General features: G+C 60.6%; 49 protein-coding genes (1 of these 49 only partly in view). 15 read left to right on the forward strand and 34 right to left on the reverse strand.

Going from position 1 to position 52,352, the window contains the following annotated elements; all coding sequences use genetic code 11:
• On the reverse strand, positions 1 to 1,607 hold the 5' portion of the coding sequence (locus HB680_RS29275; RefSeq protein WP_213941797.1) for a carbon starvation CstA family protein. Its footprint begins 451 nt before the window's first position; 1,607 of the gene's 2,058 nt are visible here — the first part of the coding sequence; its start codon is at positions 1,605 to 1,607; its stop codon lies beyond the left edge, outside the window.
• A 278-nt stretch (positions 1,608 to 1,885) separates the two neighbouring features.
• Here HB680_RS29275 and HB680_RS29280 point away from each other — a divergent pair, with 278 nt between their 5' ends.
• Together HB680_RS29280 and HB680_RS29285 are read left to right on the forward strand one after the other, a co-directional pair.
• Positions 1,886 to 3,241 (forward strand): cache domain-containing protein, encoded by a 1,356-nt coding sequence (locus HB680_RS29280; RefSeq protein WP_213941798.1) that lies wholly within the window; start codon positions 1,886 to 1,888, stop codon positions 3,239 to 3,241.
• Between the two features lie 39 nt (positions 3,242 to 3,280).
• Entirely contained in the window at positions 3,281 to 3,913 is a 633-nt protein-coding gene (locus HB680_RS29285) for a response regulator transcription factor (protein WP_213941799.1), read from the forward strand.
• Positions 3,914 to 4,742: 829 nt separating this feature from the next.
• Here the strand turns inward: HB680_RS29285 and HB680_RS29290 are convergent.
• The gene (locus HB680_RS29290; protein WP_034150404.1) at positions 4,743 to 4,958 is read right to left on the reverse strand and encodes a TOBE domain-containing protein; all 216 of its coding nucleotides are present in this window, start codon (positions 4,956 to 4,958) and stop codon (positions 4,743 to 4,745) included.
• Between the two features lie 226 nt (positions 4,959 to 5,184).
• On the opposite strand from HB680_RS29290, the gene HB680_RS29295 reads away from it, so the two are divergent.
• The gene (locus HB680_RS29295) at positions 5,185 to 6,138 is read left to right on the forward strand and encodes an aliphatic sulfonate ABC transporter substrate-binding protein (RefSeq protein ID WP_213941800.1); all 954 of its coding nucleotides are present in this window, start codon (positions 5,185 to 5,187) and stop codon (positions 6,136 to 6,138) included.
• 248 nt (positions 6,139 to 6,386) lie between these two features.
• Here the strand turns inward: HB680_RS29295 and HB680_RS29300 are convergent, their stop codons facing one another.
• From HB680_RS29300 to HB680_RS29355, 12 genes are all read right to left on the reverse strand, one after another.
• Positions 6,387 to 7,721: an OprD family porin gene (locus HB680_RS29300; RefSeq protein WP_213941801.1), complete on the reverse strand. Its 1,335-nt coding sequence runs from the start codon at positions 7,719 to 7,721 to the stop codon at positions 6,387 to 6,389.
• Between the two features lie 126 nt (positions 7,722 to 7,847).
• On the reverse strand, positions 7,848 to 8,732 hold the full coding sequence (locus HB680_RS29305) for an NAD(P)-dependent oxidoreductase (RefSeq protein ID WP_213941802.1): 885 nt from the start codon (positions 8,730 to 8,732) through the stop codon (positions 7,848 to 7,850).
• Positions 8,733 to 8,805: 73 nt separating this feature from the next.
• Entirely contained in the window at positions 8,806 to 10,191 is a 1,386-nt protein-coding gene (locus HB680_RS29310) for an MmgE/PrpD family protein (RefSeq protein WP_213941803.1), read from the reverse strand.
• A gap of 48 nt (positions 10,192 to 10,239) precedes the next feature.
• Entirely contained in the window at positions 10,240 to 11,019 is a 780-nt protein-coding gene (locus tag HB680_RS29315) for an SDR family NAD(P)-dependent oxidoreductase (RefSeq protein ID WP_213941804.1), read from the reverse strand.
• The gene (locus HB680_RS29320) at positions 11,016 to 11,864 is read right to left on the reverse strand and encodes an N-acyl homoserine lactonase family protein (RefSeq protein ID WP_213941805.1); all 849 of its coding nucleotides are present in this window, start codon (positions 11,862 to 11,864) and stop codon (positions 11,016 to 11,018) included. Before HB680_RS29320 ends, HB680_RS29315 begins: the two co-directional genes overlap by 4 nt.
• Before the next feature lie 67 nt (positions 11,865 to 11,931).
• Complete coding sequence (locus tag HB680_RS29325; RefSeq protein WP_213941806.1) at positions 11,932 to 12,687, reverse strand: carboxymuconolactone decarboxylase family protein; 756 nt, start codon at positions 12,685 to 12,687, stop codon at positions 11,932 to 11,934.
• A 67-nt stretch (positions 12,688 to 12,754) separates the two neighbouring features.
• Positions 12,755 to 13,144 (reverse strand): cupin domain-containing protein, encoded by a 390-nt coding sequence (locus HB680_RS29330; RefSeq protein ID WP_169850742.1) that lies wholly within the window; start codon positions 13,142 to 13,144, stop codon positions 12,755 to 12,757.
• Positions 13,141 to 14,052: an NAD(P)-binding domain-containing protein gene (locus HB680_RS33160; protein WP_213941807.1), complete on the reverse strand. Its 912-nt coding sequence runs from the start codon at positions 14,050 to 14,052 to the stop codon at positions 13,141 to 13,143. The genes HB680_RS29330 and HB680_RS33160 overlap by 4 nt, the downstream gene beginning before the upstream one ends.
• 39 nt (positions 14,053 to 14,091) lie before the next feature.
• A complete protein-coding gene (locus tag HB680_RS29340; protein ID WP_213941808.1) occupies positions 14,092 to 15,426 on the reverse strand; it encodes an MFS transporter in 1,335 nt (444 codons plus the stop codon).
• A gap of 57 nt (positions 15,427 to 15,483) precedes the next feature.
• A complete protein-coding gene (locus tag HB680_RS29345; RefSeq protein WP_169850745.1) occupies positions 15,484 to 15,876 on the reverse strand; it encodes a carboxymuconolactone decarboxylase family protein in 393 nt (130 codons plus the stop codon).
• 111 nt (positions 15,877 to 15,987) lie between these two features.
• Entirely contained in the window at positions 15,988 to 17,418 is a 1,431-nt protein-coding gene (locus HB680_RS29350) for an aldehyde dehydrogenase family protein (protein WP_213941809.1), read from the reverse strand.
• A gap of 57 nt (positions 17,419 to 17,475) precedes the next feature.
• Positions 17,476 to 18,369, reverse strand: coding sequence for an NAD(P)-dependent oxidoreductase (locus tag HB680_RS29355; protein WP_213941810.1), 894 nt, complete (start codon positions 18,367 to 18,369; stop codon positions 17,476 to 17,478).
• A 170-nt stretch (positions 18,370 to 18,539) separates the two neighbouring features.
• On the opposite strand from HB680_RS29355, the gene HB680_RS29360 reads away from it, so the two are divergent.
• Positions 18,540 to 18,866 (forward strand): NIPSNAP family protein, encoded by a 327-nt coding sequence (locus tag HB680_RS29360; protein ID WP_169850748.1) that lies wholly within the window; start codon positions 18,540 to 18,542, stop codon positions 18,864 to 18,866.
• 71 nt (positions 18,867 to 18,937) lie between these two features.
• Here the strand turns inward: HB680_RS29360 and HB680_RS29365 are convergent, their stop codons facing one another.
• The 7 genes from HB680_RS29365 to HB680_RS29395 form a co-directional block, all read right to left on the reverse strand.
• The gene (locus tag HB680_RS29365; protein ID WP_213941811.1) at positions 18,938 to 19,618 is read right to left on the reverse strand and encodes a GntR family transcriptional regulator; all 681 of its coding nucleotides are present in this window, start codon (positions 19,616 to 19,618) and stop codon (positions 18,938 to 18,940) included.
• A 169-nt stretch (positions 19,619 to 19,787) separates the two neighbouring features.
• Complete coding sequence (locus HB680_RS29370) at positions 19,788 to 20,807, reverse strand: ABC transporter substrate-binding protein (protein ID WP_213941812.1); 1,020 nt, start codon at positions 20,805 to 20,807, stop codon at positions 19,788 to 19,790.
• Between the two features lie 157 nt (positions 20,808 to 20,964).
• A complete protein-coding gene (locus HB680_RS29375; protein ID WP_213941813.1) occupies positions 20,965 to 21,738 on the reverse strand; it encodes an ABC transporter permease in 774 nt (257 codons plus the stop codon).
• Complete coding sequence (locus HB680_RS29380) at positions 21,738 to 22,937, reverse strand: ABC transporter substrate-binding protein (protein WP_213941814.1); 1,200 nt, start codon at positions 22,935 to 22,937, stop codon at positions 21,738 to 21,740. Before HB680_RS29380 ends, HB680_RS29375 begins: the two co-directional genes overlap by 1 nt.
• Positions 22,903 to 23,745, reverse strand: a complete 843-nt coding sequence (locus HB680_RS29385; RefSeq protein WP_213941815.1) for an ABC transporter ATP-binding protein — start codon at positions 23,743 to 23,745, stop codon at positions 22,903 to 22,905. The genes HB680_RS29380 and HB680_RS29385 overlap by 35 nt, the downstream gene beginning before the upstream one ends.
• Positions 23,742 to 24,812 (reverse strand): acyl-CoA dehydrogenase family protein, encoded by a 1,071-nt coding sequence (locus tag HB680_RS29390; protein ID WP_213941816.1) that lies wholly within the window; start codon positions 24,810 to 24,812, stop codon positions 23,742 to 23,744. Before HB680_RS29390 ends, HB680_RS29385 begins: the two co-directional genes overlap by 4 nt.
• Positions 24,813 to 24,828: 16 nt before the next feature.
• On the reverse strand, positions 24,829 to 25,386 hold the full coding sequence (locus HB680_RS29395; RefSeq protein ID WP_213941817.1) for a carboxymuconolactone decarboxylase family protein: 558 nt from the start codon (positions 25,384 to 25,386) through the stop codon (positions 24,829 to 24,831).
• A 103-nt stretch (positions 25,387 to 25,489) separates the two neighbouring features.
• On the opposite strand from HB680_RS29395, the gene HB680_RS29400 reads away from it, so the two are divergent.
• Entirely contained in the window at positions 25,490 to 26,407 is a 918-nt protein-coding gene (locus HB680_RS29400) for an AraC family transcriptional regulator (RefSeq protein WP_213941818.1), read from the forward strand.
• Positions 26,408 to 26,551: 144 nt separating this feature from the next.
• Here HB680_RS29400 and HB680_RS29405 read toward each other — a convergent pair whose 3' ends face one another.
• The 6 genes from HB680_RS29405 to HB680_RS29430 are packed head-to-tail and all read right to left on the reverse strand — an operon-like array spanning position 26,552 to position 32,577.
• Positions 26,552 to 27,313 carry an ABC transporter ATP-binding protein gene (locus HB680_RS29405; protein WP_213941819.1) on the reverse strand — a complete coding sequence of 254 codons (762 nt, stop codon included), beginning with the start codon at positions 27,311 to 27,313 and terminating at the stop codon, positions 26,552 to 26,554.
• 6 nt (positions 27,314 to 27,319) lie between these two features.
• Complete coding sequence (locus tag HB680_RS29410) at positions 27,320 to 28,651, reverse strand: ABC transporter substrate-binding protein (RefSeq protein WP_213941820.1); 1,332 nt, start codon at positions 28,649 to 28,651, stop codon at positions 27,320 to 27,322.
• Between the two features lie 53 nt (positions 28,652 to 28,704).
• Positions 28,705 to 29,772: a branched-chain amino acid ABC transporter permease gene (locus tag HB680_RS29415; RefSeq protein ID WP_213941821.1), complete on the reverse strand. Its 1,068-nt coding sequence runs from the start codon at positions 29,770 to 29,772 to the stop codon at positions 28,705 to 28,707.
• A 22-nt stretch (positions 29,773 to 29,794) separates the two neighbouring features.
• Entirely contained in the window at positions 29,795 to 30,676 is an 882-nt protein-coding gene (locus HB680_RS29420) for a branched-chain amino acid ABC transporter permease (RefSeq protein ID WP_213941822.1), read from the reverse strand.
• Positions 30,677 to 30,678: 2 nt separating this feature from the next.
• A complete protein-coding gene (locus HB680_RS29425; RefSeq protein WP_213941823.1) occupies positions 30,679 to 31,479 on the reverse strand; it encodes an ABC transporter ATP-binding protein in 801 nt (266 codons plus the stop codon).
• 9 nt (positions 31,480 to 31,488) lie between these two features.
• A complete protein-coding gene (locus HB680_RS29430; RefSeq protein WP_213941824.1) occupies positions 31,489 to 32,577 on the reverse strand; it encodes an AMP-binding protein in 1,089 nt (362 codons plus the stop codon).
• A gap of 283 nt (positions 32,578 to 32,860) precedes the next feature.
• Between HB680_RS29430 and HB680_RS29435 the strand changes: the two genes are divergently transcribed.
• Positions 32,861 to 33,022 (forward strand): hypothetical protein, encoded by a 162-nt coding sequence (locus tag HB680_RS29435; protein WP_213941825.1) that lies wholly within the window; start codon positions 32,861 to 32,863, stop codon positions 33,020 to 33,022.
• Between the two features lie 53 nt (positions 33,023 to 33,075).
• A complete protein-coding gene (locus HB680_RS29440; RefSeq protein WP_213941840.1) occupies positions 33,076 to 33,666 on the forward strand; it encodes an XRE family transcriptional regulator in 591 nt (196 codons plus the stop codon).
• A 320-nt stretch (positions 33,667 to 33,986) separates the two neighbouring features.
• On the opposite strand, the gene HB680_RS29445 is transcribed toward HB680_RS29440, so the two are convergent.
• The 4 genes from HB680_RS29445 to HB680_RS29460 all read right to left on the reverse strand — a co-directional run bounded on the left by HB680_RS29445 (position 33,987) and on the right by HB680_RS29460 (position 37,396).
• Positions 33,987 to 34,490, reverse strand: a complete 504-nt coding sequence (locus HB680_RS29445; RefSeq protein ID WP_213941826.1) for a hypothetical protein — start codon at positions 34,488 to 34,490, stop codon at positions 33,987 to 33,989.
• A 276-nt stretch (positions 34,491 to 34,766) separates the two neighbouring features.
• On the reverse strand, positions 34,767 to 35,750 hold the full coding sequence (locus HB680_RS29450; protein ID WP_213941827.1) for an ABC transporter substrate-binding protein: 984 nt from the start codon (positions 35,748 to 35,750) through the stop codon (positions 34,767 to 34,769).
• Entirely contained in the window at positions 35,743 to 36,522 is a 780-nt protein-coding gene (locus tag HB680_RS29455; protein WP_213941828.1) for an ABC transporter ATP-binding protein, read from the reverse strand. Before HB680_RS29455 ends, HB680_RS29450 begins: the two co-directional genes overlap by 8 nt.
• 1 nt (position 36,523) lies before the next feature.
• Positions 36,524 to 37,396 carry an ABC transporter permease gene (locus HB680_RS29460; RefSeq protein ID WP_213941829.1) on the reverse strand — a complete coding sequence of 291 codons (873 nt, stop codon included), beginning with the start codon at positions 37,394 to 37,396 and terminating at the stop codon, positions 36,524 to 36,526.
• A gap of 459 nt (positions 37,397 to 37,855) precedes the next feature.
• Here HB680_RS29460 and HB680_RS29465 point away from each other — a divergent pair, with 459 nt between their 5' ends.
• On the forward strand, positions 37,856 to 40,291 hold the full coding sequence (locus tag HB680_RS29465; RefSeq protein WP_256735646.1) for a TonB-dependent receptor: 2,436 nt from the start codon (positions 37,856 to 37,858) through the stop codon (positions 40,289 to 40,291).
• Positions 40,292 to 40,319: 28 nt separating this feature from the next.
• A complete protein-coding gene (locus HB680_RS29470; RefSeq protein WP_213941831.1) occupies positions 40,320 to 41,408 on the forward strand; it encodes an LLM class flavin-dependent oxidoreductase in 1,089 nt (362 codons plus the stop codon).
• Between the two features lie 187 nt (positions 41,409 to 41,595).
• Here HB680_RS29470 and HB680_RS29475 read toward each other — a convergent pair whose 3' ends face one another.
• Positions 41,596 to 42,240 (reverse strand): glutathione S-transferase N-terminal domain-containing protein, encoded by a 645-nt coding sequence (locus tag HB680_RS29475; RefSeq protein WP_213941832.1) that lies wholly within the window; start codon positions 42,238 to 42,240, stop codon positions 41,596 to 41,598.
• A 96-nt stretch (positions 42,241 to 42,336) separates the two neighbouring features.
• On the opposite strand from HB680_RS29475, the gene HB680_RS29480 reads away from it, so the two are divergent.
• Together HB680_RS29480 and HB680_RS29485 are read left to right on the forward strand one after the other, a co-directional pair.
• On the forward strand, positions 42,337 to 42,903 hold the full coding sequence (locus tag HB680_RS29480) for a TetR/AcrR family transcriptional regulator (protein WP_213941833.1): 567 nt from the start codon (positions 42,337 to 42,339) through the stop codon (positions 42,901 to 42,903).
• Between the two features lie 51 nt (positions 42,904 to 42,954).
• On the forward strand, positions 42,955 to 43,902 hold the full coding sequence (locus tag HB680_RS29485) for a Dyp-type peroxidase (RefSeq protein ID WP_213941834.1): 948 nt from the start codon (positions 42,955 to 42,957) through the stop codon (positions 43,900 to 43,902).
• Positions 43,903 to 44,030: 128 nt separating this feature from the next.
• On the opposite strand, the gene HB680_RS29490 is transcribed toward HB680_RS29485, so the two are convergent.
• Together HB680_RS29490 and HB680_RS29495 are read right to left on the reverse strand one after the other, a co-directional pair.
• The gene (locus HB680_RS29490; protein ID WP_213941835.1) at positions 44,031 to 44,825 is read right to left on the reverse strand and encodes a class II aldolase/adducin family protein; all 795 of its coding nucleotides are present in this window, start codon (positions 44,823 to 44,825) and stop codon (positions 44,031 to 44,033) included.
• A gap of 119 nt (positions 44,826 to 44,944) precedes the next feature.
• A complete protein-coding gene (locus tag HB680_RS29495; protein ID WP_213941836.1) occupies positions 44,945 to 45,850 on the reverse strand; it encodes a LysR family transcriptional regulator in 906 nt (301 codons plus the stop codon).
• A gap of 230 nt (positions 45,851 to 46,080) precedes the next feature.
• Here HB680_RS29495 and HB680_RS29500 point away from each other — a divergent pair, with 230 nt between their 5' ends.
• The 4 genes from HB680_RS29500 to HB680_RS29515 all read left to right on the forward strand — a co-directional run bounded on the left by HB680_RS29500 (position 46,081) and on the right by HB680_RS29515 (position 52,211).
• Positions 46,081 to 46,689, forward strand: coding sequence for a cysteine dioxygenase (locus HB680_RS29500; RefSeq protein ID WP_123508742.1), 609 nt, complete (start codon positions 46,081 to 46,083; stop codon positions 46,687 to 46,689).
• A complete protein-coding gene (locus HB680_RS29505) occupies positions 46,686 to 48,269 on the forward strand; it encodes a rhodanese-related sulfurtransferase (protein ID WP_213941837.1) in 1,584 nt (527 codons plus the stop codon). The genes HB680_RS29500 and HB680_RS29505 overlap by 4 nt, the downstream gene beginning before the upstream one ends.
• Positions 48,270 to 48,510: 241 nt before the next feature.
• Entirely contained in the window at positions 48,511 to 49,380 is an 870-nt protein-coding gene (locus HB680_RS29510; RefSeq protein WP_213941838.1) for a TauD/TfdA family dioxygenase, read from the forward strand.
• Between the two features lie 356 nt (positions 49,381 to 49,736).
• Positions 49,737 to 52,211 (forward strand): TonB-dependent receptor, encoded by a 2,475-nt coding sequence (locus HB680_RS29515; RefSeq protein WP_213941839.1) that lies wholly within the window; start codon positions 49,737 to 49,739, stop codon positions 52,209 to 52,211.
• The last annotated feature ends 141 nt before the right edge of the window (positions 52,212 to 52,352 follow it).

The following is a 52,352-nucleotide window of genomic DNA, read 5'->3' on the forward strand; positions in this document are numbered from 1 at the left end:
AGCGGATCGATCACGCCTTGGTAGAGCAAGTAGCCCCACATCGCCACACAACCGGCGGTGGCGATCAGGTTGGCAGTCCAGGACTCGGTGCGTTTCAGCGCCGGGACGAAGGAGCCGAGCAAGTCCTGAAGCATGAAACGTCCGGCTCGCGTACCGGCATCGACAGCGGTCAGGATAAACAGCGCTTCAAACAGGATCGCAAAGTGGTACCAGAACGCCATGGTGTTTTCACCCGGCAGCACGCTGTGCAGGATCTGCGCGATACCGACGGCCAGGGTCGGTGCGCCGCCGGCGCGAGCCAGCACGGTGGTTTCACCGATGTCCTTGGCCACCGCTTGCAACGCTTCCGGCGTGATCGCAAAACCCCAACTGCTGACGGTTTGCGCAACCTGGATGACGTCACCGCCAACCACCGCAGCCGGGCTGTTCATGGCGAAGTACACACCCGGTTCGATTACCGAGGCAGCCACCATCGCCATGATCGCGACGAAGGACTCCATCAACATGCCGCCGTAACCGATGTAACGGGCATGGCCTTCGCTGGCGAGAAGTTTCGGCGTGGTGCCGGAAGCGATCAGCGCATGGAAACCCGAGACCGCGCCACACGCAATGGTGATAAACAGGAACGGGAACAACCCGCCCTTCCACACCGGCCCGCTGCCGTCGATGAATTGGGTCAGCGCTGGCATTTTCAGCTCAGGCATGGTGACCAGGATCCCGACGGCCAACGCCAGGATGGTGCCGATTTTCAGGAAGGTCGACAGGTAGTCACGCGGCGCCAGGATCAGCCACACCGGCAACACCGCCGCGACAAAACCGTAGCCGATCAGCATCCAGGTGATTTGCACACCGGTGAAGCTGAACATTTTGGCCCAGACCGGATCAGCGGCAATCTGCCCGCCGACGAAGATCGAACCGAGCAGCAACGCCACGCCGATCACCGAGATTTCGCCAATGCGACCCGGACGGATGTAGCGCATGTAGATGCCCATGAACATCGCGATCGGGATGGTCGCCATCACCGTGAACATGCCCCACGGGCTATCGGCCAGGGCCTTGACCACGATCAGCGCCAGCACCGCGAGGATGATGATCATGATCAGGAAGCAGCCAAACAGCGCGATGGTGCCAGGGATGCGGCCCATTTCTTCACGGACCATGTCGCCCAGGGAGCGACCATTACGCCGCGTGGAAAGGAACAGCACCATGAAATCCTGCACCGCACCGGCAAATACCACACCGGCGATCAGCCACAGCGTGCCGGGCAGATAGCCCATTTGCGCCGCCAGTACCGGACCGACCAAAGGCCCCGCGCCAGCAATGGCCGCGAAGTGGTGACCGAACAGGATGTGTTTGTTGGTCGGGACGTAGTCCAGGCCATCGTTGTTGAGAACAGCGGGGGTGGCTCGATTGGGATCCAGCTGCATCACCTTGGTGGCGATGAACAGGCTGTAGTAACGGTAGGCAACAAGGTAAATGGCGGTGGCGGCGACGACGATCCAGAGGGCGTTGATCGCTTCGCCGCGGCGCAAGGCCACGACACTCAGCGCAATCGCTCCAATGACAGCCACGACAAACCAGGCGAGGTGTTTAACCAGACGGGTCATTGCGTGTCTCCTGCCGGCAGTCCGATAGGCCGCGGCGATAATTTTTATAATGGTGCCCGTTATGCGAGCGTGCCTAATATCCGCGCATGTCGCCATCAGTGAAATCCGCAGTACTACGTAAGGCCCCTCTACGTAGTACTACGCAGATCGCCCGCCCCCGTTAGTCCGACCGCGTTTTTCACGCGCAAGATTGCGTCGTTTTTGGCCTATCATGCCCCCACCACGCCACCCGCCAACGGCCCTGCCGCACCGTCGCCCGGTCTGGACCGGAGTAAAACATGCAGCTCAAACACAAAATCGTTGCCCTGGGCATTCTGCCGCTGATCCTGGCGATTGCGGTTATCTGCGCCCTGGTCATGTTCCAGAATCGACAGCTCGGTGAGCAGCAAGCGCAGCTCATCGAGGACAGCATCCTCGCCAGCAAACGCGCGGAGCTGAAAAACTACGTCGAAATGGCCAAGAGCCTGATCGAGCCGCTGTACGACGATGGCCACGGCGACGCCGTGGCGCAACAGCGGGTGCTCGAAGAGCTGCGCAAACTCAGTTTCGGCATCGACGGTTACTTCTTCGTCTACGACCGCCAGGGCCGCAGCCTGATGCACGCGCGGCAATCGGACCTGGTGGGCAAATACCTGTGGGACATGACCGACCCGCACGGTCTGCCGGTGATTCAGGCCTTGCTGAAAAGCGCCGAATCCGGCGCCGGTTTCCAACGCTATGCCTGGAAAAAACCCTCCACTGGCGCGGTCACCGACAAACTCGCCTACGTGGTGATGCTGGATCGCTGGGGCTGGATGCTCGGCACCGGCATCTACCTCGAAGACGTTGAACAGGCCACCCAGCAAGCCCGGGATGAAGTCGCTCAGGGCATCCACGGCACCATGCTGGCGATTGCCGCCGTGGCGCTGATTGCGGTGCTGCTGGTGTTTGTCAGCGGCATGACCCTCAACGTCAGCGAACATCGTCTGGCTGACAAAAAACTCCAGCGCCTCAACCAGCGCATTGTCAGCTTGCAGGAGGAGGAGCGCTCGCGAGTGTCCCGTGAACTGCATGACGGCATCAGCCAGTTGCTGGTGTCGATCAAGTTTCAATTCGAACTGGCCAGCCATTTGATCGAGGCCGGTCGCGATAATGGCTTGAATATCTTGCGCGAAGCCACCGAACGCCTGGGCAGTGCCATCGGCGAGGTGCGCAGCATTTCCCATGACTTGCGTTCGTCGCTGCTCGACACCCTCGGACTGCCTGCCGCCATCGGCCAGCTCGCCGCCGAGTTCCAGCAGCGCAGCGGCTTGCAGGTGAACTATGAAAGTGATCTGTTCGACTGTGATCTGGTGGACGGTGCCGCCGTGGCCGTGTTCCGCATCGCCCAGGAAGGGCTGACCAACATTGAGCGGCACGCCCAGGCCAGTACGGTGTCGATCAGGTTGCAGGGGTCCAAAGAGGCGTTGCGCCTGGTCGTCGTGGATAACGGCATTGGCTTTAACGTCAATCGAGTCGATCGCTTGAACGCCGGCATCGGCCTGCGCAATATCCGTGAACGGGTCGAACATTTCGGTGGCCGACTCGACCTGCATTCAACACCGGGCCGAAGTGAGCTGAACGTCCTTATCCCGATGAGCATGACGGCCGCTTGAAGCCGATCATCCTCACAAAACAATAAGAGAGTTGCATTGATGAACCTGCCCTTCCCGATTCGCGTCGCCCTGGTCGACGATCATTCACTGGTGCGCGACGGCATTCGCGCGTTGCTGGCGGTGGTGGATTTTCTCGCCATCGTCGGGGAAGCCGACAGCGGCGCGAGCGCGATTGAAATGGTCCGCGAAACCCGACCTGACTTGCTGCTGGTGGATATCGGCCTCAAGGACATGAACGGCCTGGAACTGACCCGGCAACTGCGTCGTGAGCACCCGGAGATCAAGATCCTGATCCTCAGCATGTACGACAACAACGAGTACGTGAGCGAGTCGGTGCGCTCCGGGGCCAGCGGCTATGTGCTGAAGAATTCCCCTTCCCGGGAAATCATCGCCGCGATCGAAGCGATTGCCAGTGGCGGCACGTTCTACAGCGCGGAAATCGCCCGAAAACTGGCTGCCGACCGCCCCTCCGACAACGAACTGACCCCGCGTGAGAGCGAGGTGCTGTGCAAAATGGTGTTGGGCATGAACAACAAGGAAATGGCCCGCGAACTCGACATCAGTGTGCGCACCGTCGAAACCCATCGCCTGAGCATCCGCCGCAAACTCAACATCGACAAGCCGGCGGCGTTGCTCAACTACGCGATTGAGCGTGGGTTGATTTCCCGATAGCCACCACACGACCTGAGTCCGGCTCGTGTAGCAACTACCGAGGCACGAGGCTGCGTACCGCTCGTGTAGCAGCTGCCGAGGCACGAGGCTGCGTACCGCTCGTGTAGCAGCTGCCGAGGCACGAGGCTGCATACCGCTCGTGTAGCAGCTGCCGAGGCACGAGGCTGCATACCGCTCGTGTAGCAGCTGCCGAGGCACGAGGCTGCGTACCGCTCGTGTAGCAGCTGCCGAGGTACGAGGCTGCGTTCGGCTGCGAAGCAGTCGTGAATTCAGGCTACGCGGTGTTTCAGTAGAATCGCGAGCCCAGGTTTTACGACTGCTTCGCAGCCGAACGCAGCCTCGTACCTCGGCAGCTGCTACAAACGAACGCAGAAATCAGGCTACGCGGTGTTTTAGTAAAATCGCGAGCTCAGGTTTTACGACTGCTTCGCAGCCGAACGCAGCCTCGTACCTCGGCAGCTGCTACAAGCGAACGCAGAAATCAGGCTACGCGGTGTTTCAGTAGAATCGCGAGCCCAGGTTTTACGACTGCTTCGCAGCCGAACGCAGCCTCGTACCTCGGCAGCTGCTACAAGCGAATGCAGAATTCAGGCTACGCGGTGTTTCAGTAGAATCGCGAGCTCAGATTTTACGACTGCTTCGCAGCCGAACGCAGCCTCGTACCTCGGCAGCTGCTACAAGCGAACGCAGAAATCAGGCTACGCGGTGTTTCAGTAGAATCGCGAGCCCAGGTTTTACGACTGCTTCGCAGCCGAACGCAGCCTCGTACCTCGGCAGCTGCTACAAACGACCGCAGTTGCTACACGCGCATGTTCGCGCCAATGCCAAATCAGAGCTTGGCAATCGACACTTCGGTGGACTTCACGAACGCAATCACTTCGCTGCCGATTTTCAATTCCAGATCGCGCACTGAACGGGTGGTGATCACCGAGGTGACGATGCCGGAGGCGGTTTGCACATCGATTTCCGAGACCACTTCGCCTTCCAGGATTTCTTTGATAACACCTTTGAACTGATTACGAACGTTAATCGCTTTGATGGTCATGTTGAGGCTTCCTGTCTGATGTGGGGCGAAACCGCACTGAGGTGCAGGCCTTCAAAATGCACTGCTTCCGCAGATAACAAAAGGAATAAATAACGATTTATTTATTCCTCAATCGCATATGCAAATCCACTAAGCTAAGATCCAAAAATTATTTAAAGAATAATTCTTAGAACTCTATGCTCATGACAGATCGCTACCTTCTCCGTCGCCCACTGTCGAGTTCGCCATGTCAAAGCCCTTCAAGAATGCTGTCCTTACCGGTCTGGTGGTTGCACTGGCTCTGTCCTTCACGCTGCCGGCCCAGGCCAGGGAAACGGTGCGCATCGGTTACCAGAAATCATCGACCCTGATCACCCTGCTGAAAACCCAGGGCACCCTGGAAAAGGCCCTCGCGCAGAACAACATCGACGTGACCTGGCATGAGTTCTCCAGTGGCCTGCCGCTGCTGGAGGCGTTGAACGTGGGCAATGTCGATATCAGCGCCGACGTAGCCGATACCGTGCCGATTTTCGCTCAAGCGGCGCAGGCCAAACTGACCTACTTCGCCGAGGAAGCGCCCTCGCCTTCGGCCCAGGCCATTGTCGTGCGCAAGGATTCACCCTTGCAGCAATTGGCGGATTTGAAAGGCAAGAAAGTCGCGGTGACCAAAGCGGCGGGTTCCCACTACTTGCTGATCGCGGCGCTGAACAAGGCCGGCTTAAAGTTTTCCGACATCGAACCGGCCTACCTGTCGCCTGCTGATGGCCGGGCGGCTTTCGAGAACAACAAGGTCGACGCCTGGGTCACCTGGGAACCCTTCCTCACCGGCGTGCAACGCCAACTGCCGACCCGCACTCTGGCTGACGGTGTCGGCCTGGCCAGTTACAAACGCTACTACCTGACCAGCAACACTTACGCCAAGGAACACCCTGAAGTGCTGAAGCTGGTTTACGAACAACTGCACAAGGCCGGTGACTGGATCAAACACAACCCGCGCGATGCCGCACAAGTGCTCGGGCCGTTGTGGGGCAACCTGGATGTGGAAACCGTCGAAGCGGCCAATGCCCATCGCAGTTACCAGGTACAACCGGTGAAGGCGGATCAACTGGGCGAACAGCAAAAAATTGCCGATGCGTTTTTTGCCGAGGGGTTGTTGCCTAAAGCGGTGGATGCCAAGGATGTCGCGATCTGGAAGCCCTGATTCACCACAATCAAATGGTAGGAGCGAGGCTTGCCCGCAATGGCGGTGGGTCAGTCAACATCCATGTTGGCTGTGATGACCTCTTCGCGAGCAAGCCCGCTCCCACAAGGGGTTTGTGGTGTTACACAACTATCTGATTCATCCAGGATCAACTGTGGGAGCGGGCTTGCTCGCGAAAGCGGTGTTTCAGCCCATGAAGATGCGTCGGATGTACCAGCCTCTTCGCGGGCAAGCCCGCTCCCACAGGGCTACATGAAGTTGTAGGTGTAGTTGAAGATCAGTCGGGTCTGATCCTGGTCGGGGATGTTGGTGCCGCCACCGCGATAGGTGCCATGACGCACTGTCGTGCCGAAGCCCTTAAGCGCGCCAGTCTGGATGACGTAGTCGACCCGCATGTCGGTTTCCCATTCCTTCTGATCAGCGCCACCGGCCGCCACGGACTTGATGTCATCGCCATGCAGATAAGCGACGGAAGCCTTCAGGCCCGGCACGCCCATTGCCGCGAAGTCATAGGAATACTGACCGAACGTGGTGTTCTCACCCGCGCGTGCGAACTGGTTGATCACGCTGTCGGTGAACAGATAAAAACTGGCACCGCCCGCCCCTTCATTCGCCAGGTTGCCCTGGTTCACCCAGACAAAACCACCGTCGTCGGAGACCCGCTGATGGCCGAGCATCAGCGCGTTGCCACCCAGCGTGTAAGTGAACATCGCTGACCAGGTCTTGTTGTCGACCTCGCCGGGCGTTCTGGCGTAACCACCATTGTTATTGAACAAGTAGCCGGCGGTGCCATTGGCGCCGTCGGAGCGGCTGTCGAAATAGCGCAGGTCGGTTTTGAAGGACTGGTCATCGCCGATGGGCAACACGTGAACCAGGCCGAGAAAGTGCTGCTTGTAGAAGTCTTCGAGGTTCGAATAGTAGTACTGCAACGTCAGGTCTTTGGTGACGTTCCAGTCGACGCCGCCGAAGCGGAACTGGTTGCTGTCCTCGGTGCCGCCCGCCACGGACAGGCCGGTGCGGTTACTCGATGCGCGGCCCGTTGCATGTTCAAGTTGCCCGGCGATAAAGGTGAAGTTGTCGATTTCCTTCGAGGTGATCATGCCGCCCTCGAACGTTTGCGGCAACACACGCGCATCGTTGGCCACCAGAATCGGCAGATTGGGCGCCAGGGTGCTGCCGTAACGTGCTTCGGTCCTGGAGAAGCGCGCCTTGGCGGTGGCGCCCAGGCGGCTCCACTGATCCACGGCCGAACCGTCGCTGTCGCTGGGGGTGAAGCTGTTGTTATCGGGATGAAGTCCTTTACCGCCATCCAGGTGAATGCCGACCAGCGCCTGAACGTCCAGGCCGAAACCGACAGCCCCCTCGGTGAAGCCGGACAAATAGTCCAGCCTGAAACCTTGCGCCCATTCGCGCTGGTCGGCACCGCCTTCGCGGTTGTCGTTGTCGTAGTAGAAATTGCGTGCGGAAACACTGGCTTTACTGTCCTCCAGAAAGGCCGCGTGGGCAGCCTGACTCAGGGTCACGCCCATGGTCAGACCGGCCAGTGCGATGGAGGCGGACAGCGATTTATTGTTGTTTTTCATGTGTACTCCCGAGATGCGTTTTTATTATGAGTGAATCGTCAGGCACTGCTTCGCCCTACGGCTCTCCTGAAGAGAGCCGCGGTTGCAGGGTTTGCTACGGGTTTTTTGGGCGACAGGCGCCCCTTGCTACGGGCCCGCCCACGCCTCGATGTCGAGCACCAGCTCGGTCAGGTCGCGCTTGCCGCCGTCGTGCAGCGCCGCGACATTCCACATCTGACGCAAACTGCTGCCCACCCACATCGGCACGCCCAGCGCCTGGCACTCATCGACCGCCAGGCCGATGTCCTTGCAGACGCTGCCAATAGGAAAGCCAAAATCGAAGGTGCGCGGCAGCACGTGTTTGGGGAATTTATCCAGGGTCGCGCCGTTCTTGCCGCTGCCGGCATTGATCACCGACATCATCACTTCGGGGTCGAGTCCGCCCTTCACCCCGGCGACGAACGCCTCGGCGGTGATGGCGAAGGCCGTGGTCGAAAGCATGTTGTTGAGCAGCTTGAGCAACTGCCCTTGCCCGGCCTGCTCGCCCACCACGAATACCTTGCCGAACACATCGAACAGCTCGCGCACCTCGGCGATGGCCTCAGGCTTGCCCGCGACCATCATGGCCAACGTGCCTTTCTGCGCGCCCGCGGCGCCGCCGCTGACCGGTGCATCGACGGTTTCGATGCCCCTAGCGAGAAGACCGGCGGCGACCTCCTGCTCCGCACGTGAGCCGACTGTCGACAGGTCGACCAGAATCCGCACCGCCGAGCCCTCGACGATGCCCTTTGCGCCTAAGACCACGGCTTTGAAAATCGCCGGGTTCGGCAAACTGGTGAAGATGATTTCCGCACTGTTCGCGACTTCCAGGACGCTTTGTGCCACCCGTGCGCCCAACGCCGACAGTTCGTCCAGCGCCTGCGCATCGGTATCGAAAATCACCAATGAGTGGCCCTGCTCGATCAAACGTCGAGCCATGGGACGACCCATGACCCCGACCCCGATAAATCCAAGCAATCTATTGTCTGTCATGTCCGCTCCCGAAATTTCAAACCATTGCGCCGCGCCCTTGGCCAGAGTGGCCTGTGGCTGCAGCGATCGACATTCATCTGCCGGTGGCGAGTTGCATCACAACGCTCGCATCCGACGCCTGATCCAGTGACCACAGCGCATCAATCAACGGTTCAACCGCGCAGCCCGAACCACCGTATTCAGCGAGTTCGCGCAATTTGCGTTCAAGGTCGGGATCGCTGAGCGGTGCGGCCAGGCTGCCTCGGGAAACCGAGACCTTGCGCGACAGCGTCTGGCCGGATTGCAGCAGGATCCGCACCTGCGCCGCTTCCACTGCGTAACCCGTGTCATCGATGAACACCAACTTGGGATACAGCGCCCGTAACGCCGGGTCGGCCACCGCCGAATCGCTGAATTGCGCGAGGCCTGCCTCCCCCGTTGACAAGGCCACGGCGACCGCATGCTGGGCGCTGACCTGCGACTCCCGGCCGCTGCGGATGTCGGGCCGATCCGTGCGCTCGCGCAGCAGTGGGTGGCCAGTCAACTCGACGCGCACGACGTCGTCCATCGACCATGCGCGGTCTTGATAAAGCGCCAGGCACGCCTCAATCACCGGGTTCAACACCACACCACAGGGATACGGTTTGTAGGTGTTGGCCGACAACGCCCAACGCTCGCCCAACCCCTCGCTGACCTGGAGAAAATCCGGGCGTTCGCCCATGACCCGAAGGAAGCCGCGCTCGCCCTCGATCGGTCGCTCGGGGCCGGCAAAACCTTGCTGAGCCAGTAGCGCCGAGAGCAGCCCGTTACGCGCCGAATTGCCGACACCGATGCTCTTTGCCGCACTGCCCAGCGTCTCCACCAGACCCGAGGACTGGGCACTGGCATTGCCCAGCGCCCACAGGTGCTGCTGCGCATCCAGGCCCAGCAGTTTCGCCGACGCGGCCGCTGCGCCAAAAACGCCGCAGGTGGAGGTGATATGCCAGCCGCGCTGGTAGTGATCCGGAAAAATGGCCATGCCCAGGCGACACTCGACTTCAACCCCCAGAACAAACGCCAGCAGCAGTTGTTCACCGGACACTGGCGTCGTCTCGGCTAACGCAAACAGCGCGGCGGCCACCGGCGCGGTCGGATGAATGATCGTCGGAATATGGGTGTCGTCGAAGTCGTAGACATTCGCACTCATGGCGTTCAGCGAGGCGGCATGCAGCATGTCCGTGCGCTGCGCACGTCCGACCAGTCGCGCTTGCTGCCCCGCGCGAAAACGCTGGAACAGCGAGATCGCTTTGCCGACATCCGGGTCATTGCACCCCGCCAGACAGACCGCAAAATAATTCACTAGCGCTCGCTTGGCCTCATACCGCACGGCCTCGGGCACGTCGCTCCACTGGGTACGCTCGATGAACCCGGCCAGTTGTCGCGTCAACGGCGGTACCTCGGTGCCACGATAAATCTCGGGGCGAACTTCGCCTCTGGTCATGCTTGTCTCCTTCAAGGGTGGCCCGGTTTTCTGCTGTCGTCGCACGATTCAGTTCGCCAGCCAACCGTCGTCCACCGGCAGGGTCGCGCCGGTGATAGGGGTGCCCGAGACGCTGCACAGGAACACCACCAGATCCGCCACGTGTGCGGCCTCGACAAACCGTCCGGTGCCCTGCTTGCCCTGCAAGAACTCGCGGGTGGCGGTGTCACGGTCCAGTTGCTTGTCCGCCATCAAAGCCGTGAGACGGCTTTCGATATTGGGGGTCAGCACTGAACCGGGGCACACCGCGTTACAGGTAATGCCCTGCCCCTGCGTTTCCACCGCCACCGCACGGGTCAACCCGAGCAAGGCGGTTTTGGTGGTCACGTAATCAATACGGTTGGCAATGGCGCGCGAGCCATAGGCGGAGGACATGTTGATGATCCGTCCCCAGCCCCGCGCACGCATGCCCGGCAAGGCCAGCTGGATGGCACGAAAAGCAGCGGTGAGATTGACCGCCAACGCCTGATCCCAACGCTCACCCGGAAAATCTTCAATGGGTGCAAAGTGCCGGATCACGGCGTTATTGATCAGCACATCAATGCCGCCCATCCGCGCCTGCGCATCGCCAATCAGCACGTCGACGGCGTCGGACGCGGTCAAATCGGCACGCACGTAGCAGACCGCTACGCCATGCTCGCGCTCCATGGCCTGGCAAGTCGCTGTCATCTCCTGTGGCGACTCGAGGCCATGCAGCACCAGGTTGCAACCGGCAGCGGCCAGGCCTCGGGCCATCGCCAGGCCGAGCCCGTTCGACGAACCGGTGATCAGCGCCGTTTTACCTTTCATGCCTGCGCCCCGGCTGAGCCGATACGCACTGCAAACGAAGGATCGTTCGGGTCCACCGGTGCAAAACGGTTCATGACGTCAGGGTCATGCCCGGGAATGACCACCGCGCCGGGTTGCTCGTGCAACCATTCGCGGATTTGCGCATAGCCCTGGTACATATCGGCCAGGCTATCGAGCACGGCGAAAGGACGGTCCTGTTCCAGTTCTTCGTAGTAGTGAATGGCGTCCGACGCGAGGATCACCGGCCCGTCCGGCATTTGCACCACGACGGCCAACTGGCCGGGGGTATGACCGCCGATCTCATAGAGCTCGATGCCCGGGATCAGGGTGTTACGAGGCTCGTCGAGCAAGGTGATGCGACCGGCGTCGGCCAGCCTCTGGATGAACTGGATATCCAGAGGGTCGATGTGGTGGGCGTACTGTGGACGCTTGCCCATGTCCGTTGACCAGAAGTCGAACTCTTTGCGCGACATGACGATTTTCGCGTTGGGGTACAGACCGAGATTGCCGGCGTGATCGTAGTGAGCGTGGGTCAACACCAACAGCTTGACCTCGGCCGGATCGATGCCCAGGCGCGCCAGTGCATCGGCCGGCGCTACCACCGGCTGACGACGACGGGCAATCGCGGCTTCGGGGCTGAACCCGGTGTCGATGACGATGGTCTGGTCGGCGTTGCGAAAAATCCAGAAGAAGTAATCCATGGTGATTTCGGCATCCGGCTCTTTGTAGGCACGGAAGTTGTAATAGCACTCGCTTTTGCTCGTCTGGCGGGTGCCGTAACGCACGATGATGATTTCGGGATCGGTCCAGTCGGGCTTCACGGTCGCCGCTGATAGGGTGTTCATAGCTGACTCCTGAGGAGAAGAACGCATGGGTGTGCCACGCTCTTGTTTTTATAGGGTTGTTTGATAGTTACCGTGTCTCGCCAAGCGCCTGTTCGAGCATTGGCGCCGCCAGCAACGCACCGTGGATGCCGATGACACTGACGATCTCCAGCATTTCCATGATTTCCTCGGCCGTCGTGCCATAGCCCAAGGCGTTGCGCATGTGCAGTTTCAAGCCCGGTACATAGAGGTGCGTGGCGGCGGCATCGAACGCGCAGTAGATCAGTTCCTTGATTTTTGGCGGCAGGACGCCGGTGCGCCACGGCACCGAAGAAAACTCGACGTAGGCTTCGAACAGTTCCGGGTCGAGTTCCAGCAAACCTTCCCAGGACGCATGCCAATAACCACGGTTTTTCACGAAACTGTCCTTGAGCGCTTCGCGCCGGGCATCCAGCGGCACCGGACCGTTGTGCAAGCCTTCCTCCTCCAGCACTTCCAGCAGCACCGGCACGCCGACGTTGGAGGCATGGATGCCGACGGTGCTGATCAACTCCAGCACTTCCATCAATTCTTCAGCGGTGGCGCCATGCTTGATCGCTGCGCGCAAATGCTCCTGAACGCCCGGCGCATACAAATGCGTGGCCGCAGCATCGGCGGCAATGGCGATGAAGGATTTGACCTTGTTCTCCAGGTGGTTCTTTTTCCACGGGACCGCGGCAAACCCCGAGTACGCTTCGAGAAAACCGGCATCCAGGCGCAGGACACTGTCCCAGGCCGGGCTCCAGGCACCGCCCGCATCAATGAAAGCCTGTTTTACGTGCTGCTGTTTTTGCGTGAGCATCATCGTCTTTCCTTCATCAAGGGACCCCGGCAAACGGCGTCGCCCACCGGGGTATCGAGCTATTGAGCGGTCACCGAACTGCGCGCAAATAGTCCTGATCCGAGACCGCTTCCTCCCAGACGGTTTTACCGATGGAGGTCGCCAGATGAACCATGAAGTGGGTGGTATTGGCGCCGTGCCAATGGCGTTCGTGCGGACCGATCCACACCGTGTCGCCCTGGCGAATGACTTCCGGCTCACGGCCTTCAATGCAGATCCAGCCGCTGCCGGCGCTGACGTAGAGCACCTGGCCCTGCTCATGGCTGTGCCAGAAGGTGCGTGCACCCGGCGTGAACGACACGTTGTTGATCGTGACACCGTCAGTGGTCGGCATCACCGGATCGGCCCAGACCACCCCGGTGAATGTCGATGAGCGTTGCTCTGAAACGGCGCCACTGGCGTTACCGTGAATAACCTTCATGCCTTGCCTCCTGTTGATTCCTCGTGAAGCCGGATACCGCCGGACATATCGCCGATGGCATCCACGACCTTGTTGCTGATCTGATCGCCGTACCCCAACGCCACCTGCAAACCGAAACTCGCCAGCGGCCCGGACGCATTGAGCGAGGCGACCCCCAGTTCGCGGGCGCGCTCGATGTAGAGCACAACGTCCTTGCTCATCAACTTGCCGGTCAGGCCGCCTTCCAGGTAGTTGCCATCGACGATGTAGGGGAAGCGGTTCTGTGTGGCGAAGTTGACGCCGCTGCTGCTGTTGAGCACGTCCAGCAGGCGATGAAGGTCGAGCCCGGCTTTCTTGCCCGCGACCATCACTTCGGCCGTCGCGGCCAGGCTGACCGCATTGAGGAAGTTGTTGAGCAGCTTGGTGGTGTGCCCACTGCCGCTTTCGCCCATGTTGAACACCTTGCTGGCAATGGGTTTGAACACCCAGTCAAGCGCTTCGATCGTGGACACGTCACCGCCGACCATCAGCGTCAACGTGCCCTTCTGCGCGGCCGCGGCACCGCCGGAAATACCGGCGTCGACATACTGCACGCCGCGTTGGGCGAACAGGCCGTTCAAGCGGATCGTCGAACTGGCGGCGGCGGTACTCAGGTCGACGATCGTCTGGCCTTCACGGCAATGCTGCAGCAGGCCATCGACGCCCTCCACCACCATTTCAACCACTTTGCTGTCCGGCAGCGACAACAGAATGACGTCGGCCTTGTCCGCGATCTCGCGGATCGAGGCGGCCAGTTGCGCCCCGGCGGCATGCACTCGCTGCGGTTGCGGGTCGTAACCGAGTACGGTCAAGCCTGAGTCGACGAGGCAGCGCGTCATTCTGCCGCCCATGTTGCCGAGTCCGACAAAGCCAATTGTTTTGTTGCTCACGGCGGTTCTCCTCTGTTCAAAAGGACGGGGTGATACCCGTCAGAAATCCACATCTTTGGTTTCCGGCCCCATGAACGCGCCCAGCGTGCCGATGATTCCGCCGATGAACAGCAGGACCGCTGGCGTGACAGTGAAAGGCATGACCAGGCCGAGTGCGTTCATGTAGAAGGCGTAGAAGGAAGGAATGATCACCGACAGGCTGAAGCCGACACCGAAGCCTGTGGCTCGCACATCCGTCACGAAACGCTCATTGATGTAGGTCACGATCACGCCCCACGGCGCGGTCACCACCACCGACAACAGGCACACCAGGAACATGATCAGCGGCAAGGACAGCCCCGGCACATTCGCCAGCACATACATGATCGCCGCGCCAAAAATCGCAATGGTCGGCCCCAGGATCAGGAAGAAGCGGCGTCGGCCGATCTTCTGCCCCAACATGCCGGAGGCGATGTAGCTGAAGAACAGCACGGAGTAGGAAATCAGCAGCGTGGCCGTGACTTCAAAGCCCGACAAATGCAGGGTTTTCACCAGCAACCCGGTCGGCAGGAAGATCGTGATGATGTTCTGCGTCAGCCAGAAACCGGTCATCATGATCAGCACTTGCAACAGGTTGCGGCCGCTTTTGCCGCGCAGCAGATCGGTCAATGGCAACTTGTCTTTCGGCTTGCTGGCGTCCACTTCCCAGATTTCGGATTCGGACACGGCGAACACGTAATACAACGCCAGCACCCCGGCCAGCAGCGCGCCGACCACGAAGGGAATGCGCCAGCCCCATTGCACGTACGGCGAGTCGATGCCGGCCAGCGGGAACAGCGCGAACATCAGCATCGCCACCAGGTTGATGCTGACGTAGGCGAGCGGGAAGCCTGCAATGATCAGTCCGCCGACAAAACCGCGCTGGTGCTTTTTCGAATACTCGATGGCCAACGGCATCGCCCCGGTGTAACCGCCGCCGAGAAAAATCCCGTCGATGAACCGTAGCAACACCAGGAGCAAGTAAGACCAGATGCCGATGCTGTCGTAGCCCGGTAGCAGCGCGATCAACAGTGTGACCACACCAAAACCGGTCACCGAATAGATCGATGCCATCCGGCGCCCTGTCGTGTCGGCGATCATGCCGAACAACAGGGCACCGATAGGACGCCCCAGCAGCGTGGTGATAAACACCAGTGAAGCAAGAATGGCTTCCATGCCGGGCGACAGGTTCGTCGGCTGGAAAAAGAACAATACCGGCGCTAGAACGACCACAGGCAGGTAGATATCGAACATGTCGATGTACTCAGAGAAAAACGCACCCTTGATCGCGTTTTTTCTCTTCTTCTCAATCGACTGCTCCGACTCGACGGGTCGGACGGGTGCATAGGTAGCCATGACGTTTCCTTATAATTATTGTTGAGACGTTAAGCGTCGTATCGAACAGGGTCAGGATCAGTGCTTCTCGGCCTGCTCATAGGCCTTGATCGTGTCAGAGGCGATCCGGAAGGCCGCAAGCCCCACCGGCACACCGCAATACACGGACGCCTGCATCAATACCGCGCGTATTTCCTCCTTGGAAACCCCGTTCTTGAGTGCGCCTTTCACATGAACAGCGAGTTCATGGTGTTGACTCATGGCCGTTAACAGCGCCAGGTTGATAATGCTGCGCGTCTTGAACGGGAGCGTTGAATCGCCCCAAATCTCGCCCCAGCAATACTCGGTGACGAGCTTTTGCATGGGGCGGTTGAAGTCGTCAGCCGCCGCCCAGGATTTCTCCACGTGGCTTTCGCCCAAAACTTCCTTACGATTCTCGAAGCCTTTGGTAAAGCGTTCGTTATCTTCCATTGTTCTCTCTCCAGCTTGTTTTCGTAGTATCGAATTATTGTCATACAATCAAAACGGGTAAATTTTTTTGACGCGGATTGATCCGCGCCAAAAAGGTCGCCGCCATGCACATTAGCCGCCGGCGTAGCCGACCATGGATTTGACCTCGAGGTATTCGCGCAGTCCGTATTCGCCCCATTCCCGACCGTTGCCGGACCGTTTATAGCCACCGAACGGTGCGGCGAAATCGGCGGGCGGATAATTCAAATGGACGCTGCCCGCCTGCAGGGCGCGCGCCACCTGACGGGCTCGTTCCAGATCAGCAGACTGCACATAGGCCGCGAGACCGTAGTCCGTGCCATTGGCCATCGCGATCGCCTCGGCTTCCGTGTCATACGCCATCATCGACAGCACGGGACCAAAAATCTCTTCCTGCGCGATGGTCATTTGCGGCGTGACATGCGCGAACACGGTGGGCTTGATGTAATAGCCGCGGGTGATTCCCTCCGGCAAACCCGGTCCGCCGGTCACCAGTTGCGCGCCCTCATCGAGGCCGGTTTGAATCAATGTCTGCACGCGTTTGAATTGCGCCTGATTGACCACCGGGCCCAGATGAGTCGATTCCTCGGAAGTGGGGCCGACACTGAAGGCCTGGGCTGCACGTTTGGCGATCTGGATGGCATCGGCCATCAATGCCCGGGGAATCAGCATCCGCGTCGGAATAGAGCAGGACTGGCCGCTGTTGGTGAAACAGGCGGCGACACCTCGGGTCACGGCGTCTTGCAGGTCGACGTCGTCGAGCAGGATATTGGCGGACTTGCCGCCAAGCTCCTGCGCCACCCGCTTGACCGTCTCTGCCGCGGATTTCGCCACCAGCACACCCGCCCGTGTCGAGCCGGTGAACGACAGCATGTCGATACCCGGATGCGCAGCGATGGCCGCGCCTACACCAGGCCCGTCGCCGTTGACCAGATTGAACACGCCCGCAGGCACGCCGGCCTCATCCAGCACTTCGGCGAACAGCAGCGCACTGAGCGGCGAATATTCGCTCGGCTTGAGCACCATGGTGCAACCGGCCGCCAATGCGGGGGCGATTTTCACCACGATCTGATTGATCGGCCAGTTCCAGGGTGTGATCAGCCCACAGACCCCGATCGGTTCGAAACGCAACAAGGTAGTGCCTTGCGGTTCCTCAAACCGAAAGCGCTTGAGCACCTCGATCAGTTGATTGAGATGCAGCGGACCACGGGGCACCTGACCTTTACGAGCGAAGGTGATCGGCGAGCCCATTTCCACGCGCATCGCTTCGGCGAACTCTTCCTGACGACGCTCGTAAATAGCCACGATGCGTTCGAGCAAGGCGATACGTTCGGCGACACCGCGCCCCGCGTAATCGGGTAACGCGGCACGGGCCGCCGCCACTGCCCGATCAACGTCGTTGGCATTGCCCAATGCCAAGCGGTCGACAATGGTTTCGGTCGCAGGATCGATGACGTCGAACCATGTGGGCGATGACGGTTCCACCCACTCTCCACCGATGTAAAAACTGGCTGCACGAGACATTCGATTCACTCCATTACGCAATGATGGATCGCTGTTTTCATCAACACGGGCGAGGTGTTATTCGCCGTCGCTGGCGACCATCAATCTGTACATTTCGGTGTGGTCGGTGGTTGGCGTCGCTTGCCTGGATACGTCATCCCACAGCGCCGTAGCGGTTTTGCCCAAGCGCATCGGGTAACCCAGTGCGTCGGACAGCCCTTGGGCAATCTTCAGGTCCTTGTTCATCAGTTGCATTGAAAAGCCGGAAGCGTACGAACCGCTGAGCATGAATTGCCGGGCTTTGTTTTCCGAAGTGTTGCTGCGCCCACTGGAGGCGTTGAGCACGTCGACCATCACGCCAGGGTCGATCCCGAACCGCTTGGCCACATGCAGAGCTTCGACGGTAGCCATCAGCCCGGCCGCCGACACGTAGTTATTCAAGGCTTTGGCCGCATGACCAGCCCCCGCAGTGCCGATGTGCAGAATGTTCTGGCCCATGGCTTCAAGCAACAGATGACAACCCTGCATCACCGCCGCATCGCCACCCACCAGGATGGCCAGCGTGCCGTCCACCGCCCGTTTGACGCCGCCGGAAACCGGCGCATCCAGGTAATCGAGGTCGAAGGCTTTCAGTTTCAGCGCCAGCTCACGGGAGCGCGCCGGCTCCGAGGAGCTCATGTCGATCACCACGGCGCCTGGCCGTAGCGAAGCGGCCCAACCGTCAGCCCCTTCACTGCCCAGCAGCACGCTTTCGACGATGGCGGAGTTCGGCAACATAGTGATCAGTACATCAAGGGACCGCGCGTTGCCGGCATCGAGGCCCGTGGCTTCGAGCATGGCCAGGGTTTGCGCCAGGCGCCCTTCATCCGCGTCGGCGAGGAAGAGTTCATAGCCTGCCTTTGAAAGGCAGGTCGCCATTGGAACCCCCATCATGCCAAGCCCGATGAAGCCGATTCGTTGCGATTGAGTCATGTCCAAGTCCTATTGTTTTCTTGTCGGGTCATGCGTTGGCGGCGGTCGACAGCGTAAAAGCTGTTTCGAGGCAGGCCCGCAGTTGGACTAAAACTATAGGACTGTCATACAATCGGTCAATAGGCTAATCGGCCTATTTTTTTGATCGGCACCTTCCCCAGGAGATTCACATGATTGTTGAATTGCGTATTTATCACTGCGCACCGGGTCGCCTTCCCGCGTTGCACGAGCGCTTTGCCAAGACCACGTTGGGGTTCTTCGAGAAGTATGGAATCGAGCAGTTGGGCTTCTGGACGACACTGGCCGGCCCGACCAATCAGTCGTTAAGCTACATGCTCAAATGGGCGAGCCTCGCCGAGCGCGAGGCGAAATGGAATGCGTTCCAGGCGGACCCGGAATGGATCGCCAAGCGCGCCGAAAGTGAAGCGCAGGCCATCATCGTCGAGCGAATCGAGAACCAGTTTCTGGCACCCACCGCGTATTCGGCGCTGCGTTAAGGGAACAGTGAAGGACAGGCGCCGTCTGACGATCGTCAGCGGCGGCCTGACACTCAGGTGATCAACGGGCTTCAGGTGACCGGGGTCGAACTGCCCTGCTCCAGCAACTCCAGGACGTTTTGCGAGGCATTTTCCACGTGCAGCAACGCCGCCGCACAAGCACCGGTCTCATCGCGCAACTGAATCATACGCACGATTTCCTTGAGCTCTGCCAAGGTGTGCACCATGCGTCCTTCACGCCCGAGGGACAGCGCCCGCAACAGACTGACGCGATTGTTGAGCTGCTCCAGCATGCCACCCACCACGGCGCTTTGCTCGATGTCGAGCAGCACGTGATAGAAGCGTTGTTTGATATCCAGCAACGTCGTGCCGTCACGCCGTGCGGTATGGGATTGCTGAACGAACTCGTCGAAGACCGCGGCCAGTTCGGCGACGTCTTCGTCCGTGGCATGGCGAACGAAATTGCGCACGGCCAGCACTTCCAGGGCGCCGCGTACGTCGTAGATCTGGATCGCATCCTTGGCACTCACCGAAGCGACATAGGCCCCGCGATGCGGGACCTGCTCCACCAAACCTTCCGCTTCCAACTGACGCAGCGCTTCGCGCAATGACGTGCGACTGACGTCCAGGGCCGTGTAGAGCTGTTGTTCCACAAGGCGGTCGCCTGGCTTGAATCGACCGGAAATGATTTCGTTGCGTAGGGCATCCTGCACCTGATGCCGCAATGAAGCCGCCTGGCGGTGAACTTTCATAATGTATTCCCGAAGCCTTAATAGTATTAATCACGCGAGCGGGCAGCATCGCCGCAACTCAATATGATTGTATGACACGTAAGCTTAGGAAAAATACAGCATTGATTTAACTTGCGACGCCGAACGCCCTGTTGGCGCCGCTTCTGGCAACGTTAGCGATAACCCGGCTTCAACTACCCGCCCCGCCATGGGCTTCTTCAAAGAAATAATCCTTCCAGCTGGCCGCCTTGTTTTTCAACACACCCAACGCCTGCAATTTCTCGGCATAGATAAAGGTGCGCTGCGGCACGACGGTGAAGTCGATTTCAGGGTCGGCGACGATTTGCTCAACCAGCGGCAGAGCCAGTTTCGATTGCTCTACGCGAATGTAGGTCTGGGCCGCCGCAGGCTTGTCGGCCTTGATGATTTTCTCGGCTTGTGCCAGCGCGTCGTAGAAAGCCTTGTAGGTTTTCGGATTTTCGTCGTGGAATTTTTCAGTGGTGTACAGCACGTTGAACGTGGCCTGGCCGCCGAGTACGTCGTAGGAACTCAGCACCTTGTGCACGTTGGGATTCTGCAGTTCCTGATACTGGAACGGCGGGCTGGAAAAGTGCGAATTGATTTCCGAGCCGCCCGCAATCAGCGCCGCGGTTGCGTCCGGGTGGGCAAGGCTGATCGAGATATCGTCAAACTTCTTGAAATGCTCTTGGCCAAACTGTTTCGCCGTTTCGATCTGCAACGTGCGCGACTGGAAACCGACACCCGCCGCCGGTACGGCGATGCGGTCCTTTTCAGTGAAGTCCTTGAGGCTCTTCACGTTCGGATTGTTGGTCAGCAAGTAATTGGGCATCGAGCCCAGCGATGCGATGGCCTTGACGTTCTGCTTGCCCTTGGTGCGGTCCCAGATCGTGAGCATCGGCGGCACACCGGCCGACACCACGTCCAGCGCGCCGGCCAACAGCGCCTCGTTCATCGCGGTGGCACCCGAGATGCTGTTCCAGTCGACTTTGATATCGAGGCCTTGCGCCTTGCCCTGTTTCTCGATGAGTTGCTGATCGCGTACCACGTCCAGAATCAGGTAACCGATGCCAAATTGCTGGGCGATGCTGATTTTGCCTTCGGCCTGGACGCCGGGACTCAGCAGCAGGCTCGCCGTCGCCAGGGAGGCTGCCAATAGGGTCAACGCTGAGCGCTTGAAGGGAGTTGCCATGAACACCTCAAAGTCATTGCAAGAAAAGGAAAGCGAATCCGCACAGATGCGCAGCCCCTCAAAGTGCACGGCCTGTAACAATATTAAAAAGAATATATAACGATTTGTTTATTCACTAAAAGAATATGCAAGTCCTGCTTGTCAGCCTCGACGCTGCTTAGGCCAGATTGGTGTGCCCCCACCGCCGATGCAGCCCGCGCGCCAGCGCATCAAGGGCAAACCCCAGCACACCGATCAGCAGCACCATCGCCATCAGTTCCGAATAGGCCAGGCGATCCCGTGTATCCAGGATGAAGTAGCCCAAACCGGCGCTGACGCCGAGCATTTCGCAGGGCACGAGGACGATCCAAAGAATGCCGATGGACAGTCGCACGCCGGTCAGCACGTGACCAAGCACGCCGGGCAGGATCACTTTGCGCAAGGTTTCCCAGCGTGTTGCGCTGAGGCTGCGGCTCAGTTGCAGCCAGCGCGGGTCGAGCTGACGCACGCCGGCCACGGTGTTGAGCAGGATCGGCCAGATCGCGGCGAAGGTCAGCAGGAAGTAGATCGGCTGGTCGCCCACGCCCATCAGCATCACCACCACCGGCATCCACGACAGCGGCGAAATCATCCGCAGGAACTGGAAGGCCGGCGTCGTCGCGGCTTCAAGGTGCCGGTAGCTGCCAATCAGCAGCCCCAGCGGTACACCGATCAGCAACGCCAGCAACAAACCGATGAGGATGCGTTTGAGGCTGACGAACACATGCTCATACAGCTCGGCGCGGCCCAACAACTCCACCAGACTGACCAACGTCGCCTCCGGGGAAAACCGCGCTGCCAGCCCCTCGGTGCCACCAAAAACCCGCACACCCAGCCACCACCCGAGCAGCAGAAACACCAGCCCTGCCACACCCAGTCCCCAATGCAAAAGCGATGAAGTTTGCCGACTCATCAGAGACTGAACTCCTCGCTGCGCTCAAAGCTGTCCGGCAAGCCAAACGCCTTGAGCCCGCCGACCGACGCGATGGCGTTGCGCACAAAGCGGTCGTCCACCAGATCCCGAGCGGTGTGTTGCGGGTCGAGGTTGGCGAGGAAGCCTTTATCGCCTTCGATCAGCGTGTCCTTGAGCCGCCGCACCAGCTCCTCGGTGTAGCTCGGAAACGGGTACGGCTGAAAGTCGATGCGCTGCTCGTCCCAATGGCTGTGCTGGATCGCGCCACTGGCCAGGTACTGCTCGCGGTCAGCGGCGGCAGGCGCCAGCACCCGGTTCAATACTTGTTGTGCGTGGGGGGTGTAGCGGTTGTCGCCGTCCTTGGACAGCAGCTTGGCGGCCTCGGCGCGGTTGTCGCGAGTCCACAACTGCGCCTTGACGATGGCGTTGACCACTTTCTGCGACCACTCGGGACGGTTGTTCAAATCCTGCTCGTGCATAAACACCACGCAGCAGGCATGGTTGCGCCAGATATCCCCGGTAAAGCGCTGCACGCGGCCGACCTTGAGTTCTTCGGCCAAGGCGTTGAACGGCTCGGCGACGATATAACCCGCGATGCGCTTGCTGGCCAGGGCCGGCGGCATGTCCGACGGCGGCAACACCAGCAGATTGACCTCGTTCGGCGCGATCACCGCACTCGCCGATTTGCTCACCGGCACCAAGCCGTGATCGCGAAACAGTTGCTGCACCACCACGTTATGAATCGAATACCAGAACGGAATCGCCACCGATTGCCCGCCCAGTTGCTTGACCTCGGTGATACCCGGCGCCACCGTCAGGCCCGAGCCGCCGACATGGTTCCACGCCACGACTTTGGCCGGGACCTTGCTGCCATAACGCGCCCAAACGGTCATCGGCGACAGCAAGTGAATGACGTTGACCTGACCGGAAATAAACGCCTCGATCACCTGGGCCCAACTGCGCAGCAGCACCGGGCGTTCAGCCTGGATGCCTTCGGCTTCGAACAGACCATTGTTGTGCGCCACCAGCAGCGGCGTGGCATCGGTGATCGGCAGATAGCCGATGCGCACCGGCGCGTTCGGTTCCGAAGCGGCGCGAGCTTGCAGGCTATTGAGCAGCGGCAAGGCGCCGCCGGCGGTCAGCAAAGCACTGAGTTTGAGGAAGTCACGACGTGTGTGAGTGAAGTCGTCCAGGCACATGGTCAATCTCCGACGGTTCGGGCAAGGGTTGGGTTAAGGGATTGCGGCTCGCCCGCCGAAGGGTTTTGAGAATATCGATGCGTAGCGCGCCCAGTTCTTCCACCAGCTCGGCACGCGGCTGAGGCAGGTTGATGCGCCACTCGCCGAGGGTCCGCGCCGGGCTGTTACCCAGTAGCAGAATCCGCTCGGAGAGCAGCAGGGCTTCGTCAATGTCGTGGGTGATCAATACCGCCGCGGTGTTGTGCTCGGCAATGACCTGCAGCAGCAGTTGTTGCATGTCGGCGCGGGTCACTTCATCCAGCGCGCCGAAGGGTTCGTCCAGCAATAACACCTGGGGCTGACGCGCCAGGCAACGGGCTATCGCGGTGCGCTGGGCCATGCCGCCGGAGAGTTGCGCCGGGTAGTGTTGCCGGGCGTGTTGCAGGCCGACAGCGGCGATGGCGTGGTCGATGCGCGCCTTGAACTCGACCTGGCTCAGGTGCGGTTGGCGAGCGAAATCCAGGCCGAACGCGACGTTCTTTTCCAGGGTCAGCCACGGCAACAGACTCGGGTCCTGAAACGCCACGGCAACCCGGGGATGCGGGCCGTTCAGTGGCTCGCCGAGCAGGCTCACGCTGCCGCGATGGGCCGTCTGCAAACCGGCGAGCACACGCAACAGACTCGACTTGCCGACACCGCTGGGGCCGAGGATCGACACCACCTCCCCCGGCTGCAAGTCCAGGTCGAAATCCTCCAGCACGGTCTGCCAACCTTGCTCCCGTGGGTAGCCTAGGCTGATGCCGCTGGCGTGCAGCAACGCTCCGCTCATGCCAGCGCTTCCCGCGCCTGGCGTTGCAGTTCGGCGCGCAATTGCACCAGGCTCGGTGTGACGATCGGCACGAAGGCCGACTCGCGCCAGCGCCGGGCGAAACCGCTGCCATGTTCGCTCAGATAAGCCTTGCCGCCACTGGACTGCAACTCCAGTTGTACTGCGCTCGCGGCCGATTCGGCCAAGGCAATCCGCAGCCGGAACAACGCCGCTGGACGGCTCAGGAAGCGGTCGTCGAGCAGGCCGTTTTTCAGTTCTTTCACCGTTTGTTCCAACTGCTCCCGTTGCTCGTTCAAGGGCTCCAGCAGGATCGATCGACCGTCCTGCAAATGCGCCTCCACTTCCCGCAGCGAGCGACGCGCCAGGCCAATGGCCAAACCGCATTGCAAACCGAGAAATGCGGGGCGAACCGCTGGCAGAAAGACTCGCGCATCCTCATGCAGCAACCAGTCCCGATCCACCTCGACCCGGTCCAGATCCAGTGCCGCGGTGTTGCTCGACTGCAAGCCCATCAGTTGCAAATCCGCCGAGCGCTGCACGCCGGCCAGTGCATCCGGGATCGCCAGGACAAAGGGTGCGCCGCCGCTTTCGTCGTCGATGGCCGCCGCCACCACAAACCCGCTTTTGCGCAGGTTGGTGACCCAATGCAGGCGCCCGCTCAACGACCAACCGCTGTCTAACGGTCGGGCGCGCACTTGCAGCGCCTCGATCCCCGAGAGAAATTTCATCGCGTTCGACAGCCCGGTCGCGCCGGCCAATTCGCCAATCAGCAACGACGGCAGCAGACCTTCGCGCAACACCGCGTTCGGGCTTTGCAGCAAATACTCGATAAACGCGCGCTGGCCCCAGAAGACAAACGCCGCCGCCAGGGAATGGCTGGCGACCTCGGCCAACACTTCCACGGCATCGGCCAGATTACCGCCGCTGCCGCCCAGCTCCTGACGGATGCCGACGCGCAGCACATCGGCGCTCGCCAGTCGCGACAGCACGTGTTGCGGATCGCACTCGCCGACATCCAACGCGTGGGCCTGGGCGTCCAGCCATTGAGTCAATGCCGGATTGAGCATGGTGTTCTCCTTCGAATCATTGACCCGACTGCCAGCGGTACTTGGCCAACTCTGGATTGAGCGGTGTACCGGCAAATACGTTAGCAAAGTTGCACAAGGTCGCCAGGCTGACGCCGAGGATCACTTCCAGCGCATTGCCTTCGGTGTAGCCGGCAGCCTTGAACGCGCTGAAGGTCTGCTCGCTGACCTTGCCGCGCGTGGCGATCACTTCCCGGGCAAACGCCGCCAGGGTTTCCAGTTTCGCCTCGGGCACCGTGCCTTGTTCACGCAGCGCGCTGACCACGTCGTCCGGCAACTTCGCCTTGTTCAGCGCCACCGCCGTGTGGCCGGCCACGCAGAAATCGCAACCGTGGGTGGTGGCGGCAATCAGTTGCACCACTTCCCGTTCGGCGAGGCTCAGTTCGGCCTTGCCATTGAGCGCCGATACCGTAACGTAGGTTTCCAGCGCCGCCGGGGCATTGGCCAGGACCGCCAACAGGTTCGGGATAAAACCGGAAGTCTTCTGGGCGTTTTCCAGGAAAGGCTTGGCCGCTTCCGGGGCGCTTTGCAGGGTGTGTAGCGTGACGCGTGACATGGTCGAACTCCCGTTGTAGAGGTGTCCGGCCAGTCTGTTTGTTATAAGAACTGCAAACCATATTCTAAAGTAGCGATTACTTGCTCCTGAGTGTTTCCATTAGATGATTTCGTCGAGCCCACTGGTTGATTGGTTATTAGAAAGCCTCGAACTTCAGGCCAGCCTGTTTCATGTCGGGCGCTATTGCGGTGGCTGGCATGCGAGTACGCATGGATTGGCGCGGGCCAGTTTTCATCTGGTGGTGCAGGGCCATTGCTGGCTGCACATCGATGGCCAGGATGAGGCATTGCGCCTGAACGCCGGGGATGCAGTGTTTCTGCTGCGGGACTTGAATTACCGGTTGTCCAGCGCCGAACACGCCGACGCTGCCCGGCGCCTGCCGCGCATGACCATGACCGCCCTCGACAGCCAGGCCCAGGATGGCGTCGGCCTGGTCTGCGGTTTCTTCCATTTCAAGTCCGGATTGTCGTCATTGATCATCGAAGGTTTGCCGGACTGGATCATCCTGCGCGCGGGTGACCCGTCACTGAGTGCGGCGCGGGCCTTGTTCGAGTTGATCCTTGAGGAATGCCAACGGCTGCCGACGCCCTCTTCGGCCCTGCTCGAACGCCTGAGTCATCTGCTGTTTCTGTACGTGCTGCGCCAGCAAGTGGCCGATAACCAGCACCTCGGTGGCCTCGTCGCGTTGGCCCGGCATCCGCAATTCGCACCGCTGCTGGATCAGTTGATCGACCAACCGCAACAGCCCTGGTCCCTGGAAAGTATGGCGGTCTGCACCGGGCTCTCGCGTTCGGCGTTTTTCAAGCGCTTCAACGAACTGGCCGGGCAATCCCCCGGCCAGGTATTGCTGGCACTGCGCATCCGCCATGCCTGTCAACTGCTCAAGACCAACCACACCGTCGAGCAAGTCTGCGCGGCGGTGGGTTATCAATCGATCGCGGCGTTTACCCGGGCGTTTGCCAAAGCGGTCGGCGTGCAACCGGGGGCGTATCGCAGGCAACACGAAGCAATGCCCCGATGAACGATAACGCGGTGTCAGGCCAAACGCCTTCGCGAGCAAGCTTCGCTCCTACAGGGACGGGCAATGGCTGCAAATCTTTCGAACAACACCAAACAATTGTGGGAGCGGGCTTGCTCGCGAAGAACGATAACGCGGTGTACCAGGCTACCCCACAGCGCCAAGGTAGTACGTGTGCAAGTCCTCCCGCGCGGCCAGTTCGGCCGCCGAACCTTCGTCCACCACCCGGCCGTTCTCCAGCACAAACGCGTACTGGGCGTAATCCAGCGCGATGTTGATGTTCTGTTCGGCCACCAGCAGGCTCAGGCCTTCCTCGCGGTTGAGCCGGGCGAGAATATCGAAGATCTCCTCGACCACCTGCGGCGCCAACCCCATGGACGGTTCGTCCAGCAACAACAGGCGCGGCTCGGACATCAGCGCACGCCCGATGGCGACCATTTGCTGCTCGCCGCCGGAGGTGTAGCCCGTGAGGCGTTTACGCAGCAGGCGCAACCGTGGGAAATAGCCGTAGATGCGCTCCAGGCGCTGACTCAGGACCTTGCGCGAGGGCCGTCCGGCAAAGCCGCCGATCAACAGGTTTTGTTCGACGCTCAGGTGCGTAAAGCAATGCCGCCCTTCAAGCACCTGGGCCAAACCCGCCAGCACCAGGCTGGCGGGATCGGCCTCGGTGATCACTTGCCCTTGATAGACAATCCGCCCCGTGGTCACTTCACCGCGTTCGGCTCGCACCAGGCTGGAAATCGCCTTGAGGGTGGTGCTTTTGCCGGCACCATTGGCCCCGAGCAACGCCACCATCTGCCCTTTGCCAACCTGCAACGAGACGCCGCGCAACGCGAGAATCGACTGCTCATAAAACACTTCGACCTGCTCCACGCTCAGCAGCGGGTCGGCTATCGGGCTCTGGCTCATCGGACCTTATTGCTCCTGGCTGCAATTGCGCGGGGTGATGCCTTTTTCCTTGGCGTACTGCGCGGCGGAGGCTTCGATGATCGGCCGCAACAAGGCGCGGTCAGCCTGGACCCAATCGCTGATCAGGTTCCAGCGCTGGCCGTCCCATTGCTGGAAGCGCACCGCACCGCCGCCTTCATGGTCGGCGCAAGACAGTTTCAACGGCTGTACCAGCCCCTTGGCGCCCAAGGCCTGCAAGCGTGCATCGTCGAGGTTCAAGTGTTCGAAGCCCCAGCGCACCTGCTCGCCGGTCAGGGGTTTGTTGCCGTACTTCTCCTGGGCCAGGCGCACGGCTTCGACGTTGAGAATGCCGTTTACCACGCCAAGGTTGTAGTACACGGTGCCGAAGCGTTTCGGATCGGCCAGGTTGCCCTTGCCGGCGTCTACCACGCTTTGCTTGATGCCTTGCAGCACCGGGAAATCGGTGCCCGACGGGTGCGTGGTAATCGCGATGAAACCCTTGGCCGCCGCACCGGCCGGCACCACGTCTTCTTCCGAGTTGCTCCAGATATTGCCGATGATGTGGTCCGCCGGGTAACCGACTTTTTGCGCCGACTTCAGCGCCACCGGATTCATCACGCCCCAGCCGCGCAGGATCACCCAATCCGGCTTCAGGCGGCGGATGTTCAGCCATTGCGATTGCTGCTCGTTGCCGGGGTGCGGGACTTCCAGCAGGGTCAGTTCGAAACCGGCATTTTTTGCCAGCGTCTCCAGCACGCCGTTGGTTTCCTTGCCATACGGCGAGCCGTGGTAAAGCACAGCGATTTTCTTGCCTTTGAGTTTGTCCGCGCCGCCTTCACGCTCGCCGATGTAGTTGATGATCGCCGACACTTCCGAATACGGATTGAGCTGCAACGGGAACACGTAGGGGAAAACGCTACCGTCGGTGGAGTCCGTGCGGCCGTGGTTGATGGTGATCAGCGGCAATTTGTCGGCGGTCGAGCGGTCAAGGGTCGCGTACGCGATGCCCACCGACAACGGGTTAGTGGCGGCTGCCGGCGCACCGTTCAGGCCACCCTTGAGGCGTTCGTAGCATTCGACGCCCTTCTCCACCACGTACTCGGTTTCGCATTCGCTCCAGGTCAATTTGACCCCGTTCACCCCACCCTTGGCGTTGATGTACTGCAGGTAGTCGATGAACCCGCCAAAGAAACCGGTGCCCCCGGCGGCGTACGGCCCGACCCGATAGCTCTGCAACGGGAAATACTGTTCGTTGGCAGCCTGAGCGCCGGCACTGAGCCCGGCGGTCAGTAAAGCCAGGCCGAGTGCCAGGCGATGCAGCGTTTTGCGGTGAGTCATGAAGGCAGTTCCTCGTGGGAGATCGATGGTGTTTTTGTCAGGGATGAAAGCAATCAGTAGCGCAGCGGCCAGACCCTGGCCCGTTGCCGAAAGCGCTGCCACAGTCGGGCCAGGCCTTCGGGTTCCTTGATCAGAAAGCCGATGATCAGTGCGCCGAAAAGCATCTTCTGGATGTTTTCCAACTGGCCGGAGTCGATCAGCCCCACAGGTAACAACCCGCAGACATTGGCCAGCAGAATCGGAAACAGCACGATGAACGCCGCGCCAAGGAAGTTGCCAAGCACACTGCCCAGGCCGCCGATAATGATGATGAACAACACCTGGAACGAACGGCTGAGGTCGAAGCCGTGGGGTTCCACCGTGCCCAGGTAAGCGAACGCCCACAGCGACCCGGCCACCCCGAGGTAGAAACCGCTGATGGCAAACGCCAACAACTTGGCCTTGAACAGGCGAATGCCGATCACGGCGGCGGCGGTGTCCATGTCGCGCACCGCCATCCAGTTGCGGCCCAACTCGCTGCGCACCAGGTTCTTGCCGAGCCAGAACAGCGCGACCACCACCGCCAGCGTCAGCAGGTAACGGCCCTTCGGCGAACTGAAATCCAGCCCGGCGATCAACAGCGGCGGCGAGGTGATGACCCCGGACGCGTTGTCGTTGGTAAACCAACTGAAGCGGGTCAGCACCCATTCCACGACAAACTGCGCGGCCAGGGTCGCCACCAGCAGGTAAAAACCCTTGATCCGCAGGCTCGGCAAACCGAAGAGCACCGCCACCAGCGCAGCGATCACGCCACCGAGGGCGAAGCTCACCAGCAACGGCAACCCGGGCACGCGCAATTGCAGGTTGTAGGCCGCAAACGCCCCGACCGCCATGAACGCCGCCGACCCCAGTGAGAGCTGCCCGGCATACCCGGTCAGCAGGTTCAAACCGAGCCCCGCCAGGGACAGCACCAGCAGCGGCACCAGAATCGCGCTGAACCAATAGTCATTGCCCAGCCAAGGCACCGCGACGAAGGCAAAACCCAACACCAGCCACAGGCCGAGGCGATCCTGACGCAAGCGAAAGGTGCGCCGCTCTGCCGCATAGGTGCTGTTCAGTTGACCGGCTTCTTGATAGAGCATGGAGGCATCCCTTGAAAAAATGTCAGACCCGCTCGATGGCGCGCTCGCCGAACAACCCGGCAGGTCGCACCAGCAGGAACAGCAAGGCGAGGACGTAAGGCACCCAGTTTTCAATGCCGCTGCCGATGATCGGGCCAAGGTAGATCTCGGCGATTTTTTCCGCCGCGCCGATGATCAAGCCGCCGACGATCGCGCCACCGATCGAGGAAAAACCGCCGATGATCAACACCGGCAAGGCCTTGAGCACCACCAGCGACAAGGAAAACTGCACCCCCAGACGCGCGCCCCACAGCAAACCGGCCACCAGCCCGACGAACCCCGCCACCGCCCACACCAGCGCCCAGATCCGTGGCAGGCGAATGCCCACGCCCAGGGACGCCAGCGGATCATCGGCGACCGCGCGCAAGGACAAACCGACCCGGGTTTTGTTGAACAGCAGCGACAAGGCGATCACCAGCGTCGCGGCGGTGCCGGCGGCGAACAGGTCGAATTGCGAGAGCAGCATTCCGCGGATTTCCAGCGGCTCATCGGGGATGCCCAACTCCAGGCCATGCACCTGCGCGCCCCAGAGGAACTGCGCCAGGCCTTCGATCATGTAAGACAACCCGAGCGTGGCCATGAACAGGATGATCGGCGGACGATTGACCAAGGGCCGCAGCACCATTTTTTCGATCAGCAACGCCAGCACCACCATGCTCGCCAGCGTCGCAACAAACGCCCAGAAGAATGGCAAGCCGCGTTCCAACAAACTGACGAAGGTCAGCGCGGCAAACAGCACCATCGCACCCTGGGCGAAGTTGAAGACACCGGAAGCCTTGTAGATCAGTACAAACCCGATCGCCACCAAGGCGTACATGACGCCGGCCAGCAAACCGCCAATCAGCACTTCAAAGAAAAATTCCATGCTCAGCGGGCCTCCGCGCGGGAGCGTCGTGTGCCCAGGTAGGCCGCAATCACTTCGGGATTGGCGCGCACTTGTTCGGGGGTGCCGTCGCCGATTTTGCGGCCGTAGTCGAGCACCACCACGTGGTCGGAAAGGCCCATGACCACGCCGATGTCATGTTCGATCAGCACAACGGTGGTGCCGAACTCACGATTGATGTCGCGGATGAACTGGCTCATCTCGCCCTTCTCTTGCGCATTCATGCCGGCCATGGGTTCGTCCAGCAGCAACAGCCTTGGCTCTGCGGCGAGGGCCCGGGCCAGTTCCACGCGTTTTTGCAAACCGTAGGACAGCTTGCCCACCAGCACATGGCGCCAGGGATGGATGCGCAGGAACTGGATGACTTTTTCGGCGTGGCGGCGTTGTTCGTCGTCTTCGCGGGGGGCGCGGCCCAGGCGCAGCATTTGCTCGATCCAGCTGCTGCGGCGCTTGAGATTGCGCCCGGTCAGCACGTTGTCGAGCACGCTCATGCCTTTGAACAGCGCGATGTTCTGGAAGGTCCGGGCAATCCCGCCCTCGGCGGCCTGGTGCGGACGCATGCGCCGCCGGGTCTGACCGGCATAGCTGACGCTACCGCTCTGGGCCTGGTAGACGCCATTGATCACGTTCAGCAACGAACTTTTGCCCGCACCATTGGGGCCGATCAGCGCGCAGATCTCCCCGGTTTTCACGGCGAAGCTGATGGAAGTGATGGCTTTGACACCCTTGAACGACAAGGAGATGTCATCGAGCCGCAATAAGATGGATTCAGTGGTCGCGCGCATGGTGGCTCGTCAGACGGAGTGAGGAATCAGGTGGGCCGGGACTTCGGCGGGTTCACGCGGTGTGGACGGTTCTTGCCAGTGGCCGGGGCGAATCCCCAACGCTGCGAAGAACGTCGCGCTGTCCTCGGTCAGGGCCGGACCCACCAGCAACGGCACGCGCAAACGGCTCATGCCCAGCACATCGAGCAAGGGCCGGCGGATCAGCCAATGGCCGAACCAGCGCCGCAACCCTCGCGGATCCGGGACCATCGCCCAGCGATACAGGTGGTGGCTGAGCGTCCCCGGCAATGGCAAGCGTTCCCGGGCCCACTGTTCGAGGCGCGCATAGGATTCGCGAGTGCCCAGCACTAGTGTCGGCCCGAGTTCGCGGCGGTCGGTGTCGCGGGTGGCCAGGGCTTCCGGGAAGTTCAGGCAGAACCCGGCGTTCAGCCAGGGCGCCAGCAGATAACGGGCCTGACCGCTGGCGGCGAACACTCTGGCGGCCAGCGCTTCTTCGTGGGTGGTGAGTTTTTCCCGCGCGACCAACTTGCGCGCGCCCTCCAGTAACTGGCCGTGGCTCAAGCGCTGGGGTTGGCTGTCATCCATAGGGTAAAAAACAAACGCCGTGGACGCTGATTCAGTGACGGGAGCTGGCGGCTCGGCGGTGACGTCAGCGGTCAACTCGGCATACGCGGTCAGCCCCGCATCGGCGGCATTCAGGCCACGTCCGTCGAGGTACAGCAAAATCCGGGGCGCATGATCGGCGCTGCGCACTTGCTGCACCGCGTCCAGGGTTTCGGCCAGGACAAACGCCGGTTCCAGCGTAGCCAAGAGGTGGCGGTGATCGAGGTCCGGGTCCAACAGCGTGACACTGCCACCCAGCCATTGCGCTGCCAGCGCCAGCAACAAGGCTTCGGCCCTGGCCTGGCTAATAACCAGCAAATCATCGCCGCGACTGAACCCGCGTTGCTGCAAGCCCGCGGCGAGACGACTGACGTCCTGCGCCACCTCGCTCCAGCGCAGGACCTGCCAAATACCCAACTGCTTATAACGCAGGGCAATCGCCGAACCTCGGGTGGCGGCTTGCAGCAACAAGGCCTGGGGCAGTGTCTGGGTCATGGGGCGATCTCTTCGGAGGGCTGACTGCAAACAGCCATTGCAGCCTCCATGCCACCCACTAAAGGCTTAACTATCAATCAGTTAAGCCATGCCGTCGGTTCAACCCCATGTATCGCCGGCGCACAGCCTGCCGAATCCCTGTTGCCCCACCAACACTTGCGCCCTGTCGCTGCCTCTATAAGAACCAAAATGAATTAATAAATACAAAATCAGTATTTATCGTTATAAAAATATTCGCGTACTGTCAGCTCATCCCGTCATTCATCACACAGTGAAGTGCCCCATGAATCCGACCGCCAACGTCATCGACTTCGCCAGCTACCGCAAACGCAAACAGGCTCAGCAACGGGCACGGGCCATGTGGGAAATGTACGCACGCAACGCCGGTTTGCAGGCTTATCAGTGGGTGCAAGCGGCCAAGGCTTCCGAGACGCGTCACGCGTGAACGGGCAGCAACCCTCGCGCTTTCTGGCGAGCGCCGACGAACCTGTCGTGGATTTGAATAATCTGGAATCCCTCGAAGAAGACCCGATCTGTGATCGCGTCGCGCAGAACCTGCAACGCCTGCGGGGCAAGCGGCACCTGTCGCTCGATGCCCTCGCCCGCCAGTGCGGCGTGAGCCGGGCGATGCTGGCGCAGATCGAATCCGGGCGCAGCGTGCCGTCGATCAAGGTCCTGTGCAAAATCGCCAAGGGCTTGAAAGTGTCGGTGGCCGCGTTTCTTGAACACCGCGCCTTTGAAGGCGTGGCGGTGTTGTCGGCGAGCCAGAGCAAACGCCTGGTCAGTGCCAGCGGCGCGTTTGTCAGCCGGGCGCTGTTTCCGTTCGACGTGGCACGCCAGTCGGAGTTTTACGAACTGCGCCTGAGCCCGTTGGGCGAGGACGTTTCCGAAGGCCATGGCCCCGGTGTTCAGGAGAACCTGGTGGTGTCCCAAGGCGTGCTGGAAATCAGCGTCAACGATGAACGCTACCTGCTCTCCACCGGCGATTCGATCCTGTTCTACGCCGACCAGCCCCACCGCTATCGCAACCCGGCAGACAGTGAAGCCGTCGCGTATCTGGTGGTGACCTACCCCGAACGCCTGGATTGACCGAGGCCCCCCCTGTGGGAGCGGGCTTGCTCGCGAAGGCGGCTTAACCTTCAACATATTCGTCGCCTGACACACCGCTTTTGCGAGCAAGCCCGCTCCCACAGGGGGTCGGCTATATGCGCAAATTTTGTGTACGACGGTGACCAGTTGTAGGAGCGAGGCTTGCCCGCGAAGGCGGCGTGTCAGGCAACCTCAATGGTCAATGCACCACCGCTTTCGCGAGCAAGCTTCGCTCCTACATTTGGATTTTGGGTGTTTGCGGGAATGAAAAAGCCCCCGGGGCCTTAGGGCCGCGGGGGCTTTTTTTGTACTGCCCGGGATCAGCAGGTGCAGCACATCAGCGGCATGCCGTTGCAGCTCATCATCATCGGCATGCTGCAGTCGTTCATCATTTTCATCATCAGGGTGCAGCAGTTTTTCATCATGTCCATGTTCATGCCGGCCATCGGCATGATTTTGCACATCATGCCGTCGTCCATCATCGTGCATTCCATCACGCACTTCATCGATGGCATCGGCATGCCCATCATCGGCATCGGCATCATCATGTTCATCATCGGCATGGCCATGGCCGACGGGGACATGCACATCATGCTCATGTTGCCGCAATGCATCATCATCGGCATGCCGCAGTTCATCATCATCTGCATCATTTCAGCGCTGTTCTTGAACATCGCCATGTCCATGCCAGCGGCCGGCATCATTTTGCACATCATGCCGTCGTCCATCATGTCGCACGACATGGTCGCCATCATCATCGGCATGCCCATCATCGGCATCATTGGCATGTTGGCGTTCATTGGCATTTGCATGGCGTTCATCATGGTGTTGTTCCCCGAAGGTTCGATAGTTGGACGAAGCTGATGGGGCGGATTCTAAGCATTGGCCAATGCGCGACAAGATGACGATCAAACAGCTGGAATGAATGCTCGAACGACTTAAAACGGGCGAATGGAACGGGGCTCGCTGCTCCAGCAAACATTCGGCTTTCATTGCAGACGGAATGTAAACCAGAGCGCGTTTTTACGGGTTATGGATATGCGATGGGCGCCTATATAAATAACCGAAAGAAATAATCGATCTAACAGCCAGCGAGTTTTTTATTGGGCGGAAAACACCTGCGCATCCGTGAACTTCTCCACGTCCACCCTATGGGGAAAGATCTTCTTCTCGACGAACAAATCATCGACCTGCTGCAACGCCAGCACATCCCGCGGCTCGACCGGCAACAGCGACTCATCGCCCCAACTGCGCAGCCGCTGCGAGACTTCCAGCGACACGTCGTTGGCCTTGGCAAACACCCGCGCGTATTCATCGGGGTTTTGTCGGGCCCATTCGAAAGCCTTGGCGAAACGCTGCAATACGTCACTAAGGGCCTGGCGTTTGAGCGGGTCGGTCAGCACTTCATCGGAGGCGGTGATGAAGGTCAGCCCGGTGTTAATCCCTTCGCCGCTGATCAGCACCCGGGCGCCCTGCTGCTCGGCAAATGCCTGATAGATACCGAACGTGGCCCAGGCTTCGATCTTGCCGGCGTTGAAGGCCGACAAAGCGTCAGTCGGCAGGACGAATCCGACGTTGACATCCTTCTCATCGACCCCGGCGTTGGCCAGTGCGCGAATCAACAGGTATTGGGAAATGCTGCCCCGGGCCGAAGACACCACCACATTGCGACCTTTCAGATCGGCCACGCTGTGGATGGGCGAATCCTGCGGCACCAGAATCCCGATGCCTCGGGATTGGCTACGGCGTACCGCGACGATGCGTAACGGCGTGCCACCGGTAGCGGCCGCGAGCACCGGCGTATCGCCGGCCGGCCCCAGATCGACAGCGCCGGCGCGCAAGGCTTCGAACAACGGCGCGGCGCCCTGGAAGTTGGCCCATTCGACCTTGTAGGGAATGCCCTCCAGCGCATTGGCCGCTTCGACCACCGTGCGCAGGCCCTTGGCCTGGTCGCCGAGGATCAGCGTGACGCTGGACAAGTCCGCTTTGGTTTTTGGCTCGACGGCGTCACCGCAGCCGCCAAGCAACAGTGCGGCACCTGACAGCAACAGCATCGCCGATTTCCACAGATATCGATCACGCATGGGCAAACCGCCGAAGCACAGGCTGACGTTCTGCCACCGCTGCACTTTCCACTTCGACGCCGAGCAGGCTCAGCAAGCGTGCGCGAATGGCCTGGAAGCCGTCCTGCCCGGTGTCGCGAGCGCGGGGCAAGTCGATGGTCAACTGCTCGGCAATCTTGCCGTCGGCCAACACGATGACCCGGTCGGCGAGCAGGATCGCTTCGTCCACGTCGTGGGTCACCAACAGCACCGCTGGCGTGTGTTTACGCCACAGTTCGATGATCAGCCGATGCATCTTGATTCGGGTCAAGGCATCGAGGGCGGCGAACGGTTCGTCGAGCAGCAACAGCTTGGGTTCGCGCACCAAGCCACGGGCCAATGCGACCCGCTGCGCTTCGCCGCCGGACAGGGTCGCCGGGTAGGCCTCCAGTCGATGGGCCAGCCCGACTTCAGTCAAGGCTTGCACCGCACGCTCCTTGGCATCGGGAATGTGCAGGCCGAGGATCACGTTTTTCCAGGCGCGTTTCCACGGCATCAGACGCGGCTCTTGAAACACGGCGGCCCGGGCCTTGGGCACGCGCAACTGGCCGCTGTCGATGCTGTCGAGCCCGGCCAGGCTGCGCAGCAACGTGGTTTTGCCGGAGCCGCTGGCCCCGAGCAGCGCGACAAATTCGCCCGGCGCGATGTCCAGGTCCAGGCCATCGATGACCCGTTGCTGACCGAACTGGCGCACCACGTTACGCAGTTGCACGGGGGCCGCTGATGGTGCGTCCAGAATATCGATGTTCGACATGTCAGTTCCTCACAAAAGATGGGCGCCAGGCCAGGGCGAAACGCTCCAGCGTGCGGATCAGTCCGTCGATCAACAAACCGAGGACGCTGTAAATCAACAGGCAGATAACGATCACGTCAGTGCGCATGAAGTCCCGCGCGTCACTGGCCAGGAAGCCGATGCCGGCGGTGGTGTTGATCTGCTCGACAAACACCAGGGCCAGCCAGGAAATCCCCAGGGAATAACGCAAGCCGACAAAGAACGAAGGCAAGGAGCCCGGCAGGATCACGTGCCAGATCAGTTCGCGACGATTCAGGCCCAGGGTGTTGGCGGCCTCGATCAGTTTCGGGTCGATGTTGCGAATACCGGAGAACAGATTGAGGTACACCGGGAAGGTGGTGCCGGTGACGATCAGCGCGATCTTGGTGAATTCGCCGATGCCGAACCAGAGGATGAACAGCGGCACCAGCGCCAGGGAAGGAATGGTGCGCAGCATCTGCATCGGTGAATCGAGGATCACTTCGCCGCGCTTCGACAAGCCGGTAATCAGCGCCGCGACCACGCCAACGCTGACCCCGATGCTCAAACCCAGCAACGCCCGTTGAAGGGACACCAGCAAATGCTTGCCCAGTTCGCCGGAGACAATCATCGCCCACAGCGTGCCGCCAATCTGCGACGGTGCGGCAATGACCCGTTGCGGGATCAAGCCGAACTGTGACGCCAGTTCCCACAACAGCAGCAGCGCGATCGGGCTGAGCAGGCGCAGGAAGACTTCGGGGGTTCGCCAATTGCTTAGCCAGTTGGGGATCAGCCGCGACGCACGTGGGCTATCAATCGCCTTGCTGACGGAAAATGAGCTACTGGCGCTCGGTGTATCGAAGGTCTTTTCGGTCATCAGGCTTCCTTCCTCTTCAAGAACATGGCTTCGGATTCATGCTATTCGCATAAAAAACGCCAGTGAAATTCTTTTTGGGAATAACCTAATATGATTAAAAATCAGATAGAAGATAATCCAGATAAATTATTTGCATAATTAAAGCGCGCGGGCCGCGCCCGTCGCGGCGTGTACTCCGGACACGGATTAAAATGCGGATTTCTGATATCTACAATTTCTTATGATTCATTAAATTAATAATTAACTTAGAACAAAACGGCATTTCACAGCTCAGCCCCGCTGCGCCTACTTTCGACGCCACAGACCGACCCCCATGCCAGGTGGAGGCTTGATTCACGCCTTTTTCATTACCTGACAACGAGAGTCGCATCCATGTCTGCAGTACCCCGCTCCTTGGCTGATCCGGCAAAACCCACGCGTCATCGTTCACCCTTTATCGTCAGCCTGGCCGCGTGCAGCATGGTCTTCGGCAGTTCGGCCTTGAAGGCCGAAGAAATCGAGCGCACCGAGGACAAGGACACGCGACTGGAGAAGGTCACGGTCATCTCAACCGGCGTTCGGGGCACCCAACGGACAGTGGCCGAAAGCCCGGCGCCGATCGACATCGTCACGGGCGAGCAATTGCTGAAAACCGGTCGCGCCGACCTCACTGAAGCCATCGCCAAGCTGCTGCCATCGTTCAACTACGGCACCAACATCGCCGGCTACAACTCGACCATCCGCCCTCTGTCCAACCGCAGTCTGGCGCCGGCCTATACGTTGGTGCTGGTCAACGGCAAGCGCCGGCACAATAGCGCCCTGCCCGCCAACGGCTCGACCGACAGCAGCGGTGCCAACTCCGTCGATATCGACATGATCCCGATCAGCGCGGTGGAGCGCATCGAGGTGCTCAAGGACAGCGCCGCCGCTCAATACGGTTCGGATGCGATTGCCGGGGTGATAAACGTCATCCTCAAATCCAGTGCCCAGGGCGGCCATCTGGGCCTGACGTACGGCAAGCTCTACAGCGGCGAAGGTGAAGTCAGCAAGTTCGAGGGCGATACCGGGTTTGCGCTGGGCGATGGCGGTTTCCTGCACCTGTCCGGCGATGCGCGCAAACGCGGCGATGCCAGTTGGAACGAAAAAGCCACGAACAAAGCGTACTTTCCCGGCGACCCTCGGGAGGCCACCTGGGACAGGGTCGGGGTCAAAAACGGAGACCCGCAGATCAAGGCGTTCAACCTGGGCTACAACGCCGAACTGCCCCTGGATGAGCAAACCAAACTCTACTCCTACGCCACCTACGGCCAACGCAAGGCGATCATCAACAACTACTTCCGCTACCCCAACGGCAACGCCAACATCCCGGAGCTGTTCCCCGACGGCTACTACCCGCTCAACAACCTGGACGACAAGGACTACCAGTTCCTGTTCGGCGGCAAAGGGCTCGTCGCGGGTTGGGACTGGGACCTGAGCACCACCTACGGGCGCAACACCAACCATCAGTACAGCGACCTGACGATCAACCCGTCGCTGGGGCCGGCGTCGCCGACCTCCTTCGATGACCTGGCCACCTATCGCTTCGATCAGTGGGTCAACAACCTGGACATCACCCGCGCCTTCGACGGGGTGTTCGGGTTTCCGCTGCAAGTGTCCGCCGGCCTCGAACATCGTTGGGAGCGTTTCAGCACGTTTGCCGGCGACACCCAGGCGTATACCGTCGGCGGCTATCGCTTCCCGGCGACATTGCCCAACGGTCAGCGCAACCCGCTGGCCGGGCAATTGGCCGCGATTGCCGCACAGGCCGCCGCGACCATCGCGCCGCAGGATGAAACCAGCATCAAACGCAACAATTACGCGGCTTACATTGACTTCGGCATCACGCCGATCGAGCGTTTGTTCATTGACGTGGCGGCCCGGGCGGAGCACTTCGATGACGACTCGGGGAACACCGTCAGTGCCAAAGTCAACTCGCGCTATGAACTCACCGAAACCGTGGCCGTGCGCGGTACGGTCGGCAGCGGATTCCGCGCGCCGTCCCTGACCCAGATTGGCTACAGCATCACCGACAACCGCGTGGGCGCGGCGCCGGACGGCACTATCGTTCCGGCGGTGACGCGCATTGCCCCGGTGGGCTCGCCATTGGCCAAAGCCTTGGGCGCGAGCAGCCTGGACCCGGAAAAATCCCGCAACTTCGGTCTCGGCGTGACCTGGCAACCGGCCAAGCGCACCAGCCTGACCGTCGACGCCTACTGGATCGAAATCTCGGACCGCATCGCCCGCACCGAAAGCCTCTACGGTCCGGCCCTGACGCCGACCCTGACTGGCCTCGGCATCGACCCCAGCACCTGGACGTCGTACTACGCCAATGCCTTCGACACCCGCACTCGCGGGGTCGATGTGGTGGCCGATCACTTCACCGATATCGGTGCCTGGGGCGAGGTGCGCTGGAACGCCGCGTTCAACTACAACGACACCGTGATCACCGACCTCAAGCAACCGCCCGCCGCGTTGCAAGGTCTGGGCAGCAATCCCGGCGGCAGCCTGACCTGGATCGGCCGCGCGCGTCAGGGCGACCTCACCGACGCCCAGCCGCGAACCAAATGGATTCTGGGTGCCAACTGGAAGCTCGCCGACCTGGCGATCAACCTGCAAACCACGCGCTACGGCAAGGTCAAGACCCTGCAACAACTGGAGAGCGGTGACCGCAGCTTCGGCGCGAAATGGATCACCGATCTGGATATCTCTTACACCCTGTTCGACAACATCACCGTGAGCCTGGGCGGCACCAACATTTTCGACGTGCGCCCGGACAAACACGCGGTGCCCTCCGCCGTCGGCCTGAACCTCTACGGCAACCCACCGTTCTATCCCGGCGGCGGCTTCTGGTACAGCAAGCTGGCGTATGACTTCTGATCCCCCTCCCAACGACAAGGAACTCAGCATGAGCATCGAATTTATCGGCTACATCGGCGGCCACCACTCCTCGGAGATCCACCCGCGCAGCGGCCCGGTGTTGCAACCCGACTACGTGGAAACCGTCGCCCGCGCCCATGACGAGGCCGGTTTCGACCGCGCCCTGGTGGCGTTCCACTCCAACAGCCCGGACAGCACGCTGATTGCCTCTCACGCCGCCAGCGTGACGAAAAACCTGAAATTCCTGATCGCCCATCGCCCGGGTTTTGCTGCACCGACCCTGGCCGCGCGGCAGTTCAATACCCTGGATGTGTTCAATGGCGGACGTACCGCCGTGCACATCATTACCGGCGGCGATGACCGTGAACTGCGGGCCGATGGCAGTTACATCGGCAAGGATGAGCGCTACGCCCGCACCGATGAATACCTCGACGTGTTGCGCCAGGAATGGACCCGCGAAAAGCCCTTCGACTATCAGGGCAAGTACTACCAGGTCGAGGGCGCGCACTCGGCCGTGAAGTCGCCGCAGCAGCCGCACATCCCGCTGTATTTCGGCGGTTCGTCGGCGGCGGCCATCGCGGTGGCCGGCAAGCATGCGGACGTATATGCGCTGTGGGGTGAAACCTACGAGCAGGTGCGCGAAGTGGTGAACCAGGTGCGCGCCGAGGCGGCCAAGCATGGGCGCAGCATTCGCTTCAGCCTGTCGTTGCGCCCGATTCTGGCGGACACCGAAGCGCAAGCCTGGGAACGCGCCGAACGCATCCTGGAACAGGCTACGGCTTTGGCGGAACAGAATGGCTTTGTGCGCCGCGAACCGCCGAACGAAGGCTCCCGGCGTTTGTTGGCGGCTGCGGCCCAGGGCTCGCGTCTGGACAAGCGTCTGTGGACCGGGATTGCCGGCCTGCTTGGCGCGCAAGGCAATTCGACCTCGCTGGTCGGCACACCGGAACAAGTGGCCGAAGCGCTGCTCGACTATTACGACCTGGGCATCACCACGTTCCTGATTCGCGGTTTCGATCCGCTTAACGATGCCATCGACTATGGCAAGCGTCTGATCCCGCTGGTTCGTCAATTGGTGGCCGAGCGGGAACGGCAAGCGGCGGAAAAAGTGGCGTGATTGCAGCGCCTACAAAAAAGGGGCTTACCTTGCGGTAAGCCCCCATCCGTAACGCAATCTGTAACTGCTGGCGAAGCCTGCGTTCGGCGGCGAAGCAGTCGTGAATCAGGCAGCGTGGTGTTTCAGGTAGACCACGTGTGCAGGGTTTACGACGGCTTCGCGTTGCTCGTCAGTTGCTACATCGGGATCAAGCCGGATTTTTCACACTCGGCCGTTCACTGACTTTGGCATTCCACGCCACCAACGCCGTGCATTCCTGCGGAATCGCAATCTGCGCAAAACCGGCGAAGATCAATCCCGCCCACACCGTGATGTCCGCCATCGAGAACTGATCGCCCGCCACGTAGGGCTGGGTTTTCAGGACTTCGTCGAAGTACTTCATGCCATTGATAGCTTTGTCGCGATGCATCTCGCCCCATACCGCGCGGTCGCTCCACTCGGGCTTCTTGTACGGCTTGAGTTGCGCGCCGAGGCCGTCGGTGGCGTGGTGGAAATAGATGCCGATGGCATCGATCAACTGGTCATCGGCACGTTTCTGCATCATGTGAATCAACCCTTTCTCCTTCGGCGTGGTACCGGTGAGCGTGGGGTTGCCTTCGAGATTATCGAGGTATTCGGTGATCGCGGTGCACTCGGACAGATAAGTGCCGTCATCCAACTGCAACACCGGCACCGTGCCGGTTGGATTGATCGCCAGGAACGCGCTCTGCTTGTGCTCGGCGGCGGGCAGATCGACCTTGATGAACTCGATTCTGGACGCCAACGCCTTCTCGGCGATGACCACACGAATGCGTAACGGGCTAGGAAAACCGGGGATGTCGTAAATCTTCACGTGAACTCCGTTGCTATCTATCTATCGGGAGGTAGACAATGCGGGCAGCGATCGATTCGGTCAACAGATATCTATCAGTAGGTAGGCAAATAGATTATGACGGCACCAGATACCAAACAGACCATTCTCGACGCCGCCCGCCGGGTTGTGCAGGCGCGCGGCTACAACGCGTTGAGTTTTCGTGAATTGGCCAAGGAAGTCGGGATCAAGAGCGCCAGCATCCACTACCACTTCCCCACCAAGGGCGATTTGGGGGCGGCGCTGGCCAAGCGTTACACCGAAGACACCACGGGTTATCTGGAGCAATTGCTGACGGAATCCCGCGACCCCGCCGCGATGATGGACGCCTACACCGCAGCCTTCCGCGCAGCGTTGGAGAACGACAATCGCATGTGCCTGTGCGGAATTCTCGCGGCCGAACATCATGATCTTCCGGCCGAAGTGCGGGTCGAGGTGGACGGGTTCACCGATGCGAATGTGCTGTGGCTGGGTAAGGTACTGGCGCTGAAACAACCCGACACTCAACCAGAGGCGCTTGAACGTCAGGCGCTGTCGGTGTTTGCCGCCATTCAAGGGGCGCAATTGGTATCCCGTGGGCGCAATGACATTGCGGTCTATGACCAAATGATCGAGTCCTATCGAGTGGCGGGCCTGATTCCCTGAAGGCGGAATCTGCTACTGTCTTGGCACATTTATCGATGACGATCTACGCCCATGACCCACCCAACGCCTGATCCTCAAGCCGTCTGCGCCCCGATCACCAAGAGCGCGATTTTCATCGTGGCCACCCTGGCGCCCGGCAGCGATGCCGCTGAAAAAGTCCGGAGCTGGTGCGGCGACATTGCCGCCCTCACCCGCTCCGTCGGCAAACGCGTGCCGACCGGTTACTTGTCCTGCGTTTGCGGCTTTGGTTCCAGTGCCTGGGACACGCTCTTCGGTCAGCCGCGCCCTGCGTCGCTGCACCCATTTCGCGAGTTCGGTGACGAGGGACGTCGCGCGCCAGCGACGCCGGGGGACATCCTGCTGCACATTCGTGCGGACCAGATGGACCTGTGTTTCGAACTGGCGACGCAGCTGCTCTCGGCGCTGGGCGATGCGGTGTCAGTGGTCGATGAAGTCCAGGGTTTCCGCTATTTCGACATGCGCAGCATCATCGGTTTTGTCGACGGCACGGAAAATCCGGATGATCGGCACATGGCCAAATTCACGCTTATTGGCGATGAAGATCCGGCGTTTGCCAGCGGCAGCTACGTGCTGGTGCAGAAATACCTGCACAAGATGGACGCGTGGAATGGGCTGTCCGTCGAGGCGCAGGAGCGCGTGATCGGGCGGACCAAACTGTCCGATATCGAACTGGGCGATGCGGTCAAACCAACCAATTCCCACAGCGCCTTGACGACCATCACCAAGGACGGCCAGGAAGTGAAAATCCTGCGCGACAACATGCCCTTCGGCCGCCCGGGCGCCGGCGAATTCGGCACGTATTTCATCGGCTATGCCCGCTCGCCGGAGCCGATTGAGCTGATGTTGGAGAACATGTTTGTCGGCCGGCCGGCGGGCAACTACGACCGCTTGCTGGATTTCAGCACGGCGGTCACCGGCGGGTTGTTCTTCGTGCCTTCGGCGGATTTGCTGGAAGAGCTGGTGGATCGCGAGGCGTAGACGGTCACCTGTGGGAGCGGGCTTGCTCGCGAAGACGGTGTGTCAGCCAACATTTATATCGACTGACACGACGCTTTCGCGAGCAAGCCCGCTCCCACAGGGGTGAGGTGTTGAACCCAAGTTTCGCGTCATTCCTTGTAAGCGGTATCAGTCCGTTCCAGTTGGCGAATAAGCGCATTCCAATGCCGCGCCACGCCCGGCCCATCACCACTCTTGAACGCCTCCGCCTGTTTCTCGACCTTGGCCACCACCTCAGCCGGAGGGAACACCAGTTCAGCATTGCCACCGGCCTGGGCGGCGATCTGAATATTGCAGGCCCGCTCCAGACCATGCAGCTGCTGGAACGCGTGTTCAACGCTGACACCCGCCGTCAGCAAACCGTGGTTGCGCAGGATCAACACACTTTTATCCCCCAAGTCCGCCACCAGTCGTTCGCGCTCGTCCAGGTCCAGGGCGATGCCTTCGTAACCGTGATAGGCCACACGCCCGGAAAAACCGATGGAATGCTGGGAAATCGGCAGCAACCCGTCGCGCTGGGCCGAGACCGCGATACCGTCACGGGTGTGAGTGTGCAACACCGCTTGCAGGTCCGGACGCGCGCCGTGGATGGCGCTGTGGATCACGTACCCGGCGTAGTTGATGCCCAGGCCGGTCGGGTCGTCGACGAGGGTGCCGTCGAGGTCGACCTTGACCAGGTTGGAGGCGCTGATTTCATCGAACAGCAGCCCGAAGGCATTGATCAGGAAATGCTCCTCGGGCCCCGGCACCCGCGCGGAAAAGTGCGTGTAGATGTGATCGGTCCACTTGAACAACGCCGCCAACCGATAGGCCGCGGCCAGTTTGACCCGCACTTCCCATTCTTCGGGCGTGACGCGCTGGCGAACATTTTTCGAGACACTGGACAACGGGCTGACGCTGCTCATGGCAAAACTTCCTGGATGGCCTTAAGAATTGCCGCCAGCCTATGGGAAGGCAAAAAATAATAAAAAGCACATTTTAATCTAAGCTAATTATCATTTTTTTTTATGTCTTGAGTCTGCCGTCATGCCGCGCTCTTGATCTTCTGCAATGACCCGGCGACCAGTTTTCCAAAAGCATCCACCGGCCCTTGCAGGTTGCCGAGGAAGTGCGGGTAGATCAGCCACAGGTCCATCACCGGTTTGAAATCCTTGAGCGGCACCACCGCCAGTTGGTCGACATGCGCACTGCGTTCCAGCAGCGGACGCGGCACCAGACCAAGGCCCAGGCCATCGGCGACCAGGCCCAATTGCAACTCGGTGCCGAAAGTTTCCAGGTTGACCCGCAGCGCCAGCCCCTGATCTGACAATGTCCGCTGCAACCCGGCGCGGAAGCCACAGCCGTCGGGGTTGAGAATCCAGCCACTCTGGTAAACATCGGCCAGTTTGCACGGGCGTTTGGGCACTTGGGCCTTGGCGCAGACCACCACCAGTTCCATTTTGCCGATGGACTCGCCGACGATGTTGTCCGGGAAAATCTTGCCCGCCGGGAACAACGCCGCTGCGGCGTCCAGTTCACCGCGTTCGATCTTGCCCACCAATTGACTGCCCCATCCCGTCGCCACTTGGGCGCGCAGCTCCGGGTATTCGACGCGCAGGTGCTTGAGCGCATCAAGCAGCACCACGTCGCCGATGGTTTGCGGCACGCCCAGGCGCAGCAGCCCGGTGGGCGGTGCATCCGTCGCCACCAGTTCACGCAAGGCGTCCATTTCCCGCAGGATCAAACGGCACTGTTCATACACCCGCGTTCCGATCAAAGTAGGCTTGAGCGGTTTGGTGTTGCGGTCGAACAATTCCACGCCCAACGCTTGCTCGAAGTTCTGCACCCGCCGGGTAATCGCGGGTTGAGTCAGTTGCAACGACTCGGCGGCATGGCTGATGGACTGGCAACGGATCACTTCGACGAAGGCATCGATATCATCAATTTTCATTTGGGCCGCACATAGAGAACAGTCAATAAGATGTCTGAAAAGCATAGTTCCATTGATGGCATCTGGATAGCCCGAAGCGCACACGCGCCTCTATCGATAACGTCTAACGCTATTCAGATGGGTTCTAAATTCCTTTCAGCTATAACCTAATCATTAAAAAATAGCATATTAAACACGATCATTATGCTTAGATATTTGGAACAACCTTCGGAACCAACGATGGAATCGCCATGACCCAGGCCCGACACCCGGAGAGACTCAGAGCATTCATAGGCGCCCTGGCGGAACTGATCGACAGCAACCCGCGCGAGGGCGACCTGTTGCATCGCGGCGGCAAGCTGCTCGGTCAACTGGTCAGCCATGACGACTGGCTGCCGGAAGACTTTGCCCGCCCCGACCCGGAGCGCTATCAGCAATTTCTGCTGCACGCCGATTCGCGGCAGCGCTTCAGTGTGGTCAGTTTTGTCTGGGGGCCGGGGCAACGCACGCCGATCCACGATCACCGGGTCTGGGGCCTGATCGGCATGTTGCGTGGCGCGGAGTATTCCCAGGGTTTCGCCCGTCACACCGACGGCACACTGGTGCCCGAGGGCAACCGGATTCAGTTGCAACCCGGCCAGGTCGAGGCCGTGTCGCCGAAGATTGGCGACATCCATCAAGTCAGCAACGCGTTTGACGATCAGGTGTCCATCAGCATTCATGTGTATGGCGCCAACATCGGCGCCGTGCGCCGCGCGGTGTATCAGCCTGACGGCAGCGAGAAACTGTTTATCTCCGGTTATTCCAACGCCTTTCTCCCCAACATCTGGGATCTGTCCAAAGAGAGCCAAGCCTTATGAGCAACGTACTGACCCGCACCTTCGCTGACATTCGAAAGGCCCTGCTGAAAAAGGAAGAACTGGCCCTCGTGGATGTGCGTGAAGAAGCGCCCTTCGCTGAGGCGCATCCGTTGTTCGCGGCCAATATTCCCTTGTCCAAACTGGAGCTGGAGGTGTACTCGCGGATTCCACGGCTCGATACCGCCGTGACGGTCTACGACAACGGCGAAGGCCTGGCGCAGATCGCGGCTCAGCGGCTGCAAGGTTTGGGTTACGTCAACGTCGGCCTGCTGGAAGGTGGCCTGGACGGTTGGCGCCGCGCCGGTGGCGAGCTGTTTATCGACGTCAACGTGCCGAGCAAAGCCTTTGGCGAACTGGTGGAAAGTCAGCGTCATACGCCGTCCCTGGCGGCGGAAGAAGTTCAGGCGCTGCTCGACGGCGAAGCCGATGTGGTGGTGCTCGACGCCCGGCGTTTCGACGAATACCAGACCATGAGCATTCCCACCGGCATCAGCGTGCCGGGTGCGGAATTGGTACTGCGCGCCCGGGAACTGGCGCCGGACCCGGCCACGCGGATCATCGTCAACTGCGCCGGGCGCACCCGCAGCATCATCGGCACTCAGTCACTGATCAACTCCGGCATTCCGAACCCCGTGTCTGCCTTGCGCAATGGCACCATCGGCTGGACCCTCGCCGGTCAACAGCTGCAACACGGCCAGTCGCGTCGGTTTGCACCGACCAGCGAAGAACACCGCCACATCGCCGCCCAAGATGCCCGTCGGGTGGCCGACAAAGCCCTGGTCGGTCGCGCCAGCCTCGCCGATCTTCAGCGCTGGCAGCAGGAGTCGACCCGCAGCACGTATCTGTTCGACGTGCGCACGCCGGAAGAATTCGAAGCTGGGCACCTGCCTGCTGCGCGCTCGACCCCCGGCGGTCAACTGGTGCAGGAAACCGATCACTTCGCCAGCGTGCGCGGTGCGCGTCTGGTGCTGGTGGATGACGACGGCGTGCGCGCCAACATGTCGGCGTCCTGGCTGTCGCAGCTGGGTTGGGAGGTGCATGTGCTGGACGATGCGCAGCCTGCGCATTTCAGCGAAAAAGGGGCCTGGCAGGCGCCGGTCCCCGCGCCGCGACAGGCCGAAGAGATCAGCCCCGACACCCTGGCCGAATGGCTGACCCATGGCGACAGCGTGGTGCTGGATTTCACCAGCAGCGCCAACTACGTCAAGCGTCACATCCCCGGTGCGTGGTGGGCGCTGCGCGGTCAATTGCGCGAAGCCCTGGCCAATGTGCCTGAAGCAGAACGTTACGTACTGACCTGCGGCAGCAGCCAATTGGCGCGGTTGGCCGTCGCCGATGTCGAGGCTTTGACCGGCAAACCGGTGTTTCTGCTCAAGGGCGGCACGGCCAGTTGGGTCGCCGCGCAACTGCCGCTGGAAGATGGCGAAAGTCATCTGGCCTCGCCGCGCATTGACCGCTATCGCCGCCCTTATGAAGGCACCGACAGCCCGCGCGAAGCGATGCAAGCCTATCTGGATTGGGAATATGGTCTGGTCGCGCAACTGGCCCGCGACGCCACCCATGGTTTTTTTGTGATCTAACAAAAACCCGTTGTAGCAGCTGCCGAGCAGCGCGAGGCTGCGTTCGGCGGCGAAGTAGTCGCAAACCCTGTGCACGCGGTTTATCTGAAACACTGCGTCGCCTGATTTCACGACGGCTTCGCCGCCGAACGCAGCCTCGCGCTGCTCGGCAGCTGCTACAAAAGCCACCACGCACAAATCCAACAAACATCCGACCCCTCTCCAGGCGGAGGCTGAACCCACAACCGAGAGGAGTTACACCATGTCCGCTGTCTTGCACCACACCGACTTACAGCCTCAACCGACCTTGCACGTCACCCGCCTGGAACCAACCATCGGCGCCGAAATCTCCGGCATCGACTTGAGCCAGCCACTGACACCCGCACTGCGTGATGAACTGCGCCAGTTGCTGCTCGAACACAAAGTCATTTTCTTCCGCGACCAGGTGATCAGCACCGAACAGCAGATCGCCTTTGCTCGTGAATTCGGTGAGTTGTACGTTCACCCGACCACCCAGCAAAACGACCCGACACAACCGCAAGCGCACCTGATTCAAGCCCAGGACGAACGCAAACTCTACGGCCCAAGAATCAGCGGCCGTTGGCACACCGACACCAGTTGGCTGTTGCGCCCGACTCTGGGCGCGATATTGCGTGCAGTGGATTTGCCACCGGTGGGCGGCGATACCTTGTGGGCCGACACCGGCGCGGTGTATCGCGCCTTGCCCGATGAGCTGCGCGCAGAAATCGACGATGTATATGTGGTTCACGACTTCAAAAAAGCGTTGGACAAGGTCGGCTACGACTACCCGATCCTGGCGCATCCGCTGGTGCGCACCCACCCGGAAACCGGTGAGGACGGTCTGTTCATCAACTTCTCGCAGAACCCTTCGGTCATCGGCTGGACGCCGGAAAAGAGCAAGCAACTGATCGACCGCCTGCTGCTGGAATTCAACAAGCCTGAACATCAGGTGCGCTTCAAATGGCGTGAAAACTCCGTGGCGTTCTGGGACAACCGCTCGACGCTGCACTACCCGGTCTACAACTACGGCGATTATCCGCGCCGCATGGAACGGGTGCTCATCGCTTATGACGACATTCCCCATCGGGTAAAACGCGCCAACGCGGCCTGACCCCACCCCCAAGAAAAGACCCGGCAACCCAATGCCGATCAATTAGCCGTCACACGACCCGTAGCAGCTGCCGAGCCTGCGAGGCTGCGTTCGGCTCGTGTAGCAGCTGCCGAGGTACGAGGCTGCGTTCGGCTGCGCAGCAGTCGTGAAACCTGAGTACGCGGTTTATCTGAAACACCGCATCGCCTGATTTCACGACTGCTTCGCAGCCGAACGCAGCCTCGTACCTCGGCAGCTGCTACACGAGTCGAACGCAGCCTCGTACCTCGGCAGCTGCTACGGGAGCCTGTCTGGCGGGCGATTTTTAGCTGATCGGTATTTTTGCCTGTGCGTGCAATCTTTCAGGAATTCGCGTCATGACCTCATCCAGCACCCGAGTGAAATACGATTATTACGCGGCCGCAGCCCTGAGCCTGCTGACGGCGAGTATTCAGGTCCACGCCGAAACCAGCGAGCCGGACAAGACCCTGAGCACCGTGGTGGTGACCGGCAACCGCGGCAATCAACCGCGCACCATCACCGACAGCCCCTCGCCGATCGATGTGATCAGCGCCGAGCAGTTGCAAGCCAGCGGCAAGGTCGGCCTCAAGGAACTGCTCGCCCGCCTGCTGCCCTCCTTCAACCTGCCGGCGATCAATGGCGGCGGGACGTCCTGGTCGGTGCGCGGCGTGACCATGCGCGGTCTGTCCGGGGATCAGGTGTTGGTGCTGGTCAACGGCAAACGGCGGCACAATACTGCGCTGATCAACAACCTGGCGCGTATTGGTACGGCGGCGGTGCCCGTCAACCTCGACCTGATTCCAGTCTCGGCCATCGATCATATCGAAGTGCTGCGCGACGGCGCCTCGGCGCAATATGGCTCGGACGCCATCGCCGGGGTGATCAACATCATCCTCAAGGAAAACGACAGCGGTGGCAGCGCCGAAACCTCCTTCGGGCGCTACGGCAGCGGCGACGGCGACACCGTGCACCAGACCGTCAACTACGGACTCGCGCTGCCCAATGACGGCTTCGCCAACCTGGCGCTGGACAGCAAGGAACAGGAGCCCTTTGACCGCACCGGCAGCGCCACGGGCAATCTTTACTCACTGCCCGGTTTCCCCGACAGCCGCGACCAGACCGTCAATCGCCACGGCTGGAACCCCAGTTACGGACTGGGCCGGGAGAAAGTCACCAATGCCAGCTACAACCTTGAGCTGCCAATCCAGGATGATCTGAAGTTCTACTCGTTCTCCACCGCCAGCTACATGGAAACCACCAAAGTCACCGGCAACTATCGCCCCAACGACATCACGTCCCTGGCCGGTGATCCGAACACGCCCTACCCCGACGGTATTCATGCGCAACGGCGCAACCGCACCATCGACTTTCAAGTGGCGGGCGGCTTCAAGGGCGAAGTCGGCGGCTGGAACTACGACGCCAGTTCGACTTGGGGCGAAGACGACTCGACCCTCAATGCCAACAACACCCTCAATCCGTCGCTGGGGCCGACCAGTCCGACCTCGTTCAACCTGGCCTCGCAGATTTTCGATCAGTGGACCAACAACCTCGACTTCAGCCGCGGCTTCGACATTGGCTTGAAAAATCCGCTGCAAACTTCTTTCGGCTTCGAATACCGCTGGGAGAAATACCAGATCGAGCCCGGCGATTTTGCATCCTATACGCCGGGTGACTATGTGATCCCCAGCGGACCGTTTGCCGGCCGCACGCCGCTGCCCGGCCTCGCCTCCTACAACGGCACCAGCACCGCCGACGCCGGGGAAATCAGTCGCAGCAATATCGCCAGTTACGTCGATCTGGGCCTGGACGTGACGGATAAATGGTACGTCGGCACGGCGGCGCGTTATGAGCATTACACCCAGGACATTGGCAGCACCTGGAGCGGCAAGTTTTCGACTCGCTACAAAATCACCGATGCCTTCGCTGTGCGCGGTACGGTCAACAACGGTTTCCGCGCACCGTCCCTGGCGCAGACGATTTATGCCTCGTCCACGTTTACCTCGGGCGGCGTGGTCAATGGCGAGCAGGTCTCGGTGCCGGTCAAGGTGTTGCCGGTGGACACGCCTGAGGCACAGGCCTTGGGCGCCGAAAAGCTCAAGCCGGAAAAATCCCTGAACTACAGCCTCGGCTTCACCTACGACCCCACGGCCAACTACCGGTTGACCACCGACCTGTATCAGATCGGCATCCGCGATCGCATCGTGTCCACCAGCCTGTTGGGCGGCCCGGCGGTTTCGCAGATTCTGGTCGCCAACGGCTTGTCGCCGGGCCTGTTTGCCCAGTACTACACCAACGCGGTCGACACCCGGACGCGCGGCATCGACATCATCAACGAGTACCGCCAGCAACTGGATGAGTACGGCCAGGTGCGCTGGAGCGCCGCCTACAACTGGAACCAGACCAAGATCGAAAAGCTCCAGGACAACCCGGCCAAACTCACCAGCCTGGGTTCGAATTACCAACTGTTCGACCGGCGCCTGCAAAAGGACCTGACCGTCGCCACGCCGCAATCGAAACTGATCCTGGCCGCTAACTGGAAAGTCACCGCCTACAACCTGAACCTGGCGCTGACCCGCTTCGGCAGTTACACCGAGGGCGACAACAACCCGGTCAACGACCGTAAATTCAGCGCCAAATGGATCACCGACCTGGACGCGGCCTACGACCTGACCAAACACCTGACCGTGGCGCTGGGCGCGAATAATCTGTTCAACGTCTACCCGGACAAAAACGGCATCAAGGACTGGGCCGGCGGCTACAAATACGGACAGTTTTCACCGTTCGGATTTGGCGGGGCGTATTACTACACACGGCTGGCCTACAACTTCTGACGGTTGGACGAAATCCTGTGGGCGAGCTTGCTCGCGATGGCGTCTGATCAGTCAATGATGATGTTGCCTGACATATTGCTATCGCGAGCAGGCTCGCTCCCATAGGGGGGTGTGCTGTGCGCGCAAATTTTGTGCTCGGCG

Source organism: Pseudomonas sp. dw_612 (genome assembly GCF_018449725.1).
Classification (GTDB): Bacteria; Pseudomonadota; Gammaproteobacteria; order Pseudomonadales; family Pseudomonadaceae; genus Aquipseudomonas.

What these genes read in the sequence shown, in the direction of transcription:
- HB680_RS29280 (WP_213941798.1), top strand. Translation starts at nt 1,886, where the DNA reads ATGCAGCTCAAACACAAAATCGTTGCCCTGGGCATTCTGCCGCTGATC.
- HB680_RS29285 (WP_213941799.1), top strand. Translation starts at nt 3,281, where the DNA reads ATGAACCTGCCCTTCCCGATTCGCGTCGCCCTGGTCGACGATCATTCA.
- HB680_RS29290 (WP_034150404.1), bottom strand. Translation starts at nt 4,958, where the DNA reads ATGACCATCAAAGCGATTAACGTTCGTAATCAGTTCAAAGGTGTTATC.
- HB680_RS29295 (WP_213941800.1), top strand. Translation starts at nt 5,185, where the DNA reads ATGTCAAAGCCCTTCAAGAATGCTGTCCTTACCGGTCTGGTGGTTGCA.
- HB680_RS29300 (WP_213941801.1), bottom strand. Translation starts at nt 7,721, where the DNA reads ATGAAAAACAACAATAAATCGCTGTCCGCCTCCATCGCACTGGCCGGT.
- HB680_RS29305 (WP_213941802.1), bottom strand. Translation starts at nt 8,732, where the DNA reads ATGACAGACAATAGATTGCTTGGATTTATCGGGGTCGGGGTCATGGGT.
- HB680_RS29310 (WP_213941803.1), bottom strand. Translation starts at nt 10,191, where the DNA reads ATGACCAGAGGCGAAGTTCGCCCCGAGATTTATCGTGGCACCGAGGTA.
- HB680_RS29315 (WP_213941804.1), bottom strand. Translation starts at nt 11,019, where the DNA reads ATGAAAGGTAAAACGGCGCTGATCACCGGTTCGTCGAACGGGCTCGGC.
- HB680_RS29320 (WP_213941805.1), bottom strand. Translation starts at nt 11,864, where the DNA reads ATGAACACCCTATCAGCGGCGACCGTGAAGCCCGACTGGACCGATCCC.
- HB680_RS29325 (WP_213941806.1), bottom strand. Translation starts at nt 12,687, where the DNA reads ATGATGCTCACGCAAAAACAGCAGCACGTAAAACAGGCTTTCATTGAT.
- HB680_RS29330 (WP_169850742.1), bottom strand. Translation starts at nt 13,144, where the DNA reads ATGAAGGTTATTCACGGTAACGCCAGTGGCGCCGTTTCAGAGCAACGC.
- HB680_RS29340 (WP_213941808.1), bottom strand. Translation starts at nt 15,426, where the DNA reads ATGGCTACCTATGCACCCGTCCGACCCGTCGAGTCGGAGCAGTCGATT.
- HB680_RS29345 (WP_169850745.1), bottom strand. Translation starts at nt 15,876, where the DNA reads ATGGAAGATAACGAACGCTTTACCAAAGGCTTCGAGAATCGTAAGGAA.
- HB680_RS29350 (WP_213941809.1), bottom strand. Translation starts at nt 17,418, where the DNA reads ATGTCTCGTGCAGCCAGTTTTTACATCGGTGGAGAGTGGGTGGAACCG.
- HB680_RS29355 (WP_213941810.1), bottom strand. Translation starts at nt 18,369, where the DNA reads ATGACTCAATCGCAACGAATCGGCTTCATCGGGCTTGGCATGATGGGG.
- HB680_RS29360 (WP_169850748.1), top strand. Translation starts at nt 18,540, where the DNA reads ATGATTGTTGAATTGCGTATTTATCACTGCGCACCGGGTCGCCTTCCC.
- HB680_RS29365 (WP_213941811.1), bottom strand. Translation starts at nt 19,618, where the DNA reads ATGAAAGTTCACCGCCAGGCGGCTTCATTGCGGCATCAGGTGCAGGAT.
- HB680_RS29370 (WP_213941812.1), bottom strand. Translation starts at nt 20,807, where the DNA reads ATGGCAACTCCCTTCAAGCGCTCAGCGTTGACCCTATTGGCAGCCTCC.
- HB680_RS29375 (WP_213941813.1), bottom strand. Translation starts at nt 21,738, where the DNA reads ATGAGTCGGCAAACTTCATCGCTTTTGCATTGGGGACTGGGTGTGGCA.
- HB680_RS29380 (WP_213941814.1), bottom strand. Translation starts at nt 22,937, where the DNA reads ATGTGCCTGGACGACTTCACTCACACACGTCGTGACTTCCTCAAACTC.
- HB680_RS29385 (WP_213941815.1), bottom strand. Translation starts at nt 23,745, where the DNA reads ATGAGCGGAGCGTTGCTGCACGCCAGCGGCATCAGCCTAGGCTACCCA.
- HB680_RS29390 (WP_213941816.1), bottom strand. Translation starts at nt 24,812, where the DNA reads ATGCTCAATCCGGCATTGACTCAATGGCTGGACGCCCAGGCCCACGCG.
- HB680_RS29395 (WP_213941817.1), bottom strand. Translation starts at nt 25,386, where the DNA reads ATGTCACGCGTCACGCTACACACCCTGCAAAGCGCCCCGGAAGCGGCC.
- HB680_RS29400 (WP_213941818.1), top strand. Translation starts at nt 25,490, where the DNA reads ATGATTTCGTCGAGCCCACTGGTTGATTGGTTATTAGAAAGCCTCGAA.
- HB680_RS29405 (WP_213941819.1), bottom strand. Translation starts at nt 27,313, where the DNA reads ATGAGCCAGAGCCCGATAGCCGACCCGCTGCTGAGCGTGGAGCAGGTC.
- HB680_RS29410 (WP_213941820.1), bottom strand. Translation starts at nt 28,651, where the DNA reads ATGACTCACCGCAAAACGCTGCATCGCCTGGCACTCGGCCTGGCTTTA.
- HB680_RS29415 (WP_213941821.1), bottom strand. Translation starts at nt 29,772, where the DNA reads ATGCTCTATCAAGAAGCCGGTCAACTGAACAGCACCTATGCGGCAGAG.
- HB680_RS29420 (WP_213941822.1), bottom strand. Translation starts at nt 30,676, where the DNA reads ATGGAATTTTTCTTTGAAGTGCTGATTGGCGGTTTGCTGGCCGGCGTC.
- HB680_RS29425 (WP_213941823.1), bottom strand. Translation starts at nt 31,479, where the DNA reads ATGCGCGCGACCACTGAATCCATCTTATTGCGGCTCGATGACATCTCC.
- HB680_RS29430 (WP_213941824.1), bottom strand. Translation starts at nt 32,577, where the DNA reads ATGACCCAGACACTGCCCCAGGCCTTGTTGCTGCAAGCCGCCACCCGA.
- HB680_RS29435 (WP_213941825.1), top strand. Translation starts at nt 32,861, where the DNA reads ATGAATCCGACCGCCAACGTCATCGACTTCGCCAGCTACCGCAAACGC.
- HB680_RS29445 (WP_213941826.1), bottom strand. Translation starts at nt 34,490, where the DNA reads ATGATGAACGCCATGCAAATGCCAATGAACGCCAACATGCCAATGATG.
- HB680_RS29450 (WP_213941827.1), bottom strand. Translation starts at nt 35,750, where the DNA reads ATGCGTGATCGATATCTGTGGAAATCGGCGATGCTGTTGCTGTCAGGT.
- HB680_RS29455 (WP_213941828.1), bottom strand. Translation starts at nt 36,522, where the DNA reads ATGTCGAACATCGATATTCTGGACGCACCATCAGCGGCCCCCGTGCAA.
- HB680_RS29460 (WP_213941829.1), bottom strand. Translation starts at nt 37,396, where the DNA reads ATGACCGAAAAGACCTTCGATACACCGAGCGCCAGTAGCTCATTTTCC.
- HB680_RS29465 (WP_256735646.1), top strand. Translation starts at nt 37,856, where the DNA reads ATGGTCTTCGGCAGTTCGGCCTTGAAGGCCGAAGAAATCGAGCGCACC.
- HB680_RS29470 (WP_213941831.1), top strand. Translation starts at nt 40,320, where the DNA reads ATGAGCATCGAATTTATCGGCTACATCGGCGGCCACCACTCCTCGGAG.
- HB680_RS29480 (WP_213941833.1), top strand. Translation starts at nt 42,337, where the DNA reads ATGACGGCACCAGATACCAAACAGACCATTCTCGACGCCGCCCGCCGG.
- HB680_RS29485 (WP_213941834.1), top strand. Translation starts at nt 42,955, where the DNA reads ATGACCCACCCAACGCCTGATCCTCAAGCCGTCTGCGCCCCGATCACC.
- HB680_RS29490 (WP_213941835.1), bottom strand. Translation starts at nt 44,825, where the DNA reads ATGAGCAGCGTCAGCCCGTTGTCCAGTGTCTCGAAAAATGTTCGCCAG.
- HB680_RS29495 (WP_213941836.1), bottom strand. Translation starts at nt 45,850, where the DNA reads ATGAAAATTGATGATATCGATGCCTTCGTCGAAGTGATCCGTTGCCAG.
- HB680_RS29500 (WP_123508742.1), top strand. Translation starts at nt 46,081, where the DNA reads ATGACCCAGGCCCGACACCCGGAGAGACTCAGAGCATTCATAGGCGCC.
- HB680_RS29505 (WP_213941837.1), top strand. Translation starts at nt 46,686, where the DNA reads ATGAGCAACGTACTGACCCGCACCTTCGCTGACATTCGAAAGGCCCTG.
- HB680_RS29510 (WP_213941838.1), top strand. Translation starts at nt 48,511, where the DNA reads ATGTCCGCTGTCTTGCACCACACCGACTTACAGCCTCAACCGACCTTG.
- HB680_RS29515 (WP_213941839.1), top strand. Translation starts at nt 49,737, where the DNA reads ATGACCTCATCCAGCACCCGAGTGAAATACGATTATTACGCGGCCGCA.